Raw genomic sequence first — 42,790 nt, 5'->3', positions numbered from 1 at the left:
ACCGCACCACCCGATGAGCGGGGCCGCACCCGAGGCGGCCCCGCTCTCGACACCGTCGAGGAGGCGGAGGACATGACGCTCACGGACACCCCCGCCGCCGCCGCTCCCGCCGCCACCGCCGCACCGCGCTCCCCCCGGCGCCTGCGGACCGCGCTGGTCTGGACCGCCTCCGTCCTCCTCCTCGGCGTCGTCGCCCTCGGCCTCCTCTTCCAGGCCTCCGGCGGCCGCTGGTTCATCGTGCAGACCCCGTCGATGGGCACCTTCGCCCCGGTCGGCACGCTCGTCCTCACCACTCCCACCGCGATCCAGGACGTCCGCGTCGGCGACGTCGTCAGCTTCCACCCCTCCACCACGCCCGACGAGACCTACACGCACCGCGTGGTCGAGATCGCCCCCGAGGGCACCCTCGTGACCCAGGGCGACATCAACGGAGCCGTCGACCCGTGGGCCACCGGCCAGGACCAGCTGATCGGAGTCGTCACCACGTCGCTCCCCGGCGTCGGCTGGCTCGCCAAGGCGCTCCCCCTCCTGCTCGCAGGCGCCGTCCTGGTGCAGCTGCTCACCCGTCTGCTGCCCTCGCCCACCCACCGCGCGGCGATGCGGATCCTGGGCCTCTCGCTGGTCGCCTCGATCACCGTCTTCCTCCTGCGCCCCTTCGTCGGCCTGGTGGTGCTCGAGGCCACGGTCACGAACGGGTTCACCGACGCCGTGCTGGTGTCGACAGGGCTGCTGCCCATCCGCGTCAGCGCCGAGGGCGCCGCTCCGGCGGACCTGGTCTCGGGCGAGGTCGGGCGGCTGAAGGTCCCCGCGAACGAGCAGGACTGGTACAGCGTCTCCTCCGCTCTGCACCTGCCCGTCTGGGGCTGGATCGTGTTCGCGCTGCTGTGCGCCCTGCCCCTGATCTACACGTTCGCGATCGGCCTGCCCGCCGCGACCGAGCACACCGGTGAGCACGGCCGCCGCGCCGCCGCGGAGGAGGCGACCCGATGAGCCGGCACCGCGTCGTCCGGGTCCCGCTCCTCGCGCGCCTCCGCTCCGCCCTCGCGCAGCCGCGGAAGGCCCTCGCGGCCGTCGCCGTGGCCGCCCTCGCCGGAGGACTGCTGCTGACGCCCGCGACCTCGGGCGCCTACACCGCCGCCATCACGAACTCGAACAACACCGTCGGCAGCGCCGCCGCTTTCTTCACCTGCGACGCGGCCTACGCCGCCGACAGGACCGCCGCGCTCTTCTCGTACACACTCGCGCAGGCCTCCAACTCGCGCACCGCCGCCGACACCGACTCGGGCGGGTACCCCGGCACCTACCAGGGCGTGATGACGAGCTCGTCCACGACACCGAAGGCGTGCCCCCGCGACACGGGCGGATCCTGGCTGCTGAACGGCACGACGAACCACCTCACCAACACGCTCGAGCTGAAGAACCCCACGACCTTCAGCACAGAGATCTGGTTCAAGACCACCGTCGCCGGCGGCAAGCTCTTCTCCTTCGGCGCCGGCGCCTCCGCAGGCGGCGGCCAGTACGACCGCCACACCTACATCGGGCGCGACGGGAAGCTCGTCTTCGGCATCTACAACCTCGGCGTCGAAGCCCTGACGAGCCCGACCGCCGTGAACGACGGCAACTGGCACCACGTCGTCTCGACCCTCTCGCCGACCACCGGCATGACCCTCTACCTCGACGGACAGCGGGTCGCCTCCAACACCGCCTACCGAAGCCCCGAGAACACGACCGGCTACTGGCGGATCGGCTACGACACCCTCGGCGGCTCCTGGCCCAACGTCGGCCCGGCGTACTTCAGCGGCAGCCTCCGCTACGCCGCCGTGTACTCCACCGCGCTCACCCAGACCCAGGTCCAGAACCACTACGCCGCCGGACGCGCGACCTAGAGTCGGGCGAGCACGGTCGGCGCCGGGGTCGTCCGGCGCGGGATCAGGACAGGCCGACGCCGATCAGCGGAGGCAGGATCAGCGCGGACAGCTGCACGATCACTCCGTTCGCGCCGGCGCCCAGGGCGATCGCGGCCAGCGTCTTCGGGACTCCGCGGCGCGCGACGCCCGCGACGCCCAGGATCGTGGTCAGCGCGGCGAGGATCAGCTGGGCGATCCCGATGACGATGAAGACGGCTCCGATCTCGGTGGCGTCGAGCCCGCCGCGGTAGGCGAGCACCGGCACGATCGTCGTGAGGCAGACCTGGACGATCTGGCTGATCGTCAGGATCACCGCCAGGACGAACGCGATCAGGCCGGGCAGGTTGCGGCGCCGCGGCGCGGGAGCGGTGGGGGTCACGGACCGAGCCTAGGCGGGCTCCGGAGCAGGCCGTGTACCCTTGTCCGTTTCGACGAGAGGGTTCCACCATGACCGAGACAGCGGTCGCGACCGACTCCGCGCGCCCCACCCAGAGGCTCGCCCCGTGGGTCTTCTGGCCCGCCGCGATCCTGATCCTCGCGATCGTCGCCTTCGCACTCCTCGCGCCGGGCACGGCGACCGAGGTGTTCGCCTCCCTCCAGACGACCGTGGTCAACACCTTCAGCTGGTACTACGTGCTGATCGCCGCCGCGTTCGTGGCGTTCGCGATCTGGATGGGGGTCAGCCGCTTCGGCGACATCAAGCTCGGCAAGGATGACGACGAGCCCGAGTTCTCGATGGCCGCCTGGATCGCCCTCCTGTTCGCCGCCGGTATGGGCATCGGTCTGGTGTTCTACGGCGTCGCCGAGCCGCTCAACCATTTCGCGAATCCGCGTCCCGGAGTGACGGGCACCGAGCAGCAGCTCGCGCAGAGCGCGCTGTCGCAGACGTTCCTGCACTGGGGCGTGCACGCGTGGGCGATCTACGTGGTCGTCGGCCTCGCTCTCGCGTACGCGATCCACCGGCGGGGCCGCCCCGTGTCGATCCGCTGGGCCCTCGAGCCGTTGCTCGGGAGACGGGTGCGCGGCGGCTGGGGCAACGCGATCGACGTCGTCGCCCTGATCGGCACGATGTTCGGAGTCGCTACCTCGCTGGGCCTCGGAGTCACGCAGATCTCGGCCGGGCTCGAGGCCTCCGGCGTCGTCGAGTCCTCGCTCACTGTGCAGCTCGTCGTCATCGCCGTGGTCACCGGGCTCACGATCCTCTCGCTCGTGTCCGGCGTGGGCAAGGGCATGAAGTGGCTCTCGTCCGGCAACCTGATCCTGGCCGGCGCGCTGCTGCTGTTCGTCCTGTTCGCGGGGCCGACGCAGTTCCTCCTGCGCGAGTTCGTGCAGTCGCTCGGCAACTACCTGCAGAACCTCCTCGGCCTCTCCTTCACCGTGAGCGCGTTCGCCGGCGAGAGCGGCGAGCAGTGGCAGGCCTCGTGGACGACGTTCTACTGGGGCTGGTGGATGTCGTGGGCGCCGTTCGTCGGCATCTTCATCGCCCGCGTCTCGAAGGGCCGCACCGTCCGGGAGTTCGTCGCCGGTGTGCTGCTCGTGCCGACGATCATGACGTTCCTGTGGTTCAGCGTGCTCGGCGGCACGGCCCTCCACCGCGAGCTGTACGGCGCAGGCGGACTGGTCGGCGCGGGCGGTGCCGTCGACTCCGACCTCGCACTGTTCCAGATGCTCGCGGATCTGCCCGGCGGCGCCGTCGTCACGTTGGGCGCGATCCTCCTGATCGGAGTCTTCTTCGTCACCTCGGCCGACTCCGGCGCCCTGGTCATGGCGATGATCGCGACCGGCGGCTCCGTGGAGCCGAAGAACCCGATCCGCGTGTTCTTCGCCCTCGCGACGGCGCTGCTCGCGATCGCGCTGCTGATCGCGGGAGGTCTCGACGCCCTTCAGACGGCGGCGATCCTCTCGGCCCTGCCGTTCAGCGTGGTGATGATCCTGATGTGCGTCGCCACGGTGATCGCGTTCCGCCGCGAGCTGCGGGCCTACGACAGGGCCCGGCGGGCCGCGTTCGTCGGCGACATCGGCCGCTTCTACGGGCTCGAGGTGGAGGAGCCGACCGAGCGGGAGCCGGTGCCGCTGCTGAAGCGGGTGCTGCGGCGCGGGCACTGACCCCTCGCACTCCTGCACCGAGCCCTCGCGCGCCGGCACCGACCTCTCGCGCGCGGCCGCTGCCCCCTCGCGCCCGGCCGCACCCGGGCCCTAGCGTGGAGGGATGGCACTGACGCTCCCGGAACCCCGGCTCCCCTCCCTCCTCGACTCCCCCGTTCTGAAGTGGGGGATCCTGGCCCCGGGCGGCATCGCCACCAGCTTCGTGGAGGCGCTGCGCACGCACACGCGCCAGGAGGTCGTCGCCGTCGGCTCGCGCTCGCTCGGGCGCGCGCAGGAGTTCGCGACCCGCTTCGGCATCGCCCGCGCGTCCGCCGGCTACGAGGCCGTCGTGAACGACCCCGAGGTCGACGTCGTCTACATCGCGTCCCCGCACTCGGAGCACGCGCGGCAGGCGCTGCTCGCGATCGCCGCGGGCAAGCACATCCTGGTGGAGAAGCCGTTCGCACCCACTCCGGGCGAGGCCGAGATGATCGTGCACGCCGCGCGCGACGCCGGGGTCTTCGCGATGGAGGCCATGTGGATGCGCTACCTCCCGCACATGGACGTGGTGCGCCGCCTGATGGAGGACGGCGCCGTCGGAGCGCCCGCCCTGGTCTCGGCCGACTTCGGAGCGGCGTTCCCCTTCGATCCGACGAGCCGCATCTTCGACCCCGCGCTCGCGGGCGGCGGGCTGCTCGACGTCGGCGTGTACGCGTCCTCGTTCGTCTCGATGATCGCCGGCACTCCGCAGAGCACGGTCGTCTCGGGCGGCCTGACGGACACCGGAGTCGACGCGACCGCCACGATCGTCGGCCGCCACGCGGGCGGCGTGCAGTCGCTCGCCACCTCGACCGTGCTGGCCGACACGCTGCAGGCCGCGAGCGTCGCGGGCAGCGAGGGCCGGATCGACGTGCACCCGGCGTTCTGGCGTCCGGGCGGGGTGACGCTCACGCGCGGGGACGACTCCGGCACCTGGCTCGACGAGTCGCCGTTGCGTGCCGGGGAGGGACTGGCGTGGGAGGCGGTGCACCTCGCGACCTACCTGGCCGAGGGGCGCACGGAGTCGCCGCTGCATCCGCTCGACGAGGTCGTGCAGGTGGTGCGCACGCTCGACGACGCGCGCCGGCGCATCGGGGTGTCGGTCTAGGGCGCTCGGGTCCCACCGCCGGGCGATGCTCGATCGGCAGGCGCTTGCACGATCTGCAGGCGCCTGCACGATTCGCAGGCACTTGCACGATCCGCAGGGGATGCGACCTGATCGAGGCCTGCTCCTGCGGCGGGATCGCGGCGCACGCTCCGATCCCCTGCACATCGGACGAGCCCCTGCAGACGGGCGGATGCCGTGGAGCGTGCGTCCTCGGCAGGGGTGCGCACCATCTGCAGGGGATCCTGCCGGCGACGGACGAGAATCCGCGGCGGGAAGCCGTTTCTCTGTCGGATCACCTGCAAATGGTGCGCGCGCTCGACGACGCGCGCCGGCGCATCGGGTGTCGGTCTAGGCCGGCAGCTCCACGCGGAACGCGGTGCGGCCGGGCTCGGAGTCCACGAGCACGCGTCCGCCGTGCGCGTCGACGACCGCGGCGACGATCGCGAGACCCAGCCCCGTCGATCCGGTCGTGCGGGCGCGCGAGGAGTCGCCGCGGGCGAAGCGCTCGAACAGCACGGGGACGAGCTCGGGGGCGATGCCGGGCCCGGAGTCGGTGACCGTCACGACCGCGATCGGCCGACCCCGGTCGTCGCGCTCCTCGGCGAGCGCCGCCACGACACGCGTGCCGGGCGGGGTGTGCACGGTCGCATTGCGCAGCAGGTTCGCGAGCACTTGGTGCAGGCGGAAGCCGTCGCCGCGGATCTCGACGGGCTCCTCCGGCAGCTCGAGGTCCCACTCGTGGTCGGGACCGGCGACGTGGGCGTCCGAGACCGCCTCGATCAGCAGCATCGTCAGGTCCACCGGCTCCTTCTCGAGGTCGCGGCCCTCGTCGAGCCGGGCGAGGAGCAGCAGGTCCTCGACGAGCGAGGTCATCCGGGTCGCGGCCGACTCGATCCGGTCGAGGGAGTAGACGGCGGCCTCGGACAGCTCGGCCTCGCCGCGGCGGGGCAGCTCGGCGTAGCCGCGGATCGCGGCCAGCGGCGTGCGCAGCTCGTGCGACGCGTCGGCGACGAACCGGCGCACCTTGCTCTCGCTCGCCTCGCGCGCCTGGAGCGCTCCGGTGACGTGATCGAGCATGCGGTTGAAGGCGGCGCCCACGCGGCCGACCTCGGTGCGGGTGTCGGCGTCCTCCTCCGGGACGCGCTCGACCAGCTCCACCGCACCGCGCTCGAGCGGCAGCTCGGCGACGCGGGTCGCGGTCGCCTCGACGCGGTCGAGCGGCCGGAGGGCGACGCGGATGATCGCCGTGGCGAGGAGGGCGACCAGCAGCATCGCGAGCAGGGTGATCACGACGACCACCGCCGTCAGCGAGCCGAGGACCTCCGTCGTCCCGCCCAGCGGCACGCCCACGACGACGACGGAGCCGTCCACGACGGCCGCCTGCGTCCGGTACGCGCCGAGGGCGCCGCCGAGATCGACCGTCGTCTCGTCTCCGCCTGCCGCGACCGCCTGAGCGAGGACCGAGTCCGGCTCCTCCGCGAACTGGCGGCAGTCGCCGTCCCCGTCGATGTAGGCGCCGACGAACGAGCCGTCACCGCCGCGCACCGCGGTGATCGTGCTGAGGTCCTGGCTCGGGCCGACGAACGAGTCGTCGGGGCACGAGGTCGCGCGCTCGATGGCCGACGGGCCCGCGAACCGGCCTGGGCCGTCGAACTCCTGCAGCCGCTTCAGCGACTGGGAGAGCTGCGTGTCGGTGCTCTCGTAGAGGATTCCGCGCAGCGACAGCACACTCACCGCGCCGACCACTCCGGCGGTGATCGCCACCATCAGGACGACGGCGAGCACCATCCGGCGCCGCAGCGTCCACGGCGCACGCCGCCCGGATCGCCCGGGGCGGGAGCCCCGCAGCGCCGATCGGGTCGCGAAGTCGCCGAAGGCGGGGCGGGAGGCCACTAGTCGGCGGGCTTCAGCAGGTAGCCGGCGCCGCGCACCGTGTGGATCATCGGCGCGCGCCCGGCGTCGATCTTCTTGCGGAGGTAGGAGATGTAGATCTCGACGACGCTCGACTTGCCGCCGAAGTCGTACGACCAGACGCGGTCGAGGATCTGCGCCTTGCTGAGCACGCGGCGAGGGTTGCGCATCAGGAAGCGCAGCAGCTCGAACTCGGTGGCGGTCAGCTCGATGGACGTGTCGCCGCGGCGCACCTCGTGGCTGTCCTCGTCGAGCTCGAGGTCGCCGACGACGACTCGGGGGTCGTCGGCGTCGTTCGCGAGCAGGGTGCTGCGGCGGATGAGGCCGCGCATCCGGGCCACGAGCTCCTCGAGGGAGAAGGGCTTGGTCACGTAGTCGTCGCCGCCCGCGGTCAGCCCCGCGATGCGGTCGTCGAGGGCGTCCTTGGCGGTGAGGAAGAGCACGGGCGTCTGGCTGCCGTCGGCGCGCACCCGCTGCAGCACCTGCAGCCCGTCGATGTCGGGGAGCATCACGTCGAGGACGATCACATCGGGCCGGAACTCGCGCGCCAGGGTGATCGCCGAACGGCCCTCGGCGGCGGTGCGCACCTCCCAGCCCTCGTAGCGCAGAGCCATCTGCAGCAGGTCGGTGAGGGTGCTCTCGTCGTCGACGACGAGGACGCGGATCGGGGATCCGTCAGCGCGCTTCAGGCGCGTGCGCTGCGCGGGGGCGAGGTGCTTCGAGGGAGCGGGGCTGGGCATGCCTCCCAGTATCGGGAGGTTCCCTATGACCCCGCTATCAACGGCCGATGTCCTCGCCGTGCGCGTCCGATGCCGCGACGCCGGCCTTCTCGGGCTCCTCGACGGCCGCCGAGCGGGCGTAGCCGCGCACACGCCGGTCGATGAAGGTCGCGAACCACAGCAGCACGCCGATCACGAGCAGCACCGCCGCGATCTCGTACTGGGCGATGTCGCGGCCCGAGGTGATCGGCAGCACCAGGTAGACGCAGGCGAGGGCTCCGATCACGGGTAGCGCGGTGGGCGTGCGGAAGTGGGAGTGCTCGACGGGCTGCCTGCGCAGCACGAGGACCGAGACGTTGACCACCGCGAAGACCGCGAGGAGCAGGAGCGACGTGGTGCCGCCGAGCAGGACCGCGATGGGGTTCTGCGTGTCGCGCGACACGTACGCGGTGAGCAGCAGCGCGATGACGGTGGTGAAGAGGATCGCCGCCCACGGCGTGCGGCGCCCCGGCAGCACGTTCTTCAGGAACGGCGGGAGGACGCCCTGCTTGCTCATGCCGTAGAGCAGGCGGCTGGCCATCATCATGTTGATCAGCGCGCTGTTGGCCACCGCGAACAGCGAGATGAACGGCAGCAGCGTCGAGATCGGGAAGTCGGGCGCAGCGGTCTCGACGACCGTGACGAGCGGAGTGTCGTTGCCGGCGAGCTCGCCGACGGGCACGATCGCGACAGCGAGGGTCGAGACGAGGATGTAGACCACGGCGGTGATGCCGAGCCCGGTGAGCATGACCTTCGGGAAGATGCGGCTGGGCTCCTTGGTCTCCTCCGCCATGTTGACCGAGTCCTCGAAGCCGACCATCGCGAAGAAGGCGAGCGAGGTGGCCGTGCTCACCGCGAGCAGCAGCGACTTGTCGCCCGACGTCTCGAAGGCGACGACCCGCGAGAAGTCGGCCTGCCCGCCGAAGACGGCGAAGAAGCAGACGAAGATCACGAGCAGCAGGCCCGAGAGCTCGATCAGGGTCAGCACGACGTTCAGGCCCACGCTCTCGGCGACCCCGCGGAGGTTCACCAGCGCGATCAGCACCATGAAGACCAGCGCGATCGTGATCTTGACGCCGGCCCCCTCGCCCAGGCCGAAGCCGATGGCGAAGTTGCTCGCGAACGCTCCGGACGCGGCGGACGCCGACGTGATGCCGCTCGCCATCACCGTGAAGCAGACGAGGAAGGTGATGAAGTGGATGCCGAACGCCTTGTGCGCGTAGAGCGCGGCTCCGGCCGCCTGCGGGAACTTCGTCACGAGCTCGAGGTAGGAGCAGGCGGTGAGCGTCGCGACGACGAACGCGATGAGGAACGGCAGCCACGCCGCTCCGCCGACCTCGGCCGCGACCTGCCCGGTGAGGGCGTAGATGCCCGTGCCGAGGATGTCGCCGACCACGAACAGGAGCAGGAGCTTGGGTCCGAGGACCCGCTTCAGCTCGGGCGGGGCGGTGGTCTTCTCGCGTGTCGCAGTCATGATCGGCGCCTCCGTCGGCTCGTTCCGGATGAGCGCGAGCCTAGGACCGCGACGGGCGCGGGGGGAAGGGCGCGGGAACGACGGAAGGGCGGAGGCTTGCGCCTCCGCCCTTCCTGATGCCGATCGACTAGACGCAGAGACCGGTGAACGTACCGAAGAGGCTGGTTCCCGAGAAATTGCGCGACGCGCTGTTGTTGGCGGCGTTCGAATCGACGTAGCCGGTCGGGATGCTGCGCACGCTCAGCGTGAAGGATGCGAGCAGGACGACGTCGATACCGGAGCCGGGCGTCAGCGAGACGGTGAGGGAGGTCGTGTCGGCCAAGACCGTCAGCACGCGGTCTCCGTTCGGCAGCACCTCGACGGAAGCCCCGGCGGCCTGAACGTTCACGCTGGCGAGAGAGGTGCTCGAGAGCGTGAACTGGGTCTGCGCAGGAATCACACCGCCCCCGACCGCGGAAGCGGTGAATCGAGGAGCGGTTCCCGCGGTCCCGACAACCGAGAGGGTGGCGCAGGAGCCGCTCACGACGATGTCGACGGTGGTCGACGCGGCGGCCATCGGAGCGGCGACCGCCACGGCGACGACAGGGACGCTCCAGGCGGCGGACTTGGTGAGACTGCGGCGGGAGATGGAGTTCTCGGGCACGTGTTCCCTTTCGGAGGAAGGAGGTCGGAGGGCGGCAGTGCGGTGATCACCCCACGTCCGTAGGGGAAAGGTAGGGAGAGGACGGGGGCGCGCTCCACGCCTCGGCCCGGGGCGACGATTCCTCGACTCGTCCTCGTCTGATGGTCTCCTGGGAGCCGTCTGGCCCTCTCGGTCGAGAGGTTCCGCGTGATCCCGGGGCACTCGCCCCGCGCTCGACTCCTGCGCCGCGCCGCACTGCCCTTCACCCTCGACCGGGGGCGCCTCGATCCGGCTCGCCGACATGGCGCGGAACAGCGCCCCCGTGTCGGAGGGGGGCGGTCCGCGGGCGGTGCCTCATAGGCGACCCACAACCGCTCGATACGGCACGCAGAAACCGCGTCCCTACCGTCGGGGAACCGGGCGGACCACTCCGCCCCGCGTCCCGCTCCCGGGGCGCCCCTCCCCCGACTCGAAGGACACGATGTTCGCCACCTACCTCCGGCGAGAGCTCCTGAACCGGCGACGGCAGACGATCGTCGTCGCCGCCGGCACCGCCCTCGCCATCGCTCTCGTCCTGCTCGTCTCCTCCTTCTCCTCCGGGGTGCGGAACGCGCAGGCGTCCGTCCTCGACTCCGTCTACGGAGTGGGCACCGACATCACCGTGACGCGGGCCGCCGCCGCGCCCGCCGCGGGCGACGGCGGCCAGCGGTTCGACTTCGGCGAGGCCGACGGCACGACCCAGGACGGCACGACCTCCGTCAGCCGGTCGCGCCTCGAGGTCGACCGCGGCACGACGGCGTTCGACGCGTCCGCCGTCGCCACGGCGCTCGACGTCGAGGGCGTGCGGACCGCCATCGGGGTGCTCTCGCTCACCAGCACGACGTTCTCGGGCGAGCTGCCCGACCGCAGTGCCGCCGCGGCACCGGGCGATGCCGCGGCAGGCGAGGCTCCCGCGGGTGGCCCCGACGGCGCGGGCGGCTCCTCCTTCGGCGTCGACTCGTTCTCGGTGCTCGGCCTCGACCCGGCGGGCAGCGCGATCGGGCCCCTCGCCGATGTGGTCCTCACCGACGGGCGCACCTTCACCGCGGAGGACGCGGGGCAGGACGTGGTCGTGCTCGACTCCTCCTACGCCACGACCGCCGCACTGACGGTGGGCTCGACCCTCGAGATCGGCGGCACCGCCTTCTCCGTGATCGGCATCGTGACGACGGACTCGCCCGACGCGAGCACCGCCTCCGACACCTACCTGCCCCTCGACGTCGCGCAGACGCTCTCGGGCGAGGCGGGCCTGATCTCGTCCGTCTACGTCCAGGCCGCGTCCGCCGACGTCATCACGAGGATCCAGTCCGAGCTCGAGGCGGCGCTGCCCGACAGCACCGTGTCGACGCAGGCCGACCTCGCCTCGACCGTCTCGGGATCGCTCTCGACCGCCGGCGACCTCGTCGCGAACCTGGGCACCTGGCTGTCGCTGCTCGTGCTGGCCGCCGCGTTCCTGATCGCCTCGCTCTTCACCCTCTCGGGAGTCACCCGCCGCACCCGCGAGTTCGGCACCCTGAAGGCGATCGGCTGGTCGAACGGCGCCCTCGTGCGCCAGGTGGCCGGAGAGTCGGTCGTGCAGGGGCTGATCGGAGGCGCCGTCGGCATCGCCCTGGGCCTGGCCGGCATCGCGATCGTGAACGCCGTCGCGCCGACCCTGTCGGGCTCCTCCGCGGCGAGCGCCGCAACGGGCCCCGGAGGAGGGTTCGGGCCGGGAGCCGCCCCGACCGCCACCGCCACCGAGGTCGCGCTCTCGCTTCCGGTCTCCGTCCCGGTGCTCCTCCTCGCCGTCGGGCTGTCGATCCTCGGCGGAGTCCTCGCCGGCTCGCTCGGCGGCTGGCGGGCCGCGCGCCTGCGCCCCGCCGCGGCACTCCGCTCCGTGGGCTGACCCCTCTCCCCCTCGATCCGAAGGACGACATGTACACCCTCACGAACGTCACCAAGAGCTACACCAGCGCGAAAACCGCGGTCACCGCGCTGAAGGACGTCACCCTCACCATCCCGGACGGCCAGATGGTCGCGATCCAGGGTCCGACCGGCGGGGGCAAGTCGACGCTGCTGCAGATGCTCGGCGCCCTCGACCGGCCCACCTCGGGCACCGTCGTGCTCGGCGAGCACGAGATCTCGTCTGCGGGCGACCGCCGGCTCGCGGCGATCCGGGCGTCGGAGGTGGGCATCGTGTTCCAGGGCTTCAACCTGATCCCCACGCTCAGCGCGCTCGAGAACGTCGCGACGGCGCTCGCCCCGCAGAGGATCGGAGCAGCGGAGCGGTCGGAGCGGGCGCGCGCCGCCCTCGCGTCCGTCGGGCTCGCCGATCGGGCCGACCATCTGCCGGCGCAGCTGTCGGGCGGTCAGCAGCAGCGCGTCGCCGTCGCGCGCGCCCTGGTCAAGGAGCCGTCGGTGCTGCTCGCGGACGAGCCGACCGGCGCGCTGGACGAGGACACGCGGGACGACATCATGACCCTGCTCGAGTCGCTCTGGACGAACCTGGGGCTGACCCTGGTGATCGTGACGCACGACTCCGCCGTGGCGCGTCGAGCGCAGCGACGGCTGCTCCTGAAGGGCGGCCGCGTGACCGAGGCGGCCTGACGCCGGCAAGCTGAGTTCGGGTGTCGGCCATCGTCGTGGCCGGCACCCGCTCTCAGCCGACGTTCTGCTCGGGAGTCAGACGGCGCGCTCGCGGAGGAACGCCAGCGAGCGGGTCCACGAGTCGGCCGCCGCCTCGGGCACGTAGGTGCCGTCGTTCGAGTCGTTGAAGAAGGCGTGCCCGGCGCCCGGGTAGACGAGGACCTCGACGTCCTTCCCGGCCGTCGCCTCGCGCACCCGCGGCACCTGCTCGACGAGCGGCGCGTCCTGGTCGCCCACGAACGCCAGCACGCCGACCTCGAGCACGGCCAGCTCCTCGTCGGACGCCGTGACGTGCCCGTAGAACGGGACCGCCGCCGCCAGCCGCGGCTCCGCGAGCGCGAGCGCCCAGCTGAACGTGCCGCCGTAGCAGAACCCGGTGATCGAGACGCTCGTGACGCCGTCCTCACTCAGCAGCCGCGTGACGAGCGCTCGGAGGACCGCGATGCTCCGCTTCGCGTGCTCGGGAGTGAAGACGGGCGCGAAGAAGGTGCGCAGCTCGACCTGCCGCGGCAGGCGCCGCACCGGGTGGTCGTAGTCGGCCCGCTGCTCGGTGTCGAGCTGCTCGAGCAGCCCGCTCTCGGCCAGCAGCTCGGGCGCGACGACCCGGAACCCCTCGGCCGCGTACCGGTCGGCGACCGAGCGGATGTGCCCGTCCACACCCCACACCTCGTGGATCAGGATGAGGGCGCGCTCGCCGTCCCCGCTCCGGTACAGGGGGACGTCGTGGTCGGCCAGGGTCCAGGTCTCATCGCTCGTGGGCATCCCTGCACGATAGCGCCGCGCCCCGAGAGGGGGACGCGTGCATCCTGAGCGGCGGTCCTGCTTGACTGAGGGCGTGAACGGGGACGAGCGACGGAGCAGGGCCTTCCGGGTGATCGCGACGACCGCGGCGATCGTGACCGTGATCGTGGTGGGGCACGTCGTCGTGCTCCTACTGCTGGAGGTCTGAGTGACTCGCAGTGCCCACGCCGCGCTGGTGGTCTGGCTCCTCCTCCTGACCGGTCTGTTCGCCGTTCCGGTGGCCGGCTCGCTCTACCAGGCGCGGGATCCGGAGTACACGTGCCTGGTCGACCGGCAGGCGCCGCCAGCGAGCGGAGTCGACGAGGGGTGGATCGTGCGGGGACGGATCACGCCGTTCCCGCTCGGGTTGGAGTGCACGTTCCTCTCTTCGTCCGGGGAGGAGATCGTTCTCGGTCCGGGCTGGCTGCTGACGCTGTTCGCCGGCAGCGCCGGCGCCTTCGGCGTCGCGTCGATCGCTGCGGCACTGTGGTCGCCTCCTCGACCGGCGCCGAGAGCGCGACCGACCGCCGCGGAGGGCGAGGAGCGCTGAGCGGACATCGGAGCGCCTGCGGAGGCCGAGAGGGTTCTTCCCCTCGTGGGCCGACTCGTTCCTTCACGACGACGGTGCCCGTCGCGGGGCCAGGGAAAGATCAGGACGGGCGCCGGCGCTCGATGAGGACTGTGTCGCGCCAGGTACCGGCGGCTGGTCCGTGGGTCATCTGCGCGATCCGGTCGCGGGTGCCGACGCGGCGGAAGCCGGCGCGGTCGTGGAGGGCGAGGCTGGCGGTGTTCTCGGGGAAGATGCTCGACTGGATCGTCCAGAGACCTGCGGCGTCCGCTGCCTCGATGAGTGCCTGCAGGAGTTCGGCGCCGATGCCGCGGCCGCGGGCGGACGACGCGATGTAGACGGAGTGCTCGACCACCCCTCGATAGACGGGCCGGCTCGACACCGGCGAGAGCGCCGTCCACCCGAGGATCTGCTCGCCGTCGACGGCGACCAGGCGTCCGACGTCGAGCTTCCCTGCATCGAACGCCTCGCATGTCGGCGGTTCGACCTCGAAGGTGGCGTGTCCGGTGGCGATCCCGTCGCGGTAGATCGCCTCGACCGCCGCCCAGTCCTCGGGGGCCATCGGCCGGGTGGCGGTCATGAGCAGCAGCTTCCTCCGGCGGATCCGATGTCGGTGGAGCAGACGCCGGTCTCGGGGAGCACGAGCTGCACGCGCCGGGCGGCTGCGTGATCGCCGGCGAGCTCGTCCGCGATGGAGCGGACCTGCTCGTAACCGGTGACGAGCAGGAACGTCGGGGCGCGGCCGTAGGACTTCATGCCGGCGATGTAGAAGTTCGGCTCAGGGTGCGCGAGCTCGGCGACGCCGTGCGGGTCGACCGTGCCGCAGGAGTGCAGGTTCGGGTCGATGAGGGTCGCGAGGGCGCGGGGTGCTTCCACGATCTCGTCCAGAGAGACGCGGATCTCGCGCAGCATGTCGAGGTCGGGCCGGAACCCGGTCGCCTGCACGACGACGTCGGCCTCGACGCTCTCGCGCTCCTTCCGGCGTCGCCCGAGGACGGCGACCCGGCCGGTGGCGGTCTTCTCGAGGCGGTCGATCTCGAAGCGGTCCAGGAGGGTGATCGCGCCGTCGCGCACGAGCTGGTGCACGGTGCCGCCGAGCTTGCCGCGCTCCTCCAGCTCGTCATCGCTCGAGCCGAAGACGCGCAGCGGGCTGATGCCGCGGATCCCCCAGGTGATGCTCGTGCCCGGTTCCTCGCGGGCGAGACGAGCGAGCTTGATCAGCGTGTTCGCCGCGGAGTGCCCGGCACCGACGACGAGCACGCTCTTCCCGGCGAATCGGGCGCGGTCGGCGCCGAGCACGTCCGGCAGCGCATGGCTGAGGTGCTCGGCGACGTCGGCGGCGCCGATCGGGTCGAGGCCCGCGGAGGCGAGGGCGTTCGGCGTGGAGTAGGTGCCCGAGGTGTCGATCACGGCGCGGGCGGTGACGTCGACGGAGCCCTCCAGCGTGTCCAGGCGCAGCAGGAACGGAGTGGCGGCGCGGCCGGTGGAACGGGTGCGGTCCATGCCCTCGCGGGTGACGGCGGTGACGCGGGAGCGGTAGCGGATGACGGGGGCGAGCTGCGGAGTCGCGGCGAGGGGCGCAAGGTAGTCGCGGACGAACTCGTGCCCGGTGGGCAGCTTCTTCGCTGCGGGCGCCTCCCAACCGCTCGCGTCGAGCAGGCGTGCAGCGGCGGCGTCGACCAGGTACTCCCACGGGGAGAACAGGCGGGTGTGGCCCCACTGCTGCACGGCAGCGCCGGCGCTCTCGCCAGCCTCGTAGACGATGACGTCGAGGCCGCGCTCGAGCAGCTGCGCGGCAGCGGCCAGACCGACAGGGCCGGCGCCGATGACGGCGACGGGGAGGCCGGTGAGGCGGCGCTCGTCGGTGCGGTGCGGGACGGTCAGCAGCAGGGTCATCAGGTGCACTCCTCGACATCGACGGTCATCGATGGACCGAGTCTGCCCCGCTATATCGATGATTGTCAATGTGTGCGAGAGTGGAGGCATGGCGACGACCGAGCTGACTCTCACCGCGGCGGCGGCCGCGTGCTGCGCGCCGCTCGCGCGCGAGCCGCTGAGCGCCGAGGGCGCGGAGCTGCTGGCACGGGCACTGAAGGCGATGGCGGATCCCGCGAGGCTCCGCCTGGTGTCGATCGTCGCGTCGAGCAGCTCGGGCGAGGTGTGCGTCTGCGACTTCACGGAGCCGGTCGGGCTGAGTCAGCCCACGGTGTCGCACCACTTGAAGGTCCTCGTGGACGCCGGGATCCTGGCCCGCGAGAAGCGCGGCACGTGGGCCTACTTCTCCCTCGTGCCGGGCGCACTCGACTCCCTCGCGGGGATGCTCACCCGCGTCTGATCAGGCGGCGATGACTCTCGCCGCGAGAGCGTCGACGCGCGCGACGATCTCGTCGTAGGCGGCATCGAACGCGGCGTCCGTGCCGGCGGGCACCGGGTCGGGGATCGACCAGTGCAGCGCGTCCGAACCGAGCTCCTCGTGAGCGGCGTCGCAGACGGTGATGATGAGGTCGGTATCGGCGGCGACGTCTGCGAACTGCCGCGGGGCGTCTTCGGGTATCGGGAGGCCGTGACGTTCGGCGGTCGCGATCGCTCCGGCCGCCACCGCGGTGGCCGGGTGCGTGCCGGCGGAGGCGACGGGGATGGGGCTGCGCTGCGCCCAGAGCTGGGCGGCGAGCTGGGAGCGGGCGGAGTTCGCCGTGCACACGAACAGCACCCGCCGCGCGGCGGCGGTGGTCGAAGGCCCGAGCTGGTCGAAGGCGTCGGGGACCAGGTGCACGTAGGTCCGGCGCCGGTCCGCCTCCGAACGGCGCCGGAGGATCATGCCCTCGCGCTCGAGCACAGCGAGGTGGTGCGCGACGAGGTTCGAGGGCATCCCGAGCCGGTCCTGCAGCTCTCGCGGCGCCAGGTCTCCGAGGGTGAGCAGGTCGGTGATCCGCAGGCGTGCGGGATCACTGAGGGCCGCATGCCGGGCGGCACGCGATTCGAGTTCGGTTCGCTCGGTGTTCATTGACTCAATCTTGACTGAGTGATCGCGAGCGGTCAAGATGGCGAACGTCATGGACACCACCTCCCCTCCTCCGCTCGCTCGTCGGGCCGTGGCCGAGTTCCTCGGCACGGGCCTGCTCGTGGCGATCGTCGTCGGCTCCGGCATCGCCGCGCAGACCCTCTCCCCGGACGACGTCGGCCTGCAACTGCTGGAGAACTCCCTCGCGACCGCTCTGGGACTCGCGGTGCTGATCCTCGTCTTCGGCCCTGTGTCGGGGGCGCACTTCAACCCGCTCGTCTCCGCCGTCGACGCGCTCCTCGGTCGCCGCGACCGCTCCGGCCTGTCGGGCCGTGAGCTGGCGGTGTTCGTCGGCGCGCAGCTGCTCGGCGGGATCAGCGGAGCGGTCCTCGCGAACGCGATGTTCGAGGTCCCGACGGCGATCGCGACGACCGAGCGCGTCACCGCCGGGCACCTGCTCGGGGAGGTCGTCGCCACCGCCGGCTTGGTCCTCGTGATCCTCTCCCTCGCCCGGACGGACCGCGGCCCGCTCGCGGCGGCCGCGGTCGGCGCGTACATCGGCGCCGCGTACTGGTTCACGTCCTCGACCTCGTTCGCGAACCCCGCCGTGACCCTCGGCCGCGTCGTCACCGACACCTTCGCCGGCATCGCCCCCACCTCCGTCCTGCCCTTCGTCGCCGCGCAGCTCGCCGGCGCCGTGATCGGCGTCGGCATCGCCGTGTTCCTCTTCCCGGGCGCCGCCCGGACCGCCGGGAGCCTCGTGGTCCCGGCCGCCTCGACCTCGTCACACGTCTGATCCGAAAGGCCTTCTGATGCATCTCGTCGCCATCGGCGGCAGCGACGCGGGGATCTCCGCCGCGCTGCGCGCCCGCGAGCTCGACCCGTCCGTCGACGTGACCGTCGTCGTCGCCGACTCCTACCCGAACTTCTCCATCTGCGGGATCCCGTACTACTTCTCCCGCGAGGTGCAGCCCTGGCAGTCCCTCGCGCACCGCACCCACGTGGACCTCGAAGCCACCGGCATGACCCTGCGCCTGGACACCTTCGCGACCGACATCGACGTCGCCGGACAGCAGCTCACCGTCCGCACCCCGGACGGGACGCTCGACCGGATCGGGTACGACGAGCTGATCGTCGGCACCGGCGCCCTCGCCTCCTCCGCCGGGATCGTCGGCGTGCACCGGCTCGGCCCCGAGGACGGCGTGCACGTGCTGCACTCGATGGGCGACACCTTCGCGCTCGAGCGGTTCCTCGACAGCCGCGACCCGCAGACCGCGATCATCGTCGGCGCCGGCTACGTCGGCCTCGAGATGGCCGAAGCCCTCACCGTCCGCGGCCTGCGCGTCACCCAGCTGCAGCGCGGCCCGGAAGTGCTCTCCACCCTCGACCCCGAACTCGGCGCCCTCGTCCACACCGAGCTCGACCAGCACGGCGTCGAAGTCCTCACTCGCACCACCGTCGCCTCGATCGAGAAGACCGCCACCGGACTCGCCGTCCACGCCGACCACGACGGCACACCCCTCACTCGGACCGCCGACGTCGTGCTCCTGGTCGTCGGAGTGAAGCCGAACACCGACCTCCTCGCCCGCGCCGGAGCCTCCCTCGGCGCCGGCCGCGCCGTCGTCGTCGACGAGGCCATGCGCACCGGCCTCCCGCACGTGTTCGCCGCGGGCGACGGAGTGACCACCCACCACCGCCTGCTCGGCAGCACCTACCTGCCGCTGGGCACGACCGCGCACAAGCAGGGCCGGGTCGCGGGCGAGAACGCCCTCGGCGGCGACGCCCGGTTCGCCGGGTCTGTCGGCACGCAGGTCGTGAAGGTGTTCGACCTCGTCGCCTCCCGCACCGGCCTGCGTGAGCACGAGGCCCTCGCCGCCGGCTTCGCCCCGGCGACGACGACCGCGGTCGCGGACGACCACAAGCGCTACTACCCCGGCGCGCAGCCGATCACCATCCGCATCACCGGCGACACGCGCGACGGACGCCTGCTCGGCGCGCAGCTCGTCGGACGCCTCGGCACCGAGACCGCCAAGCGCGTCGACACCTACGCGACCGCCCTGTTCGCCGGCCTCACCGTCGAGCAGGTCTCCGACCTCGACCTCTCCTACACACCCCCGCTCGGCTCCCCCTGGGACGCCGTGCAGATCGCCACCCAGACCTGGACCCGCACGAACACTGGAGCCGTGACCCCCGCATGAGCGAGAAGCCCACCGTCCTCTTCCTCTGCCAGCACAACGCCGGCCGCTCCCAACTCGGCGCAGGCCTGCTCGACGTCCTCGCCGGCGACCGCTACACCGCCACCTCCGCCGGCCTCTCGCCCGCCGACACGGTGAACCCCGCGATCGCTGCGACCGTCGCGGAGCTCGGCCTCGACATCAGCGACCGCACCCCCCGCGCCGTCACGGTCGCGGACCTCGAGAAGGCGGACATCGTCGTCGCCATGAAGCCCGGCCTCACCCTGCCCGCGACCCCGACCGGCCGATTCCTGGAATGGACGTTCCCCGACCCGGCCGACTGGAGCGCCGAGAACGTCCGTCCCCTCCGCGAGGCCGTCGCCGCTCGGATCCAGGCCGAACTCCTCCACTAGGCGCGACACGGAGCGGCGTTGCAACGCCGCCGGACATCGTCGGAACTCACACGTACGGGACAGGTTCCGCCGCAGAACGATGCGGCGCCACCTCGACCGCCGTGGCGTCCCCGTCGACCGTCCCCTCACGGAACGCATGCGCGTCGGAACTCACATGAATGGATGATGCGATGCCTTCTCGCGTCCAGGCCGTTCCGGGCCGGTACGGTGACCGCATGGACGACGGCGACGAACGTCAGAACCTGGTGACGCGCACCGAGATCCTCAACGCCTGCATCGCAGCGATCGAGGACCCCGAGAAGCTGTTCCGGGTGTGCGCGAACGTCTCGGGAGGTCGCGACGACGAGAGGGCGGCCGTCGCCTCGGAGTTCGAGGTCAGCGACATGGTGGCCGATGCGATCCTCGACTTGCAGGTGAGGCGCTTCACGCCGAGGTCGATCGAGCAGATGCGGAGCGAGCTGGCCGACTACGGCCGTCGACTCGCCGAACTCGACCGACCGTAGGACGATCCCCTCACGGGACGACCGGCTCGGCCCCTCGATGGCCCCAGGCGCACGCGCTTACGGGGGGTACGCAGTTCCACGGGTGGTCGATCAGGGATGCGTCACACTGAGCCCGTCGAGTGCTGCGTCCCCTGCGCCCGCCGACCGGACCGTGCGGATGCTGCACGGCACGAACGTCGGCCCGCGTCACACGGCACGGACGCCGTTCCTCCGAACCCCCGTACGACCGAACGCCCTGGAGCGCCCCGTGACCGACCTCGAAGACACCACCTCCGTCGCCTCCGGCCCCTCGCGCCGTCGCATCGCACAGGCTGCGGGCTGGTCGGTGCCGCTCGTGGTCGCCGCGGTCGGTGCACCGGCCGCCCAGGCCAGCACTCCCCCTGCGGAGCCGTTCGACGGGCTCATGGGAACCTGGAGCACCCCGGTGCGACAAGCGGATCGCATCGGAACGGCGACCTTCACTCTGATCAACACGTCGAGCACGGTTCTCCCGCTCAACAATCTTCTCTTCCTGCCCACGGATCCCAATGGGGGGATCTACATCATGCTCGGAACGTCGAGCAATTGGTCGACCCGTCGTAATTCCAGCGTCTCGGATGACGTCACGTCCGCTGCTCATGTCCGCGGTCGTGGACTGTTCCAGCCCGGGCAGGGGATCCAGGTCAACTGCTACATCAACTTCCCCGGCGCGTTGGTGAACAGCACGACCGTCGTGTCCGTCACGCCGGACGGCTACACGGACACGCCGGTCTCTTTCGCGTCAGTCACATTCGACCCGATCAACTACTAGAACCTGCACGTATGGCGGCTCACAGCACGTCGCTCGTCATCGAAGGTCTCGGACAGCGGATCGAGGTCGACCATCGGTCGCTGAACGGAGTCGAGCAGGCGGTGCTGGAACGGCTGTGGAGCCGTACGACGGTCACTGGCGGGCCGAAGCCCGCCCGCTCCCGCTTCTCGCTGCATCGCACCGATACTCCCTTCGAGCACGACGCCGCCATGGCGATCGCGGAGGTGACGCTGCGGGCGATCGAGGCCGCGCAGGGCTCGCTCCTGATGCTGCACGCCTGCGCCCTCGCGGACCCGGCCGGCGCCGCGATCGTGCTCGTCGGCCCCTCCGGCCGCGGGAAGACGACGGCCGCCGCGACCCTGGGCCGCTCCTACGGATACCTCACCGACGAGACCACCGGCATCACCCCGGGAGGACGGATCCTCCCCTACGAGAAGCCCCTCCTGATCCGCACCGCGGAGGGCATGCCCAAGCGGCCCTTCTCCCCCGACGAACTCGGCCTCCTCCCCGCACCCGCCGACCCGCGGCTGGCCGCGCTCGTGATCCTGGACCGCGACCCCTACCTCGTCGGCCCGGCTCAGCTCGAACTCCTCGACCTCGCCGACGCCATCCCCCTCCTCGTCCCCGAGACGAGCGCCCTGTCGGCGCTCGAGAACGGCATCCCGACCCTCGCCCGCCTCGCCGCCGGCATCGGCGGCGTCCACCGCGTCCGCTATCGCGACGCCGAGCAGCTCGTCCCGATCGTCGCCGGCCTGCTCGAGACACCGCCGGCGTCGGAGGACCGCTGGTCGGAGGTCCCCGGGCGCAACGCGGTCACGGACGGGCAGCGCGTCATCGTCCTCGCCACCGGCACTGTGCACGTGCTCGACGGGATCGCCGCGACCATCTGGCAGCACCCGCATCTCACTGGCGCCGCGCTCACCACGGCCGTCACCGCACGCCACGGGCACGCCGACGACGCGGCGAAGCGCGTCCATGACGCGGCGGCGTCCCTGGTCGCGATCGGGCTGCGCGATGAGGAGTAGACATGAGCGACCACCGCCCCCGCGACACGGAGCGACCACGGAAAGCGTGCGCACATCCACAGCGTGAGCCGTTCGCCGTCGCACCGCAGCGCCTCCCCGCACTCCGCGGACAGCGCTCATCACGCGGGCGGCCGGCAGCGCTCGGTCGGGGGTTCTGCCAGCGGTCCGTGTCGCACGGTGATCAGGTCGGCGCCGCCCGCCGGCTCTGCCGTGCCTCGCGGCCCCAGCTCGACGAATGCGACCGCGGTGGCGCGCAGGACGCCGCTGAAGCGCCTCCTACCAGGTTCGCAGCGTCAGCGGCGGGAAGGAGAACGGCAGGACGGCGCCTCCGTTCCAGTACTCGCTGACGACGGGCTCCAGGGCGACACTGCCCGAGTGGAGTTCCAGATGACACTGGTGCCGTCGGAGGGACTGACCTCGTCCGACGGGTACACGGCCGACGAGACGATCAGCCTGGTGACCTTCCCGGTGGACGGGCCGAGCGTCCTGACGTTCCCGGCCGGCGAGGTGCTGGACAGCTCCGTGCAGTCGGACTTCGCCGAGGGGACCGTCGAGGAGTGGCCCTTCGACAGCTACCGGGCCGACCTGACGACGTTCGCCTTCCTCGGGGAGGACGATCACGACGACCACGAGCACACCGCGGTGCCCACGCAGGTCTGCCTCGACGACTCCGTTCCCGGATGGCATCTGGACACCGTGACGGTCGACCACCCCGGCGACACCGTCCCCACGGCCGACGGCGATGAACCGCTGACGTCGGTGGTGATCACCGCGACCCGCTCGGCGAGCACCGTCGCCTTCGGGATCGTGCTGCTCGGGCTGATGGCGGTCACCCCTGTGCTGGTCCTGTTCGTCGCCATCAGCGCCTACACCGGACGCCGGAGGGTGGAGGCGACCCTCACCAGCTGGATCGGCGCGATGCTCTTCGCCGTCATCCCGCTGCGGAACTTCCTGCCCGGCGCCCCGCCGGTCGGCTCCTGGATCGACTACCTGGTCGTGCTGTGGGTGATCGCGGGGCTCGTCACCGGACTGGCGATCTACGTCCTCGCGTGGAACCGCTGGGGTCACGGCGCCTCCCGGAAGCGGATGGACTCCGCACCGGACGGCCCCTGAGTCGCGGGTCCGGTGCGCCCGCGAGTCCCCTCCTCGATGAACCGGAGACCCGCGGACGCCGCCTCGCCTGCCGATCCCTCGCCCGAGCCTGCGATTCGTCATGCCCGGAGAGCAGCGCCGAGGGGCCCGCGCGGGCTGGAGTGCTAGGCCGGGCGGCTGAGCACGAGGAGGGCGATGTCGTCCTCCCGGGTTTCCGCATCCTCGATGAGAGCACTGATGCGGGTGACGACGTTGGAGGCGCCGGCGGACAGGGAGACGATGTAGGCGATGTGGCGGAGAGAGTCGACCGTGCCGTCGTAGAGGTCGAGGATGCCGTCGCTGCAACTGATCAGCACGTCCCCGGGGAGCATGCGGAGTCGGGCGACCGTCCACGGCGTGTCCGAGGCGATGCCGACGGGCATGTCATGAGAAGTGATCCGCTCCCATGATCCGTCTGCGTGGACGTGCAGCGTGAGGCCGTGGCCGGCGTCGATGTAGCTGACGATCCCCGTGCTCCCGTTCAAGCGCCCGTGGAACATGGTGGCGAAGGACGCGGTCTCTGCGAGATCGGAGGACAGCGTCTCCGAGGCGCGGTCCAGGGCGACGGAGAGGTCGGTGTGATTGCGAGCGCTGCGCACGACGGCCCGGACGGTCGCGGCGATGATCCCCGCTCCGACGCCCTTCCCCATCACGTCGCCCAGGGTGAACGCGGTGTCCCTGCCTGCGTCGTACCAGTCGAAGAAATCGCCGCCGATGGTCGTCGCCGGCAGGCACACTCCTGCGAACTCGTATCCGGCCGCACCCGCGCCGCTCTTGGGCAGCAGTGCTCGTTGAACCGCGGACGCCCCCTCGAGCTCTGCCACTGCGCGCTGCTCCCGCTGGCGCAGAGAGCTGATGTGGTTGCGAGCGAGGCGTGCCAGGCCGTGCACGACGGCCGCAGCGATGGCGAAGGCACTGGCGGCGAAGACACTGCGCCCGAGCTCCGCGTGCAGATTCTCCGTTCTCGCTCCCAGCGCGAAAGGCACGAGGAACGTCACCGATACACCGCAGAACGCAGCAAGAGGGGCGAGACGACGCATCGATGACGCCACCCAGATGACCGGCAGGATGGCCAACGAAGCGAAGATCGACTGCCCTTCGCCTGTGGCGAAGCGGAAGACGCCCGCGATGAGGAAATCGAGCGCCGGCACGAGCAGGACCAGACGCCCCGTCGGATCCAGCCGCGGAAGGACCGCTGCGAACGCCGTGACCGACGCCATCAGAGCGATCGCGCCGACCAGCGCGGACGCGTTCGTGACCTCGGCGAAGTCCAGCACCACCGTCATCACGAGGGACAGGACGAACAGCGTCACCACCGGCAGCTGCTTCACGAAGGGCGTGTTCTCCTCGAAGGAGAGCGCAGCGAGAGCTGCTCTCTCGGACGCCCGACGCGTGCCGACCTGCGCCGGAGCGCTCATCCGCTCACCTGATCGAGGCGGTCCTGATGCCGTCCTCGGGCCGAAGTCCCGAGCTGACCGCTGTCACGACGGGTCGCCCTGCGTCCGACGAGCGCTCGGCGGAGGAAGGAACCGGGACTCCTGAGACGCCTCAGGTCCCTGTGCTCGCAGTGTGTCATCACGCACTCTCTTCCTCGAGCGTCGCGCCGGGAGGATGACCCCGAGAGCGAGTGAACGGTTCGATCATCCATCCCCGGTCAGATGTCTAGCACCGCTCACTGCCGAGCCGGCCTGATTGCCCCCGTAACGGGAGCCACGCGACACGGCGGGCCGCCGGATCCGTCGGCGCAGGCGCGCCCGGCACCGACGGCGGAGGCGCCGTCCGCGGTCTCTTGACACCGTCGTGGAGCGCTCATCATCATTCAGGGACGACCGGCGGCGGCGGGCCACCGGCACCTCGAGGGAAGCGGCGCACCGATGCCCACCATGATCTTCGTCAACCTGGCCGTCAGCGATCTCGCCCGGTCCCGGGCGTTCTACGAGTCGCTCGGGTACTCCATCAACGAGGGGTTCAGCGACGAGAACGCCGTCAGCGTCGTGATCAGCGACTCGATCGTCGCGATGCTGCTCACGCGGGAGTTCTTCGCAGAGTTCACGAGCAAGCCGATCATCGACGCCACCACCTCGACCGAGGTGCAGCTCGCGCTCAGCGCCGAGAGCAGGGAGGAGGTCGACTCGCTCCACGCGAAGGCCCTCGCCGCGGGCGCCGCTCCGGCCGGCGAGCAGGACCACGGCTTCATGTACTCGAAGAGCTTCGACGACCTCGACGGCCACCACTGGGACTTCGTCTGGATGGACCCGGAGGCGGCCGCCGGCGGCGCTCCGGAGGTCAGCCTCGACGAGATCCGGCAGAACACGACGCACAGCTGAGCCGACGCGACGGCGGTGCGGAGAGATCCGCCGTCGGATGAACGCTCGCGCCTGCCGGTCAGTACCCCCCTGCGAGTCGCCGATCTCCGGCGACCGAAGCGTCAAGGAGTACACCATGAGCAGGACTTTCTCCGTAGGTATCGCCGCCGTCGCCGTGGCGGGCGTGCTGGCCGTGGCGCCCGTCGTCGCAGGTGCGAGCAGTGCCGCTCCCGCCGCAGCCAGCAACGAGTCGCGCAGCGCCTCGGTCAGCGCCGCCGACAGGGGTCTGGTCGACGCCGCCCGCTCGGTGGCGCGCACGCTGCGCGTCGTCGGTCTCGCCGACGGCGGCACCGAACTCGTGCAGTTCAACCCCACCAAGCCCGGCACGGTCACCGGCCGGGTCGCCGTCAGCGGGCTGACCGGCGGCGACACCGCTCTCGTCGGCATCGACTACCGCGTTCAGGACGGCAGCCTCTACGGAGTCGGGAACTCCGCGGCGAGCGCCGGCGTCTACTCCCTCGACGCGAAGACCGGAGTGGCCACCCCGGTCACCCGGCTCACCGTCGCGCTCAGCGGCACCAGCTTCGGCGTCGACTTCAACCCCGCCGCCAACGCGCTCCGCGTCATCAGCGACACCGGCCAGAACCTCCGTCAGCCGTTCGCCACCCCGGGCGCCGCCACGGTGTCCGACGGCGCGCTGAGCTACGCCGCGCCGGCCGTGGCCACCGGCGTGAACGGGGCCGCGTACACGAACAACGATCTCGACCCGGCGACGGCCACCACTCTCTTCGTGCTCGACACCGCCCTCGACCAGATCGCGATCCAGTCGCCGGCCAACGCGGGCTCGCTGGCGCCGACCGGGAAGCTCGGTGTCGACGCCGCCGGCGTCACCGGCTTCGACGTGTACTCCGTGCTCCGCGGCGGCAGCTCCGTCGCCTCGATCGGCCTCGCCGCCGTCAACGGGTCGCTCTACGAGGTCGGCCTGCTGAACGGCACCGCCACCTCGCTCGGCACTCTCGGAACGGACGTCACCGACATCGCGATCCCGCTCGTCCAGCGCTGACGCGCCGGACCAGCCACCGCCGACCGGCGCTCCTCCGGGAGTGCCGGTCGGCGTTCGCGTCTGCGCGGGAGAGCTGCCCGTCGCGCGCGGGCACTCAGACACGTCGCGAGATGGCAAGGGTCGGTGCCGGGAGCCCGTCGCGGCGCGGGTCCTGTCGATAATGAGGAGGAGGGGGTGGTCGCGGTGAGCGCAGTGGACGGGTCGGGTGACGACTTCCTGGACTTCTCCCCCGCTGCTCGCGGAGTGCCCGCCGACGTCACCCCGCTCTTCGTGTGCTCGACGTCGGACCACGACGGCGGCGGGAGCGTCGCCATCACCGCCGACGCCGTCTACCTGGGCGAGGAGAGCGGGATCCTCCGCATCGACGCGGGCGACATCCGCAGCTGGTCCTCCGCCGCCCGCGGCAGGATGTTCGCGCTGACCGTCGAGAGCGACGTGGCGCACCGCACGCACCTGTTCTCGCAGTTCCGCACGGCGACCGTCCTCGCGATGACGAGGACGATCGGCCCCGAGGGCGTCCTGCTCCGCGCGGCGTGAGCGTCGCGGGGTCCCCACGTGTCCCCGCAGCGAAGCCGCCGCGGGCGTTCTCAGGTCGAGGCGCCGCATCCGTGGGATCCTTGCCCGTGATGAACGAGGACGCCGACCGCTTCGTGCGCTCCGAGATCGCCGGAAGCGACTTCGACGAGGCCCTCTCACTCCTGCAGGGCGAGTACAACGGCGGCGGATTCACCGCCGGGCGGACCGGCGAGGACTTCTCCTACCGCTACACCTCCGTCGGAGACGACGAGCTGACCCTCCGCGGCAACCTCTTCCGCGGCTCGATCCGCGGGACGATCCGCACCGAGGGCGAGTACATCGTCTCCTGGATCACCGCCGGCTCCGGAGCGCTGGACCTCACCGGCGACGCCGTGCGGCTGGACCACGGCCGACCGGCGATGTTCGTCACCGGCCGACCGGCCGAGTTCGACTTCGCCGACCACCGGCAGAACCTGATGCACTTCGACGGCGAGTTCCTCGAGAGGGTCGCCGCCGAGCACGAGGGCTCCGCGGGACCGCTGCTCTTCGACACCCGATCGCACCCCACCGGCGAGGCCCTGCAGCGCTGGGCCGGCACCGTCGCGACCGTCGCCCGCGTGATCCAGGACCCGGACAGCCCCGCCCTCCTGCGCAGCGAGGCCAACCGCTCTGCCGCGATCGCCCTGCTCGACACCTTCCCCCACATCGGCCTCGCCGTGTCGACGCCGCTCGCGCTGCCCACGAGCGACCGGCTCCGCACGGCGATCGAGTACCTGCACGCCCACGCCCACCTCCCCGTGCGGATGGAGGACGTCGCCGCCGCCGCCGGCCTCAGCGTGCGGGTGCTCCAGAGCACGTTCCGTCGCGAGCTCGACGTCACTCCGCTCGACCACCTCCGCCGCATCCGCCTCGATCGCGTGCACACCGAGCTGCGCGCCGGCGAGGCCGGAACGGTCACCGTGGCCGAGGTGGCGCACCGGTGGGGCTTCGCGCACCTCGGACGCTTCTCGGCCTCGTACGAGCGGCGCTTCGGCGAGTACCCGAAGAGCACGCTCGGCTCCGACTGACCGCCGCGGAGCGATCCGCACTGCGAGGCGGGTCCTCCACTCGCCGGGCGGCGCACCGCAGCGACCGAGCACGGTCGGGAGTCGGGGTGCCGTCGTCCGCTCGTGCGGTCGCGGGCACCCCGACGGGCGCTCAGACCCGGGCGGTGCGCCGACGGGCGATCAGGAGTGCGCCGCCTGCGGCGAGCAGCACACCGGCACCGAGCAGCGGTGCGGAGGTGCCGGCTCCCGTCTCGGCGAGGCGCGCTCCGGTCGCGGCCGCGGTCGGGCGGGCCGACGGGGAAGCGGCCGCCGGCGCGGGCGGCACGGCGAAGTAGCCGGGGGCGCCGTCGACGAAGTGGACGTAGAAGGCGTGCTCGAGGTCGGCCTCGCCCTCGGCGCGGGCGATGTACTCGGCGAAGACGAAGTACGAGCCCGGGGACACGGCCAGCGGGATGTCGCCTCCGTCGGCGAACTCGGCGAGGTCGTACCAGCGCGAGGTCGGAGGCGTGTAGTCGCCGTCGGTGTCGAGGACCGCGGTCGCCACCACGCGGATCTCGCCCGAGACGACGCAGTCGCGGATCGTCAGGGGCTCGAGGTGCACGACGAGGCCGCCGGGCGCGACGGCGGTCGTCCCGACCGGCTCGGTGGTGGTGGCGCTGGGAACGCCTCCGAGGTCCTCGAAGCAGGTGTCGTCGACGGGCGCCGGGGCGGCGGTCGGAGTCGGCTCCGCCGGTGCGGTGGCGGTCGGCGTCGCGACGGGTGCGGCGGTGGGCATCGGGGTCGCGGTCGCGGTTCCCGTCGGAGTCGGAGTCGCGGTCGGAGTCGCAGACGATGTCGGTGCCGCAGTCGGGGTCGCAGTCGCAGTCGCAGTCGCAGTGGGCGTCGCGCTCGGGGTCGTCGAGGCGCTCGCCGACGGCGCGACGATCAGCACCCCTCCGAGAGCGAGGCTGGAGGCCGCCAGGACGGTGAGGAGGGAGCGCGCCGAGCGGGCGCGGGAAGAGGGAGCAGGCACGGTGGTGTCCTTCATCGAGAGGTGGGTCGTCGGTCGAGACGCACCATCGTCTCCCCCGGGCGTTCCTCTCGATTTCTAGCAGTCCGCCGACAGCGCCGACAGCGGGCCGGGACCGTGGAGCGTCTCCTTCTCATAACGGTCCGTCGTCGCGTCCGACCGGGCGTCCCCGCGCGGTCTCAGCGCGGCGCGGCGGAGGCGAGACGGGAGCGCAGCCGCAGGATCGCGTCGCGCAGCCGCGTCTTCACGGTGCCGAGCGGCAGCTCCAGGGCGCGGGCGATCTCGGAGTGGCTGCAGCCCTGGACGTAGGCGAGCACGAGCACCTCGCGCTGGACGCGGGGCAGCGCCCGGACCGCGGCGGCGACGGGCGCGAAGACGAACCGGACGTCCCCCTGCTCGGCTGTCGCGTCCCGCTCCGGCCGGTAGTCGAGAGTCGCGAAGGCGTGATCCCGCTCCCGCGACGACCGGGTGGCGCGCACGCGGTCGATCGCCCGGCGACGCGCCATCGTCGAGATCAGGCCCGCCCGATCGGGGTCGAGGCGGCGGGCGTTCTGCCAGACCTCGAGGAACACCTCCTGCGCCACCTCCTCCGCCTGGGCGCGGTCGCGCAGGACGGAGTGCGTGATCCGGAGGACCTGCGCGACGGTGAGAGCGTAGAACCGCTCGAACGCGGCGGTGTCGCCGTCGGCGATGCGAGGGATCAGGTCGCGGATCGCGGTGGCGTCAGTGACGCTCACCGCCGACCTCGTCGTCGAGGGGGCACCCGCTCAGCATGTCAGGGCGCCTCGCTCGACGGCGCCGTTCCGGCCGTCGCGGACCGGTCAGATGTCACCCCCTTCCAGGGGGTGCTACCGGTGGCGGCGCGTGCGCGTATCGGACGCGTGGACCGCCGTGGTCCTCCGACGACCGCTCCTTCTGGCATGGTGCGTCGTCCCCCTCGACGAGGACACTGGGTCTCCGCCCCTCGACCCGCGGAACGGACCGTCATGCTCACCGGACTCAGCGCCTTCCCTCTCACACCTCTCGAGGACGACGCGGTCGACGAGCGGGCGTTCGCCGCTCTCGTCGAGCGCCTGGTCCGAGCGGGGGTCGACTCGATCACCGCTCTGGGCTCGACCGGCTCCTACCTCTACCTCGACCGCGAGGAGCGCCGCCGCGTCGCCGCGTCCGCCGTCGCGCACGCCGGAGCGGTCCCCGTCGTGGTCGGGATCGGCGCGCTGCGGACATCGCAGGTGCTCGCCCTCGCCGAGGACGCGCAGAACGCGGGCGCGAGCGCGCTGCTGCTGGCTCCGGTCACCTACCAGCCGTTGACGGACGACGAGGTGTTCGGCCTGTTCGAGGACGTCGCCGGGCACGTCTCCGTCCCGCTGGTGGTCTACGACAATCCCCGCACGACGCACGTCGTCTTCAGCGACGACCTCTACTCGGCCGTCGCTCGACTCCCTCACGTCGCCTCCCTGAAGATCCCCGGCGTCCCCGCGGGTCGTGAGGCCGCGGGTCGACGGGTGAGGACGATCCGCGAGCGCGTGGGCGCCGGGGTGACCCTCGGAGTGTCCGGCGATCCCTCCGCCGCTCTCGGGCTGAGCAGCGGCTGCGACGCCTGGTACTCGGTCCTCGGCGGAACACTCCCGTCGCCCGCGCTGACGATCACCCGCGCGGTGCAGGCGGGCGATGACGCTGCCGCGGCGGCGGAGTCGGAGCGGCTGCAGCCGTTGTGGGACCTGTTCGCGGAGCACGGCGGCAGCTACCGGGTCATCGCCGCGATCGCCGAGCACCTGGGACTCGTCGCGGTGGACAGCCTGCCTCGCCCGGTCCGCGGTCTCGACGCCACCGGCCGGGTGCGGGTCGCGGAGCTGGTGACGACGCTGGGACTCGACGGGCGGGGCGAGTGACGGCTGCCGTGCACCGGATCGGGCCGGTCCCGCCGCACCTGCCCGATCCCGGGAGGTGAGGGCCGGCCCGAGGGGACAGCAGAGGGGGTGCGCCTCGCGGCGCACCCCCTCCTCGGATCAGCTCAGTCGCGTCAGTTGGCGACGCGCAGCGTGATAGCGGCGCTCGTGGTGACGTTGCCGGCCCTGTCCTGCGCCTTCGCGGTCACGGAGTAGGAGCCGTTGGGGTACGCGGACGAGCTCGCCGAGAGCGTCCACGAGCCGTCGGCCTGCTTCACTCCGTTGCCGAGCTTCGTGCCGCTCGCGTAGAACGCGACGGCGGTCACTCCGACGTCGTCACTGGCTGCGGCGACGAGGCGGATCGTCCCGGTGACGGTCGTCCCCGAGGCGGGGGACGTGATCCGGACGGTCGGCTTCACCGTGTCCACCGGCGCGGTGGTCGCGGTCGCCGTGGGCCGCGGGGTCGCGGTCGCGGTGGCCGTGGGCTTCGGAGTCGCGGTCGGCGAGGGGGTCGCGGTCGCCGTCGGCTTCGGAGTCGCGGTCGGCGAGGGCGCGGGCACGGAGCCGACGGGGATGGTGCTGATCGCGTAGCCGAAGTACTTGCCGGCGGTGGGACGGGTCGGGTCGCCCTGGAAGGAGCGGCCGCGTTCCGTCGCGGCCTTGGCCTGCGCGATGACCTGGCTGCGGACCTGCGCGGGCGCCTTGCCGACGCAGGATCCTCCGGAGCTGAGGCAGTCGAGGACGACGCCGCTGACGGCCGCGGCCGACATGCTGGTGCCGGACTGGACGTAGGCGTAGCCGCCGCCGAGCTTGGTGGTGTACGGGCACATGCCGGGCGCCGCGATGGTGTGCGCCTGGTCGGCCGCCGTCGCGTAGTTGCTGTTGATGGCGACCGTGTCGTCCTTGGTGGTCACGTTCGCACACGGCACGGCGGCCAGGGAGCCCGGCTTGCCGTCGTAGTTCGCCATGTTCGTCGCGGTCAGGACCTCGTCGTAGGCCGCGGGGACGGCGCCGGCGAGGCTCTTCGGGGTCGACGCGTTGCCCGCCGAGCTCACGATCGTGACGCCCTTGCCGACGACCTCGCACACCATCTGGTGCATGACGTCGTTGTTCGTCCGCCCGCAGTTGTTGTCGTCGGCGCCGACGGCGGCCAGCGACATGTTCACGACCTTGATGTTGCGGGACGCGGCGTTCTTCGAGACCCAGTCGAGCGCGCAGACGATGTTCTCGGCGGTGCCCTTGTTGTTCGCGTCGAGGACGCGGATCGAGTAGATCGGAGCGCCCGGGGCGACGCCCACGGTGCCGATCCCGTCGTCGTAGGCGGCCATGTAGCCGGAGACGGCCGTGCCGTGCCCGTTCGAGTCGGAGGCGGTGCCCGACCCGAAGCAGTTGACCTGCTCCTTGAGGTTGTAGTCCGCGTTCGGGTTCACACCCGAGTCGATCACGGCCACGGCGGGTCCGGAGTAGTTCGTGACTCCGTCGCCGGCCCTGACCGGGGCCTTGTCCGCCTCGGCGGTCAGCACGTGCGACGGCAGGACCTGCGCCTGGCCCTCGACGACCACATCGGCGGGCGCGACGGCCACCACCCGGGGGTCGGCCTCGAGGACGGCCTGCTGGCGGGCGGTGAGCGTCGCGGTGAAGCCGGCGGTGCCGCCCTCGTAGGTGACGAGGTCGCTGACACCGAGCGCGGCGACGACCTCCTGCGACACGGCACGCGAGTCGACGGTCACGAGGTAGCGACCGGCGTCACCGGCCTGGGCGGGCGCGGCGCCGGCGAGAGCGAGCCCCGCGCCGACGGCGAGAGCCGTCGTCAGGACGCCCAGGCGGCGGAGGAAGGCGCGCGCGGGCGGCGCGCTCGAGGACGAAGAGGACAAGGGTTCCATCGATTCTGTCGGCTCGGTGGCCGACCGGTCGGTGCTGCGGCTCTGGCCCGCGCGCCGAAGGGCGTCGGCGTCGCGGGACGGGACTCGGTCAGGGTCGAGTAGCGACGGGACGACAGCGGCGAGGAGCACCGCTTCTGCACCGACCCCACGGCGCCGCCCTCGATCAAGACCGGGATGCTGACAATTTACCGAAGAAGGACGACTGGCGGATAGAGCAGTACTGTCCCCTCTAGCGCTGACACGGCCCAGGGCGCGCTCAGGCTCCCGCCCCTGCCTCGAGCGGTCGGGCGTTCGGCGACCCCCGTTCAGCCGCGCGCTGCGCGGTAGGAGGGGCCGCGCAGCACGCGGGTCCATGCGTACGTCGTGTCGCCGGGCGGCGCGAAGAGAAGGGGGTCCGAGCGCAGGACCGGGTCGACGGGATCCTGCGGCGCACGGCCCAGCACGACGTCGGCCACCGGCCGCCAGGCACCGCGGGGGCCCGCCTGCAGGAGCCGCAGGCGCCACGACTCCGACTCGAGCACCCGGGCCGCCTCGACGAGGTCGGCGGGGAGCTCCGGAGCAGAGGAGGCCTTTAGGGCGAGCAGGACAGGCCCGTGCTCGCCGCGGAACGGCATCAGCGTCGAGAGGAACGCGCCGGAGGCCCTGCGTCGCGGGCGCAGGACGAAGCGGCCGAAGGGGCAGCGCCCGGTCGAGGAGAACAGGAGGTGGACCTGCCGGCCCGTGGCGTCGCCGTCGTGCAGCTGCAGAGCGATTCCGAGCACATCGGGGAGGAGTGCCGGCAGACCCGCGCCGCGGGACAGCCGCGCCCGCACCTGCAGCGGCTCGGTCACGCCGTCCAGCCAGGCCAGTCCGGACGCCGCCCGGGGATCGAGCGGCCGGAGGGTGCCCGTCAGCCGCACTCCCCGCGGATGCAGCGGCCGACGGCGCACTCGGCGCACGAGCCCCACGGCGGCGCCGAGCGCGACACCGGCGGCGTGCACTGCTGCAGCCTGCAGCCTCTCCCTCATCCCGACTCCGCTCCCCGTCTCTCTCGACCTGTCCGTCACAGGCAGCCTCCCCGGCCGACCGCCGGCCGCGCGAGGGGTTGCCGAGCGGCAGCGGAGGAGGTCCACCGCCCGTCGCGCCCGACATGAGAGCGCGTTCACGAAGGAACGGCATTCGTCAAGGGGCACGGGCCCCCTGCCGCGCAGCGGGCATCCGTCGGATGATCGACACATGTCCCGAACGACGACTCCGCACGCTGGTCAGCACGCCTGGTTCATCCGGTACGTGAGCACTCGCGAGGGCTGGGTCGCGGAGACGATCCGCGGGGACGTCGAGGAGCGGACCGCGACCGGATGGGTCCTGCGGGTCGGCTCCGAGCTGCGCGAGCTGCCCGAGAGCGAGTGGTCCGCCTACCGCCCGTGAGCGCGTCCGCGCCGCGGCACCGCCGCGCGGTGGTGGCCGGCACCACCGAGGCGTGCCGCCACCGAGGCGGACGCCGTCAGCGGGCGAGCGTCTCGCTGGGGTATTCCCCGAAGCGGGCGGCGTAGGCGGAGGAGAAGCGGCCGAGGTGGCCGAACCCCCAGCCGCGGGCGATGTCGGCGACGGTCGCGCGCACCGGATCGGCGAGGCGCAGGTCCGTGCGGACGCGGTCGAGCCGCTCGTCGCGGAGGTACTGCAGCGGCGTCGTGCCGAGCAGGCGCTGGAAGGCGACCTGGGTGCCGCGGACGCTGAGGTGCGCGGCACCGGCGATCTCGATCGGCCCGATCGGGAGGTGGGTGTTCTCGTGCACGAACTCGACCGCCGAGCGGACCCTCGCGTTGCGTGGCGCCAGCAGGACCGTCGGCGGTGCGGTCGACGTGGTCGCGGTCGAGGTGCACGAGCCGCTGGTCGTAGTCGGTGAAGGAGAACACGAACGGCCGGTAGGCGGGAGCGAGCATCGGAACCCCGCGCTCCATCGCGACGGCATCGCGCTCGAGGTCCATGACCGCGCCGCCCCCGACGAGCCACTGCACGACGTAGTCGCCCGTTCCCGGATTGCCGCCCAGGGTCGTCCCCCGCATCTGCGAGGTGCGGAGCGTCATCGCCGCGTCACCCAGAGCGGCGTAGCGGAAGGAGAAGGGCTCGGCGGTCGGCGTGACGCTCCAGCCGGTGCCCGAGTAGAAGCCGCCGAGGATCTCGGAGGCCCAGTCGACGTCGCTCCCATCTCCTCTTACGGATCCCCTCCCACTCCGATCGACATCGACGACCGCGCTCTCGCGCATCTGCAGGTGGTGATCATCGGCAGGCTGCGCCGGAGCGAGGGATTCCTGCTCAGCCTCCCCGCCGACGTCTCCACCGGGTCGGGCCGCAAGGCCCTCTGGATCCACGCCGCGCTCCCGATCCAGTTCTCCTACGCAGGGTCCCGGATGCCGACGATCAATGCCGCATGGATCGAGATCCTCACCCGGGCGGCGAACAGCGGCCAGGGCCTCGTGCCGCTCGCCGAACCGGAACCGGGATCGGCGCAACCCGCTCGAGCGGCATGACCACGCTCGCGCCCGAGAGGCCCTGCGGCCTCGCCGGGGCGCTCGACTCCGGAGATCCCCGGTGCACCGTCATGCTGCTGCGCGACGCCCTGCGCACCCCCGGCGCCGTCCATCCCGGGCTCGCCGCCCACATCCTCCAGCAGCTCGGCGATGCCGACTGCGGGCAGGACGCGTGCCGACCCGAGCCCGACACCACCGCCGCGATCCCGGCTCTCTAGAGCCGCCTCGCCCGGAAAGGAGCCCGTCATGGGCCGCTTGTCCTACGATTCGACGCTGGAAGCCGACTTCGACGACCGCACCCTCGCCCGCCTCCAGATCGTGATCGGCTCGAAACTCGGCCGCAGCGAGTCGTTCTCCCTCAGCGGGAAGGACTCCTCGGCGATCGGAGACGGCCGGACGTCGATCTGGCTGCACCCCGCGACGCCGTTGCGCTTCAAGTACTTCGGCAGCCGCACACCGTCCGTCGATCCCGAATGGGTCCGCCAGCTGCTCGCCGACTCCTACCGCTCGACCGGACTGCGCATCCTCCCCGAACCGGAGTGATCGGAGCGGCGGCCGTCGCCGTGGCGCTCGCGATCGCGCGGGGACCTTCGTACCGGGAGCTGACGCGGCCTCGAGGCACTCCCCGCTCCACCTCCACCGCCCGGCGCCCCGCTCAGGCGGGGTCGGGCGGCTCGGGGATCACCCGCAGACCCGCGGGCGAGTTCGAGAGCCGGACGAGCTCCTCGATCCACGCGCGGTTCAGACGCGGTTCACGGCCGCCGAAGTAGTCGAACTGCAGAGGGATCGCGGGATGGATCCAGATCGAGCTGTGGCCGGCGCCCGTCTCCCTCGTGTACTCCCACGAGAACATGAAGCTCTCACCGCGGCGCACCTTCGAGATGATCACGGCCTTCACGTGCGCGAGCACGCGATCATCGAAATCGACCGAGATCGAGGGCGTGCCGTAGATGAAGGTGCCCATGACTACTGCCCCAGTCCGTGCTCGATGTCGTGCATGACCGAGTTGATGTCCTCGGCGGTGCGGGCGGCGTCATCGGTGGTCTCGACGGTCCCGGTGATCCCGACCTGCGGCATCGTGGGGAGAGGGAACCGATCGGCCTCGGCCTCCGCGCTCACTCCCCCGACGTCCGCGACATCGAACTGACTCGCCGGGCTGAGGAGGAGGGTGTGCACGGAGGTCTCGCCGTTCTCCTCCAGCACGGTGATGTCGACAGTGGTGCTGTTCTCGGCGTCGGCGACGGTGGTGGTGTAGGTCAGGAGCGCAGCCGTGATGGCGTTGCTCGTGACGATCGACCCCCCGCTGTAAGTGATTCTCTTCATTGCCGGACCGTAGCGGCAATGCCGCCCCCGGAACGGGAACGGACCGGTTCAGGCTCGGACCGGCCGATCATGGCGCTCAGCGCCCGCACCTGCTACGCGAGGCGGGCGGATTCCTCTCTCGCGAGGTGACGCCCGTCTCTCCGGTACCGCCGGCCGCCACCACCGGTAGAGCGACAGCAACCTTCTTCGGTTCCTCCGCCCTCAGGCCGGAGGTTCTCGAGCAACTCACACTGTGAGCCACCGCTGCGATCGTCACGTCCCCTTGTGCATCCCACCTGATGAGAGACGATCATGGCCCACCACGACACGAGCGGCAGCACCACCGCCCACACGTCGTCACCACCGACGACGACACCGCGAAGTCCCTGATCGGGACGGAGCGCGGAGGTCGCGACTCGAACATCTCCTGGGCTCGGTCATCGCCGGCGTCATCATGTTCCTCGCCGTCACGCTGGTCACCGCCGGCATCGGCCTCGGCGGATCGGGGATCGGCGCCGGCATCTGGAGCATCATCGCTCTCGCTCTCGCGCTGGTCGAGGGAGGCTTCGTCGCCGGCGCGCTCGCGCTCCGCAGTGGGCTGCTGCACGGTTTCCTGACCTGGGCCACCTCGCTCGTCGTCGCTCTCGCTCTCGCGGTCGGACTCGGTGCCTGAGAGCACGACCGGCAGCGATCCCGACGAGTCCTCGTCCGGGGCCGCCGCCACCTCCCGCCTCGGCGACCACTGCGCCGGTCCGCGGTCTGCGCGATCGCCGCGAACGGTCGGAGGCCGCAATCCCCTGCGGTATCGGACGGTGACCGCTACAACGGGAGGATGCAACGCATCTTCTACGCCGGCGACTCGGTCCTCACGGGCACCGAGATCGCACGAGCCGTCCTCGCCTACGCCCAGGCACTCGCCGGTCAGCAGGCCTCGGCGACGGTGGACATCCCCGTCCTGCTGGCGACGGGAGAGACGGGTGCGGCCTCCATCCTCATCGGGCCCGCCAGCCAGCTCTTCTCCGAGACGCCGGAGGAGGAGACGGCCCAGGAGCTCACGGACGATGCACTCGTCCAGCACCTCGCCGAGCTCACCCGCTCCCTCGGGGTCTCCCAGCCCATCGTCGAGACCGCCGCCGACATCGCCGAGCAGCACCACGACGACATCGATCTCGACTTCGACACTCCCCCTCGCACCGGAGCAGCGGACTGAGGTCCCCGCCGAACGGGCATCGGCGTGGAGCGCTCGTACGGCGCTGCCGTCCGCCCAGAGCTCGGCCGGACGGGGGCGTCTTCCTCGGAGCGTGACGCCCAGTGCACTAGCCCGGGCACCCGGCGCCCCCCTAGGTTGGGGGAACCCGCTTCGCACCCCACCGAATACCACGGAGGAACGACATGGCCCCGACACGCACTCTCGGACGGGCCGCGCTCGCGCTGGTCTCGGTCGTCGCTCTCGGAGCGGCCGGTGCCGCGCCGGCCTCCGGTCTCGAGAGTCCGATTCCGGGCCTCCCGAAGCCGAGCGGACTCTCGCCCGAGCAGATCCGCGACTACCTGGGAGGCCCGGTCGTCTCGCCCGCGACCTCGGTCGGCTACGGCGGAGCGGTCTCGTCGGTCGATGCGCTCGCGAGCCGGGTGGGGCTCGAGGTGCTGAAGGCCGGCGGCAACGCCGCGGACGCCGCAGTCGCGACCGCCTCCGCTCTCGGCGTGACCGAGCCCTACAGTGCCGGCATCGGCGGCGGCGGGTACTTCGTCTACTTCGACGCGGCCACCGGCGCGGTGAGCACGATCGACGGTCGCGAGACCGCGCCGGCGGGCATCACTCCGGACGCCTTCCTCGACCCGGCGACGCGCGCCCCGTACCGCTTCTCCCCCGAGCTCGTCTCGTCGGGCGTCTCGGTCGGAGTCCCCGGCACGGTCGCCACCTGGGACACCGCGGTCGACCGCTTCGGCAGCCTGCCGCTCCCCGCCGTGCTGGCGCCGTCCATCGCGCTGGCCGCGAAGGGCTTCCCGGTCGACGAGACCTTCCGGAACCAGACGCTCGACAACCTCGAGCGGTTCCAGGAGTTCCCCGACACGGCCGAGCTGTTCCTCCCCGGCGGTGACGCTCCGCGCGTGGGCAGCACCTTCCGCAACCCGGATCTCGCGAGGACGTTGGCCGGGATCGCGCTGCACGGTCCGAGCGCGTTCTACGAGGGTCCGCTGGCCGCCGAGATCGCCGACACGGTGCAGAACCCCCGCGTCGCCGAGGGCTCCGCGCTCCCCGCTCCGGCCGGCTCGCTCACCGAGGCCGACCTCGCCGCCTACTCGGTGCTCGAGCAGGCGCCCACCCGCGTGTCGTACCGCGGGCTCGACGTCTACGGCATGGCGCCGTCCTCCTCCGGAGGCATCGCCGTGGGCGAGGCGCTCAACATCCTCGAGAACCACGACCTGGGCGCCGAGGACACGGGCAGCGCCCTGCACCTCTACCTCGAGGCGTCGGCGCGCGCCTTCGCCGACCGCGGCGCGTACGTCGGCGACCCGGCCTTCACCGACGTCCCGACCGGCACCCTGCTCAGTCAGGACTTCGCCGACTCGCGCGACTGCACGATCGACCCGACGACGGCCTCGGTGCGCCCCGTCGCTCCCGGCGCTCTCGACGGGTCCGGATGCGGCACCGCCGCCGCAGCGCAGGAGAGCGACACCGAGAACATCTCGACCACGCACCTCTCCGTCGTCGACAAGTGGGGCAACGCCGCGTCCTACACGCTCACGATCGAGCAGACCGGCGGCTCGGGGATGACCGTGCCCGGACGCGGGTTCCTCCTCAACAACGAGCTCACCGACTTCTCCACGGTGTACGTCGCGACCGACCCCAACCGCATCGAGCCCGGCAAGCGCCCGCGGTCGTCGATGTCGCCGACCATCGTGCTCGACGACGGGAAGGTGACGTTCGTCGTCGGCTCGCCCGGAGGATCGACGATCATCACCACGGCGCTCCAGACGCTGGTCAACCGCATCGACCTCGGCATGACGCTGCCGGAGGCGGTGGCCGCACCCCGCGCCTCCCAGCGCAACACCGCCTCGACCACGGCCGAGCCCGAGTTCATCGAGGCGTACGCCGACGACCTCGCCCCCTTCGGGCAGCAGCTGACACCCTCGGGCGACTCCTTCACCTCGGCCGCGCAGATCGGCGCGGTGGCCGCGATCGAGGTCGACCCGTCGGGTCTCATGACGGCAGCGGCCGAGCCCGTGCGGCGCGGCGGCGGCGTCGGCCTCGTCGTCGATCCGGCGGAGTGACCACGGGCCGTGCCCTCGCGCGGGGCGACCGCGGTGCCGCGAGACCGGCGCCGCGGAGCTCCTCGCGGACTCGCGCGAGGCGTCGACGGATCGCAGGAGCGGCCGCACTGCTGGCCGGTCTCGCCCTCGCGACGGCCGGCTGCACCGGAACGACCGCGGCCGCGTCCTGCGCGATGCCGGAGCTCGAGCTGCGGGAGTCGGCCCTGCACCCCGGCGGCATCGTCCGAGTGCACGCCGACTTCCTCCACGAGACGTGCGAGGACACCGGAGGTACGAGCCGCGCCGCCTCGGACGTCGCGGTCACCCTCACCCCGTCGGCCATGGGCGACGAGATCGTGCTGGGCCGGCCGGCGCCCGAGGGCGAGCGCTCCACCGTCAGCGGCTCCTTCGACCTCCCCTCCGATCTGCCCCTCGGTGCGGCCGTGCTCGCGGTGCGCACCGGGAGCGGTGACCGGATCGACGCCGAGCTGTCGATCGAGATCACCGAGGCTCCGGCCGGCTGAGGAGCGCCCGGGCTCCGCAGCGATCACGAGGGCCGGCGGCGGCGCGAGGCGTGGGCGGCGCGAGGCGTTCGCGGATGCCCGTCCCGCTCTTGCGCAGGCACTTGCATTTTGCAAGCATGACTCCCATGAGCCTCTTCCTCACCTGCCCGGTCGAGAGCGTCGAGCGCGCGACCGCCTTCTACACCGCCCTCGGCTGGACGTTGAACGCCGAGATGTCGGACCACAACGTGTCGTGCTTCTCGATCGCTCCGGAGCAGTACGTCATGCTCGGCAGCCGCGAGATGTACGCGGGCGTCGGCGGCACCGAGGATCTGATCGGCGGCCCCGGCACGCCCTCGAAGATCACGGTCTCGTTCGACCTGCCCAGCCGCGAGGCGGTGGACGATCTCGTCGAGCGCGCCGCGGCCGCCGGTGGGCGGGTCGGCGACACCGACGACTACCCGTTCATGTACCAGCGCCAGTTCGACGACGTCGACGGCTACCACTACTCGCCGTTCTGGATGAAGCCGGACGTCGATCCGACCGCATGAGCGACCTCGCCGCGGCTCTCGAGGCCGTCGGCGCCCGATGGGCCCTGCTCATCGTGGAGCGGCTGCTCGACGGGCCCCAGCGCTACGGCGACCTGCAGCGCGACCTCGGCGTGCCGACGAACATCCTGGCGACGCGCCTCCGCGAGCTCGAGGCGGCCGGCGTGCTGACCCGCCTGCCCCTGCGGCACAACACCCGCGCCTACGCCCTGACCGACCGCGGGCTGGCGCTGCGCGAGGCGATCACCGCGCTCGAGAAATGGGGCGCGGACGAGAACGGAGCCTCGACATGACCGCACTCCCCGCGATCGGAGCCCCCGCACTTCGAGCGCTCGCAGCCGTCGGCATCCGCACCCTCGAGGACCTCCGCGGACGGGATCTCGCTCCGCTGGCGGCGCTGCACGGAGTCGGACCGAAGGCGATGCGACTGCTCACCGAGGCGTGCCGGTCGTCGAGCGGGGACATCGTCCAGTCCTACTCCGCCCGGGCCGAGGAGTACGCCGAGCTCTTCGGCTCGATGTCCTCAGTGCACCCGTCGGACGAGCACCTCGTCTCGTCGTGGGCGCGGAGCGTGGAGGGACGCCTGCTCGACGCCGGATGCGGCCCCGGGCAGTGGACGGCCCACCTGGCCGAACGGGGCCTGGACGTCAGCGGTGTCGATCGCGTGCCGACCTTCATCGAGCTCGCTCGGCGGGCCCACCCGGAGGTGCCCTTCACCGTCGGCGACATCGACGCCCTGGAGGAGAGCGACGGCGCCCTGGGCGGGGTACTGGCCTGGTACTCGCTGATCCACCACCGCCCGAGCGCCCTCCCGCGCGCACTCGCCGAGTTCGCGCGCGTCCTCCGGCCGGGCGGCACGCTCCTCGTGGGATTCTTCACCGGTTCGGAAGTGGAGGCCTTCGACCACGCGATCACCACAGCGTACCGATGGCCGCCGGAGGCACTCGCGGACGAGCTCCGTGCTGTCGGCTTCGAGGTCCTCGAGACGCACACCCGCACAGCGGAGGCGCCTGGCCCCCGTCCCCACGGCGCGATCCTCGCGCAGCGGAGTGCCGACGGCTGACCGCAGGTCGCCACCGGAGTCCGGATCACCCCGCCTCGTCACAGCGGCCTCGCCTCGCCGAGGCGGCCACCTCTCGCGGCGCCCCGACACGTTCGAGTGCTCAGAAGTCATCGCCCTCGAGCGCGAGACTCCAGAAGTCGTCGTACTCGAGCTCGAGTACGACAACTCTCGGAGGGTCGCCGGGCGAGCGCGCGCCGGCCGCTCAGCCCTCGGCGCGGCGCAGGATCAGGTTCGTCATCACCTGGCTCATCACCGCGACGCGATCCTGGTTCAGCAGCTCGATCCGGGTGCGGACCACACCGCGATCGGGCCGGGAGGCGGAGCGACGCGCCTCGAGGACCGTGAAGCGGGCGCGCAGGACGTCGTCGGGCCGGACCGGCGCCGACCAGCGGAGCTCGTCCACGCCCGGCGAGGCGATGCTGGTCGCCTGGTTGAGGTAGGACTCGACCAGCATCCGCATCATCATCGCCGTCGTGTGCCAGCCGCTGGCCGCGAGCCCGCCGAGCGGTGTGCTCCGGGCGAGCTCCGGGTCGACGTGCATGTCGTGGGGATCGAAGCGGCGGCCGAAGTCGATGATCTCGGCGCTCGTGACCCGGTACGAGCCGTGCTCGAGGACCAGGCCCGGCACGTAGTCGTCGAGGGAGCGCTCGGCGAGCGGTCGCGCGAAGGGCGACGCGTCCTCGGGAGTCGCGGCATCCGGTTCGTAGGGCACGCCCCCACCCTAGGCGCGGGGCGCCGCTCCAGCCTCCCGGGCGCCGGCGTCGAAGCGCTCCCGCGCGCTCTCGATCCGAGGCAGATTGGCTAGCACCCACGAGCCGACCGCCCGGATCGGCTCGGCCATCTCGCGCCCCAGATCGGTGAGCACGCGGCTGCTGCCGACGCTGCTGCGCGTCGTGCCGACGAGCCTCGGTAACAGGGTGTCGGCGCTGTGAGCGGAGCGGTACGGC

At 71.9% G+C, this 42,790-nt stretch carries 50 protein-coding genes and 1 pseudogene; 32 read left to right on the top strand and 19 right to left on the bottom strand.

Annotated features, from left to right (window positions below):
• A partial coding sequence (locus tag IOC53_RS12540) for a signal peptidase I (RefSeq protein WP_207406196.1) occupies nt 1–990 on the top strand: 990 nt, incomplete at its 5' end.
• Nucleotides 987–1,886, top strand: a complete 900-nt coding sequence (locus IOC53_RS12535; RefSeq protein WP_207406195.1) for a LamG domain-containing protein — start codon at nt 987–989, stop codon at nt 1,884–1,886. The genes IOC53_RS12540 and IOC53_RS12535, both read left to right, overlap by 4 nt.
• Before the next feature lie 43 nt (nt 1,887–1,929).
• Here IOC53_RS12535 and IOC53_RS12530 read toward each other — a convergent pair whose 3' ends face one another.
• Entirely contained in the window at nt 1,930–2,286 is a 357-nt protein-coding gene (locus tag IOC53_RS12530) for a hypothetical protein (protein ID WP_207406194.1), read from the bottom strand.
• A gap of 68 nt (nt 2,287–2,354) precedes the next feature.
• On the opposite strand from IOC53_RS12530, the gene IOC53_RS12525 reads away from it, so the two are divergent.
• Both IOC53_RS12525 and IOC53_RS12520 read left to right on the top strand, forming a co-directional pair.
• On the top strand, nt 2,355–4,013 hold the full coding sequence (locus tag IOC53_RS12525) for a BCCT family transporter (RefSeq protein ID WP_207406193.1): 1,659 nt from the start codon (nt 2,355–2,357) through the stop codon (nt 4,011–4,013).
• Nucleotides 4,014–4,116: 103 nt separating this feature from the next.
• Nucleotides 4,117–5,139, top strand: a complete 1,023-nt coding sequence (locus IOC53_RS12520; RefSeq protein WP_207406192.1) for a Gfo/Idh/MocA family protein — start codon at nt 4,117–4,119, stop codon at nt 5,137–5,139.
• Nucleotides 5,140–5,487: 348 nt separating this feature from the next.
• Here IOC53_RS12520 and IOC53_RS12515 read toward each other — a convergent pair whose 3' ends face one another.
• From IOC53_RS12515 to IOC53_RS12500, 4 genes are all read right to left on the bottom strand, one after another.
• Nucleotides 5,488–6,927, bottom strand: coding sequence for a cell wall metabolism sensor histidine kinase WalK (locus IOC53_RS12515; RefSeq protein ID WP_207406190.1), 1,440 nt, complete (start codon nt 6,925–6,927; stop codon nt 5,488–5,490).
• 104 nt (nt 6,928–7,031) lie between these two features.
• Nucleotides 7,032–7,790 (bottom strand): response regulator transcription factor, encoded by a 759-nt coding sequence (locus IOC53_RS12510; RefSeq protein ID WP_278250069.1) that lies wholly within the window; start codon nt 7,788–7,790, stop codon nt 7,032–7,034.
• 37 nt (nt 7,791–7,827) lie between these two features.
• The gene (locus tag IOC53_RS12505) at nt 7,828–9,282 is read right to left on the bottom strand and encodes an APC family permease (RefSeq protein WP_207406188.1); all 1,455 of its coding nucleotides are present in this window, start codon (nt 9,280–9,282) and stop codon (nt 7,828–7,830) included.
• A 127-nt stretch (nt 9,283–9,409) separates the two neighbouring features.
• The gene (locus IOC53_RS12500) at nt 9,410–9,925 is read right to left on the bottom strand and encodes a hypothetical protein (RefSeq protein ID WP_207406186.1); all 516 of its coding nucleotides are present in this window, start codon (nt 9,923–9,925) and stop codon (nt 9,410–9,412) included.
• A 460-nt stretch (nt 9,926–10,385) separates the two neighbouring features.
• On the opposite strand from IOC53_RS12500, the gene IOC53_RS12495 reads away from it, so the two are divergent.
• On the top strand, nt 10,386–11,828 hold the full coding sequence (locus IOC53_RS12495) for an ABC transporter permease (RefSeq protein ID WP_207406184.1): 1,443 nt from the start codon (nt 10,386–10,388) through the stop codon (nt 11,826–11,828).
• Between the two features lie 29 nt (nt 11,829–11,857).
• Entirely contained in the window at nt 11,858–12,529 is a 672-nt protein-coding gene (locus IOC53_RS12490; protein WP_207406182.1) for an ABC transporter ATP-binding protein, read from the top strand.
• Nucleotides 12,530–12,604: 75 nt separating this feature from the next.
• Here the strand turns inward: IOC53_RS12490 and IOC53_RS12485 are convergent, their stop codons facing one another.
• Entirely contained in the window at nt 12,605–13,330 is a 726-nt protein-coding gene (locus IOC53_RS12485; RefSeq protein ID WP_207406180.1) for a dienelactone hydrolase family protein, read from the bottom strand.
• A 187-nt stretch (nt 13,331–13,517) separates the two neighbouring features.
• On the opposite strand from IOC53_RS12485, the gene IOC53_RS12480 reads away from it, so the two are divergent.
• On the top strand, nt 13,518–13,898 hold the full coding sequence (locus tag IOC53_RS12480; protein ID WP_207406178.1) for a hypothetical protein: 381 nt from the start codon (nt 13,518–13,520) through the stop codon (nt 13,896–13,898).
• A 100-nt stretch (nt 13,899–13,998) separates the two neighbouring features.
• Here the strand turns inward: IOC53_RS12480 and IOC53_RS12475 are convergent, their stop codons facing one another.
• Both IOC53_RS12475 and IOC53_RS12470 read right to left on the bottom strand, forming a co-directional pair.
• A complete protein-coding gene (locus IOC53_RS12475) occupies nt 13,999–14,496 on the bottom strand; it encodes a GNAT family N-acetyltransferase (RefSeq protein WP_242683287.1) in 498 nt (165 codons plus the stop codon).
• Entirely contained in the window at nt 14,493–15,812 is a 1,320-nt protein-coding gene (locus tag IOC53_RS12470; RefSeq protein ID WP_207406177.1) for an FAD-dependent oxidoreductase, read from the bottom strand. Before IOC53_RS12470 ends, IOC53_RS12475 begins: the two co-directional genes overlap by 4 nt.
• An 88-nt stretch (nt 15,813–15,900) precedes the next feature.
• Here IOC53_RS12470 and IOC53_RS12465 point away from each other — a divergent pair, with 88 nt between their 5' ends.
• Nucleotides 15,901–16,251, top strand: a complete 351-nt coding sequence (locus IOC53_RS12465) for a helix-turn-helix transcriptional regulator (protein ID WP_207406176.1) — start codon at nt 15,901–15,903, stop codon at nt 16,249–16,251.
• On the opposite strand, the gene IOC53_RS12460 is transcribed toward IOC53_RS12465, so the two are convergent.
• Entirely contained in the window at nt 16,252–16,920 is a 669-nt protein-coding gene (locus IOC53_RS12460; RefSeq protein WP_207406175.1) for a helix-turn-helix domain-containing protein, read from the bottom strand.
• Nucleotides 16,921–16,969: 49 nt separating this feature from the next.
• On the opposite strand from IOC53_RS12460, the gene IOC53_RS12455 reads away from it, so the two are divergent.
• From IOC53_RS12455 to IOC53_RS12425, 7 genes are all read left to right on the top strand, one after another.
• The gene (locus IOC53_RS12455) at nt 16,970–17,713 is read left to right on the top strand and encodes an MIP/aquaporin family protein (RefSeq protein WP_207406174.1); all 744 of its coding nucleotides are present in this window, start codon (nt 16,970–16,972) and stop codon (nt 17,711–17,713) included.
• A 16-nt stretch (nt 17,714–17,729) separates the two neighbouring features.
• Nucleotides 17,730–19,115 (top strand): FAD-dependent oxidoreductase, encoded by a 1,386-nt coding sequence (locus tag IOC53_RS12450; protein ID WP_207406173.1) that lies wholly within the window; start codon nt 17,730–17,732, stop codon nt 19,113–19,115.
• Nucleotides 19,112–19,504: a low molecular weight phosphatase family protein gene (locus IOC53_RS12445; RefSeq protein WP_207406172.1), complete on the top strand. Its 393-nt coding sequence runs from the start codon at nt 19,112–19,114 to the stop codon at nt 19,502–19,504. Before IOC53_RS12450 ends, IOC53_RS12445 begins: the two co-directional genes overlap by 4 nt.
• 215 nt (nt 19,505–19,719) lie before the next feature.
• Nucleotides 19,720–20,007 carry a hypothetical protein gene (locus IOC53_RS12440; protein ID WP_207406170.1) on the top strand — a complete coding sequence of 96 codons (288 nt, stop codon included), beginning with the start codon at nt 19,720–19,722 and terminating at the stop codon, nt 20,005–20,007.
• A gap of 247 nt (nt 20,008–20,254) precedes the next feature.
• Complete coding sequence (locus tag IOC53_RS12435; RefSeq protein WP_207406168.1) at nt 20,255–20,797, top strand: hypothetical protein; 543 nt, start codon at nt 20,255–20,257, stop codon at nt 20,795–20,797.
• Nucleotides 20,798–20,808: 11 nt separating this feature from the next.
• Complete coding sequence (locus IOC53_RS12430; protein WP_207406165.1) at nt 20,809–21,822, top strand: hypothetical protein; 1,014 nt, start codon at nt 20,809–20,811, stop codon at nt 21,820–21,822.
• A 63-nt stretch (nt 21,823–21,885) separates the two neighbouring features.
• Nucleotides 21,886–22,935, top strand: coding sequence for a DUF4436 family protein (locus tag IOC53_RS12425; protein WP_307786182.1), 1,050 nt, complete (start codon nt 21,886–21,888; stop codon nt 22,933–22,935).
• 143 nt (nt 22,936–23,078) lie between these two features.
• On the opposite strand, the gene IOC53_RS12420 is transcribed toward IOC53_RS12425, so the two are convergent.
• Nucleotides 23,079–24,371: a PP2C family protein-serine/threonine phosphatase gene (locus IOC53_RS12420; protein ID WP_207406161.1), complete on the bottom strand. Its 1,293-nt coding sequence runs from the start codon at nt 24,369–24,371 to the stop codon at nt 23,079–23,081.
• A gap of 456 nt (nt 24,372–24,827) precedes the next feature.
• Here IOC53_RS12420 and IOC53_RS12415 point away from each other — a divergent pair, with 456 nt between their 5' ends.
• The 4 genes from IOC53_RS12415 to IOC53_RS12400 all read left to right on the top strand — a co-directional run bounded on the left by IOC53_RS12415 (nt 24,828) and on the right by IOC53_RS12400 (nt 27,905).
• The gene (locus tag IOC53_RS12415; protein ID WP_207406159.1) at nt 24,828–25,280 is read left to right on the top strand and encodes a VOC family protein; all 453 of its coding nucleotides are present in this window, start codon (nt 24,828–24,830) and stop codon (nt 25,278–25,280) included.
• Nucleotides 25,281–25,395: 115 nt separating this feature from the next.
• Nucleotides 25,396–26,322: a DUF4394 domain-containing protein gene (locus tag IOC53_RS12410; protein WP_207406157.1), complete on the top strand. Its 927-nt coding sequence runs from the start codon at nt 25,396–25,398 to the stop codon at nt 26,320–26,322.
• 183 nt (nt 26,323–26,505) lie between these two features.
• The gene (locus tag IOC53_RS12405; RefSeq protein WP_207406155.1) at nt 26,506–26,859 is read left to right on the top strand and encodes a hypothetical protein; all 354 of its coding nucleotides are present in this window, start codon (nt 26,506–26,508) and stop codon (nt 26,857–26,859) included.
• A gap of 71 nt (nt 26,860–26,930) precedes the next feature.
• Entirely contained in the window at nt 26,931–27,905 is a 975-nt protein-coding gene (locus IOC53_RS12400; RefSeq protein WP_207406154.1) for a helix-turn-helix transcriptional regulator, read from the top strand.
• A gap of 130 nt (nt 27,906–28,035) precedes the next feature.
• Here IOC53_RS12400 and IOC53_RS12395 read toward each other — a convergent pair whose 3' ends face one another.
• A complete protein-coding gene (locus tag IOC53_RS12395; protein WP_207406153.1) occupies nt 28,036–28,659 on the bottom strand; it encodes an LPXTG cell wall anchor domain-containing protein in 624 nt (207 codons plus the stop codon).
• Here IOC53_RS12395 and IOC53_RS12390 point away from each other — a divergent pair.
• On the top strand, nt 28,652–28,975 hold the full coding sequence (locus IOC53_RS12390; protein ID WP_207406151.1) for a hypothetical protein: 324 nt from the start codon (nt 28,652–28,654) through the stop codon (nt 28,973–28,975). The two genes, IOC53_RS12395 and IOC53_RS12390, sit on opposite strands and share 8 nt — an antisense overlap.
• 97 nt (nt 28,976–29,072) lie before the next feature.
• On the opposite strand, the gene IOC53_RS12385 is transcribed toward IOC53_RS12390, so the two are convergent.
• On the bottom strand, nt 29,073–29,630 hold the full coding sequence (locus IOC53_RS12385; protein WP_207406149.1) for a sigma-70 family RNA polymerase sigma factor: 558 nt from the start codon (nt 29,628–29,630) through the stop codon (nt 29,073–29,075).
• 249 nt (nt 29,631–29,879) lie between these two features.
• Here IOC53_RS12385 and IOC53_RS12380 point away from each other — a divergent pair, with 249 nt between their 5' ends.
• Nucleotides 29,880–30,785: a dihydrodipicolinate synthase family protein gene (locus IOC53_RS12380; RefSeq protein ID WP_207406147.1), complete on the top strand. Its 906-nt coding sequence runs from the start codon at nt 29,880–29,882 to the stop codon at nt 30,783–30,785.
• Between the two features lie 131 nt (nt 30,786–30,916).
• Here the strand turns inward: IOC53_RS12380 and IOC53_RS12375 are convergent, their stop codons facing one another.
• Nucleotides 30,917–32,656 carry a S8 family serine peptidase gene (locus IOC53_RS12375; protein WP_207406145.1) on the bottom strand — a complete coding sequence of 580 codons (1,740 nt, stop codon included), beginning with the start codon at nt 32,654–32,656 and terminating at the stop codon, nt 30,917–30,919.
• A 314-nt stretch (nt 32,657–32,970) separates the two neighbouring features.
• Nucleotides 32,971–33,672, bottom strand: coding sequence for a hypothetical protein (locus IOC53_RS12370; protein WP_242683286.1), 702 nt, complete (start codon nt 33,670–33,672; stop codon nt 32,971–32,973).
• A 208-nt stretch (nt 33,673–33,880) separates the two neighbouring features.
• Between IOC53_RS12370 and IOC53_RS12365 the strand changes: the two genes are divergently transcribed.
• Nucleotides 33,881–34,072: a hypothetical protein gene (locus IOC53_RS12365; RefSeq protein WP_207406143.1), complete on the top strand. Its 192-nt coding sequence runs from the start codon at nt 33,881–33,883 to the stop codon at nt 34,070–34,072.
• Between the two features lie 76 nt (nt 34,073–34,148).
• Here the strand turns inward: IOC53_RS12365 and IOC53_RS19505 are convergent, their stop codons facing one another.
• Complete coding sequence (locus IOC53_RS19505; protein ID WP_207406141.1) at nt 34,149–34,439, bottom strand: helix-turn-helix transcriptional regulator; 291 nt, start codon at nt 34,437–34,439, stop codon at nt 34,149–34,151.
• On the opposite strand from IOC53_RS19505, the gene IOC53_RS19500 reads away from it, so the two are divergent.
• From IOC53_RS19500 to IOC53_RS12345, 3 genes are read left to right on the top strand one after another with little or no spacing between them, the layout of a single operon-like run.
• Complete coding sequence (locus IOC53_RS19500) at nt 34,426–35,175, top strand: hypothetical protein (RefSeq protein WP_307786181.1); 750 nt, start codon at nt 34,426–34,428, stop codon at nt 35,173–35,175. The two genes, IOC53_RS19505 and IOC53_RS19500, sit on opposite strands and share 14 nt — an antisense overlap.
• Nucleotides 35,172–35,393, top strand: coding sequence for a hypothetical protein (locus IOC53_RS12350; protein WP_207406140.1), 222 nt, complete (start codon nt 35,172–35,174; stop codon nt 35,391–35,393). The genes IOC53_RS19500 and IOC53_RS12350 overlap by 4 nt, the downstream gene beginning before the upstream one ends.
• Nucleotides 35,394–35,421: 28 nt before the next feature.
• Nucleotides 35,422–35,718 carry an ATP-dependent DNA ligase gene (locus IOC53_RS12345; RefSeq protein ID WP_207406139.1) on the top strand — a complete coding sequence of 99 codons (297 nt, stop codon included), beginning with the start codon at nt 35,422–35,424 and terminating at the stop codon, nt 35,716–35,718.
• Between the two features lie 112 nt (nt 35,719–35,830).
• Here IOC53_RS12345 and IOC53_RS12340 read toward each other — a convergent pair whose 3' ends face one another.
• Nucleotides 35,831–36,139 carry an ATP-dependent DNA ligase gene (locus tag IOC53_RS12340; RefSeq protein WP_207406138.1) on the bottom strand — a complete coding sequence of 103 codons (309 nt, stop codon included), beginning with the start codon at nt 36,137–36,139 and terminating at the stop codon, nt 35,831–35,833.
• Between the two features lie 2 nt (nt 36,140–36,141).
• Entirely contained in the window at nt 36,142–36,498 is a 357-nt protein-coding gene (locus tag IOC53_RS12335; protein ID WP_207406137.1) for a hypothetical protein, read from the bottom strand.
• Between the two features lie 433 nt (nt 36,499–36,931).
• Between IOC53_RS12335 and IOC53_RS12330 the strand changes: the two genes are divergently transcribed.
• From IOC53_RS12330 to IOC53_RS12300, 7 genes are all read left to right on the top strand, one after another.
• Complete coding sequence (locus IOC53_RS12330) at nt 36,932–37,150, top strand: hypothetical protein (protein ID WP_207406136.1); 219 nt, start codon at nt 36,932–36,934, stop codon at nt 37,148–37,150.
• Nucleotides 37,151–37,309: 159 nt separating this feature from the next.
• Entirely contained in the window at nt 37,310–37,687 is a 378-nt protein-coding gene (locus IOC53_RS12325) for a hypothetical protein (RefSeq protein WP_207406135.1), read from the top strand.
• A 182-nt stretch (nt 37,688–37,869) separates the two neighbouring features.
• Nucleotides 37,870–39,750 (top strand): gamma-glutamyltransferase, encoded by a 1,881-nt coding sequence (gene ggt / locus IOC53_RS12320; RefSeq protein ID WP_207406133.1) that lies wholly within the window; start codon nt 37,870–37,872, stop codon nt 39,748–39,750.
• Complete coding sequence (locus IOC53_RS12315; protein WP_207406131.1) at nt 39,747–40,253, top strand: hypothetical protein; 507 nt, start codon at nt 39,747–39,749, stop codon at nt 40,251–40,253. Before ggt ends, IOC53_RS12315 begins: the two co-directional genes overlap by 4 nt.
• A 125-nt stretch (nt 40,254–40,378) precedes the next feature.
• A complete protein-coding gene (locus tag IOC53_RS12310; RefSeq protein ID WP_207406129.1) occupies nt 40,379–40,783 on the top strand; it encodes a VOC family protein in 405 nt (134 codons plus the stop codon).
• Complete coding sequence (locus IOC53_RS12305; RefSeq protein WP_207406127.1) at nt 40,780–41,073, top strand: helix-turn-helix domain-containing protein; 294 nt, start codon at nt 40,780–40,782, stop codon at nt 41,071–41,073. Before IOC53_RS12310 ends, IOC53_RS12305 begins: the two co-directional genes overlap by 4 nt.
• Nucleotides 41,070–41,843 (top strand): methyltransferase domain-containing protein, encoded by a 774-nt coding sequence (locus IOC53_RS12300; RefSeq protein WP_307786180.1) that lies wholly within the window; start codon nt 41,070–41,072, stop codon nt 41,841–41,843. The genes IOC53_RS12305 and IOC53_RS12300 overlap by 4 nt, the downstream gene beginning before the upstream one ends.
• Nucleotides 41,844–42,045: 202 nt before the next feature.
• Here IOC53_RS12300 and IOC53_RS12295 read toward each other — a convergent pair whose 3' ends face one another.
• Complete coding sequence (locus tag IOC53_RS12295; protein WP_207406125.1) at nt 42,046–42,555, bottom strand: MaoC family dehydratase; 510 nt, start codon at nt 42,553–42,555, stop codon at nt 42,046–42,048.
• A gap of 9 nt (nt 42,556–42,564) precedes the next feature.
• A pseudogene (locus IOC53_RS12290) lies at nt 42,565–42,790 on the bottom strand (hypothetical protein); the annotation flags it as partial.

It is taken from the genome of Rathayibacter sp. SD072 (assembly GCF_017355185.1).
GTDB lineage: Bacteria > Actinomycetota > Actinomycetes > Actinomycetales > Microbacteriaceae > Rathayibacter.
The sequence above is the reverse complement of the archived record's forward strand: the minus strand, read 5'-3'. Positions and strand labels throughout refer to the sequence as shown.

Coding starts and splice junctions, on each gene's coding strand:
- IOC53_RS12535 (WP_207406195.1), top strand. CDS start 987: ATGAGCCGGCACCGCGTCGTCCGGGTCCCGCTCCTCGCGCGCCTCCGC.
- IOC53_RS12525 (WP_207406193.1), top strand. CDS start 2,355: ATGACCGAGACAGCGGTCGCGACCGACTCCGCGCGCCCCACCCAGAGG.
- IOC53_RS12520 (WP_207406192.1), top strand. CDS start 4,117: ATGGCACTGACGCTCCCGGAACCCCGGCTCCCCTCCCTCCTCGACTCC.
- IOC53_RS12515 (WP_207406190.1), bottom strand. CDS start 6,927: ATGGTGCTCGCCGTCGTCCTGATGGTGGCGATCACCGCCGGAGTGGTC.
- IOC53_RS12510 (WP_278250069.1), bottom strand. CDS start 7,790: ATGCCCAGCCCCGCTCCCTCGAAGCACCTCGCCCCCGCGCAGCGCACG.
- IOC53_RS12505 (WP_207406188.1), bottom strand. CDS start 9,282: ATGACTGCGACACGCGAGAAGACCACCGCCCCGCCCGAGCTGAAGCGG.
- IOC53_RS12495 (WP_207406184.1), top strand. CDS start 10,386: ATGTTCGCCACCTACCTCCGGCGAGAGCTCCTGAACCGGCGACGGCAG.
- IOC53_RS12490 (WP_207406182.1), top strand. CDS start 11,858: ATGTACACCCTCACGAACGTCACCAAGAGCTACACCAGCGCGAAAACC.
- IOC53_RS12485 (WP_207406180.1), bottom strand. CDS start 13,330: ATGCCCACGAGCGATGAGACCTGGACCCTGGCCGACCACGACGTCCCC.
- IOC53_RS12475 (WP_242683287.1), bottom strand. CDS start 14,496: ATGACCGCCACCCGGCCGATGGCCCCCGAGGACTGGGCGGCGGTCGAG.
- IOC53_RS12470 (WP_207406177.1), bottom strand. CDS start 15,812: ATGACCCTGCTGCTGACCGTCCCGCACCGCACCGACGAGCGCCGCCTC.
- IOC53_RS12465 (WP_207406176.1), top strand. CDS start 15,901: ATGGCGACGACCGAGCTGACTCTCACCGCGGCGGCGGCCGCGTGCTGC.
- IOC53_RS12460 (WP_207406175.1), bottom strand. CDS start 16,920: ATGAACACCGAGCGAACCGAACTCGAATCGCGTGCCGCCCGGCATGCG.
- IOC53_RS12455 (WP_207406174.1), top strand. CDS start 16,970: ATGGACACCACCTCCCCTCCTCCGCTCGCTCGTCGGGCCGTGGCCGAG.
- IOC53_RS12450 (WP_207406173.1), top strand. CDS start 17,730: ATGCATCTCGTCGCCATCGGCGGCAGCGACGCGGGGATCTCCGCCGCG.
- IOC53_RS12445 (WP_207406172.1), top strand. CDS start 19,112: ATGAGCGAGAAGCCCACCGTCCTCTTCCTCTGCCAGCACAACGCCGGC.
- IOC53_RS12440 (WP_207406170.1), top strand. CDS start 19,720: ATGGACGACGGCGACGAACGTCAGAACCTGGTGACGCGCACCGAGATC.
- IOC53_RS12430 (WP_207406165.1), top strand. CDS start 20,809: ATGGCGGCTCACAGCACGTCGCTCGTCATCGAAGGTCTCGGACAGCGG.
- IOC53_RS12420 (WP_207406161.1), bottom strand. CDS start 24,371: ATGAGCGCTCCGGCGCAGGTCGGCACGCGTCGGGCGTCCGAGAGAGCA.
- IOC53_RS12415 (WP_207406159.1), top strand. CDS start 24,828: ATGCCCACCATGATCTTCGTCAACCTGGCCGTCAGCGATCTCGCCCGG.
- IOC53_RS12410 (WP_207406157.1), top strand. CDS start 25,396: ATGAGCAGGACTTTCTCCGTAGGTATCGCCGCCGTCGCCGTGGCGGGC.
- IOC53_RS12395 (WP_207406153.1), bottom strand. CDS start 28,659: ATGCCCACCGCCGCACCCGTCGCGACGCCGACCGCCACCGCACCGGCG.
- IOC53_RS12380 (WP_207406147.1), top strand. CDS start 29,880: ATGCTCACCGGACTCAGCGCCTTCCCTCTCACACCTCTCGAGGACGAC.
- IOC53_RS12370 (WP_242683286.1), bottom strand. CDS start 33,672: ATGAGGGAGAGGCTGCAGGCTGCAGCAGTGCACGCCGCCGGTGTCGCG.
- IOC53_RS12365 (WP_207406143.1), top strand. CDS start 33,881: ATGTCCCGAACGACGACTCCGCACGCTGGTCAGCACGCCTGGTTCATC.
- IOC53_RS12350 (WP_207406140.1), top strand. CDS start 35,172: ATGACCACGCTCGCGCCCGAGAGGCCCTGCGGCCTCGCCGGGGCGCTC.
- IOC53_RS12345 (WP_207406139.1), top strand. CDS start 35,422: ATGGGCCGCTTGTCCTACGATTCGACGCTGGAAGCCGACTTCGACGAC.
- IOC53_RS12340 (WP_207406138.1), bottom strand. CDS start 36,139: ATGGGCACCTTCATCTACGGCACGCCCTCGATCTCGGTCGATTTCGAT.
- IOC53_RS12335 (WP_207406137.1), bottom strand. CDS start 36,498: ATGAAGAGAATCACTTACAGCGGGGGGTCGATCGTCACGAGCAACGCC.
- IOC53_RS12330 (WP_207406136.1), top strand. CDS start 36,932: ATGTTCCTCGCCGTCACGCTGGTCACCGCCGGCATCGGCCTCGGCGGA.
- IOC53_RS12325 (WP_207406135.1), top strand. CDS start 37,310: ATGCAACGCATCTTCTACGCCGGCGACTCGGTCCTCACGGGCACCGAG.
- ggt (WP_207406133.1), top strand. CDS start 37,870: ATGGCCCCGACACGCACTCTCGGACGGGCCGCGCTCGCGCTGGTCTCG.
- IOC53_RS12310 (WP_207406129.1), top strand. CDS start 40,379: ATGAGCCTCTTCCTCACCTGCCCGGTCGAGAGCGTCGAGCGCGCGACC.
- IOC53_RS12305 (WP_207406127.1), top strand. CDS start 40,780: ATGAGCGACCTCGCCGCGGCTCTCGAGGCCGTCGGCGCCCGATGGGCC.
- IOC53_RS12300 (WP_307786180.1), top strand. CDS start 41,070: ATGACCGCACTCCCCGCGATCGGAGCCCCCGCACTTCGAGCGCTCGCA.